Below are 54,049 nucleotides of genomic sequence, written 5' to 3' on the forward strand. Positions count from 1 at the left end.
ACACGCCCAACCGGTCGCCGAATTGCGCCGGGTGCTGGCCGTGGCGCGCCATCAACTCATCCCGTTCATCGACGCCATGCCGACACGCGACGATCCTGGCCGTGCCCCACCGTCGGAGGTCACGCAATTGTTGCTGAAGGCACCGGCGGCCCGCCCGGGCGGGGCGGACGCCATGCATGCTCAGGCGGCACAGGTGCTCGCGCGATGGATGGGGGCGTCGTTCACGCCGGACCGGCTCGCGCATAACCTGACGTTGTACGGCGGCATCCTCGCGGAGATCGAGCGCTTGCGTGAAATCGATCTGGCCGGGTTGCATCCGGCGGTCGTCTTCGAGCCGGTGCGCAGCCAGCTTGCGGGCACGCGCAAAGGCGACCATGTCTGACGCGCTGCAGGAACTGGACATGACCGAGGTGGCCGAGCGGATCGCCGCCGGCACCTTGTCGAGCGCGACTGTCACCGAGGCGACGCTCAGCCGCATCGGCAGGCTCGACGGTGATCTCAAGGCGTTCGTTCACGTGAATGGCGAAGTCCTCGCCGCCGCCGTTCGCTGCGACGAGGAAGCCGCTGCCGGACGTTTGCGCGGGCCGTTGCACGGCGTGCCGGTAGCGGTGAAAGACAACTATCTGAGCGTCGACATGCCGACGACGGCGGGTAGCCGCGCGCCCGGCTATCGATGGCCGATGGAAGACGCGGCAGCCGTGGCGCGTTTGCGTGACGCCGGCGCGATCATGCTCGGCAAGACGCGCACACACGAATTTGCGTGGGGCACCGAAACGCCGCCGACCACGAATCCCTGGGACCGCTCGCGCATTCCGGGCGGCTCGAGCGGCGGCTCCGGCGCGGCGCTGGCGGCGCGGCTCGCGTATGCGGCACTCGGCTCGGATACCGGCGGCTCGATCCGCATCCCGGCGAGCTTGTGCGGTGTCGTCGGGCTGAAGCCGACGTTCGGCCGCATCAGCCGGGCGGGCATCGTGCCGCATAGCTGGTCGCTGGATCATGCGGGACCGCTTGCCCTGAGTGTTCGCGACGCCGCGCTGCTGCTGCAGGTGCTCGCAGGCTACGATCGCAACGACGCCGCGAGCGCCGACGTGCCGCTACCCGATTTCTCCGCGCAACTGGCGGCGGGCGTGGGCGGCCTGCGCATCGGCGTGTGCCGCAACCACTTCTTCGGACAAAACGAGGCGGACGTCGAACGCAGCGTCGAAGCGGCGATCGGCGAGCTCGCTGCGCTCGGTGCCGAGATCGTCGAATTCGAGGTGCCGAACCTGAAGTACGGTCTTGGCGCGATCTACGCGATCGAGTTGGCGTCGTCAGCGGCGTATCACGACCGTGCGTTGCGCGACGGCGCCACCTCCGCGATGGCGAACGATGTCCGGGGGCTCGTTGAGATCGGGCGGCTCGTGTCGGCGGCGGATTATCTGCGCGCCGAGCAGTTGCGCACACAGCTCATCCGCGACTTCGGGGCGGTGCTGGAACGCGTCGATGTGATCGTGACGCCCACGTCGCCCGTGACGGCTTGGAAGAGCGGCCAGGAAGCCGTCATCACAGGCGGTCTCGAGGAAAGTCCGCTCGCGGCGTCCTGGCGTCTCACGTACCCGTTCAACCTGACCGGGATGCCGGCCGTATCCGTGCCGTGCGGCTTCGACCAGCGCGGCTTGCCCATCGGCCTGCAGATCGCCGGCGCGCCATTCGACGAGGCCACCATGCTGCGTGTCGCCGCCGCCTACGAAGGCGTGCATCGCTGGCATGCGTGTGTTCCGCCGATGACGTCCTGAGCCGAACCACACTACCGGAATCGACCTTCATGGAAAGTGCCAGCAAGACCGGAATCGCCTGCGTACAGATGCATCCGCGCGTCGGCATGAAAGCGGACAATGTCGCGCGGAGCGTCGAGCTGATCGAGCAAGCGCACGCGCGAGGGGCGCAGCTCATCGTGCTGCCCGAGTTGTGCAACTCGGGCTATGTGTTCGAGTCTCGCGAGGAGGCGTTCGCGTTATCCGAAACAGTCGACGGCGGTCAGACCATTCGCGTCTGGCGCGAGCTCGCGGCCCGCCTCGCCGTGACACTGATCGCCGGGTTCGCCGAGCGCGACGGAGACGTGCTCTACAACGCGGCGGCAGTCATCGGTCCGGACGGCTTGCTGGGGCGCTACCGCAAGCTTCACCTGTGGGGCGAGGAGCAACTGTTCTTCGAACCCGGCAATCTCGGTGTGCCGGTCTTCAATACGCCCTTCGGGCGGATTGCCTGCGCTATCTGCTATGACATCTGGTTCCCGGAAGTCTTCCGGCTCGCGTCCCTGGGTGGAGCGGATGCGCTGTGCGTACCGACCAACTGGGTGCCAATGCCCGCCCAACCCGATCATCTGCCTGTGATGGCGAACATCCTCGCGATGAGCGGCGCGCATTCGAACGGCATGGTCGTGGCGGCGGCCGATCGCGTCGGCACGGAGCGCGGACAGCCGTTCCTCGGCAACAGCATCATCGTGGACAGTCGCGGCTGGCCGCTTGCCGGACCGGCAAGCGCCGACAGCGAGGAGGTGCTGGTCGCGCAGGTCAGTCTCGTCGACGCGAGACGCCATCGCCAGCTCAACGCTTTCAATCATCTCCTGCGCGATCGGCGGGCCGAAGCCTACACGGGACCGGCCCGCGATGATACGCCACGCGGCGGCCGCAAACGCACGGCCTTCCGACGCGCCAGGCCGCCCGGTCCCACCATCCGAATGCACGGAGTTCATGCATGCGTCTGTTTCCACGTGAAGTCGACCGATTGTTGCTGCACCAGGCTGCGCAGCTGGCAAGCGCGCGCCGGGGTAGGGGCTTGCTGCTGACCGAGCCCGAGGCGCGCGCGCTGATCGCGGATGCCATCTGCGAAGGGGCGCGCGAAGGCGGTACGGTTGCCGATATGGTAGCGCTCGCTTCCGCGCTCGTCACCGATGACGACGTGATGCCCGGCGTCGCGGAGCGTATCGACGTGGTGATGGTCGAAGCGTTCTTCCCCGACGGCCAGAAGCTGGTGTGCGTGCACGATCCCATCGGCCCCGGCAAGCGCGCGACCCATACGCCGCCACTGCCGCGCTGGAAGTTGGGCGAGGCGCCCATCGTCGTCAATCGCGACCGGGCGACCCTTCGCCTGCGCGTCGACAGCATTGCCGACCGGCCGATCCAGGTCGGCTCTCACTATCATTTTTTCGAAGTCAATCCTGCGCTGCGGTTCGACCGCGCTGCGGCCTACGGCTACCGGCTCGACATTGCATCGGCGACGACCGTGCGCTTTGAGCCGGGAGACACCCGCGATGTCGATCTCGTCGCGATCGGTGGCGCGCGGGTGGTGCACGGCCTGGCGGGTCTGGTAGACGGCGCACTGGACGACCCCGCCGTTCGTCATGCCGCCATGGCGCGGCTCGCCCTCTTTCTGGAGGATTGATCGATGGCGCACAGCATCGAGCGCTCGCGCTACGTCCAGCTGTATGGTCCGACCACGGGCGATAGCGTCCGGCTCGGTGACACCGGTTTGTGGGCCCGGGTCGAAGCCGACTTGTGTGCCGGCGGCGACGAGCTCGTGTTCGGCGCGGGCAAGACGCTGCGGGCGGGCACTGGCTGCGATGGCGCGTTGACCGCGGCTGACGGCGTGCTCGATCTGGTGGTCACGAATGCGCTCATCATCGACGCGGTCGCAGGCATCATCAAGGCCGACATCGGGATCAAGGGCGGTCGCATCGTGGGCATCGGCAAGGCGGGCGACCCGAATGTCATGGACGGCGTGACGCCCGGCCTGACCGTCGGCGTGAATACGGACATTCGCGCCGCGGAAGGGCTGATCGTGACAGCGGGCGGGATCGACTGCCACGTGCATTTCATCGATCCGGGGCAGGTGGACGAAGCCTTGTGCGGCGGCATCACCACGCTGATGGGCGGCGGGCTCGGCCCCACGACCGTGCCGATCGCCTCGACCGGCACCCGCAATCTCGGGCTGATGCTGCAGGCCGCCGAGGCCTTCCCGGTGAATTTTGGGTTCATCGCGAAAGCGGCGTCGCATGCGGTTGCGCCGCTCATCGAACAACTCGCCTCGGGCGCAGCCGGACTCAAGATCCACGAAGACTGGGGCGCGACGCCCGCTGCGATCGACGCCGCGCTCAGGGCTGCGGAGATCGGAGGCGGACAGATCCAGTTGCACACGGACACGCTCAACGAATCCGGCTTCGTCGAGCATACGATGCGGGTCATCGGCGACCGGTGCATTCACGCATACCACGTCGAGGGTGCGGGCGGCGGACATGCGCCCGACATTATCCGCATCTGCGGCAGGGCGAACGTGCTGCCTTCCTCGACCAATCCGACCAATCCGTACACGGTCAACACTTTCGACGAGCATTTCGACATGGCGATGACAAGCCATCATCTGAACCCGCGCCTGGCCGAGGACGTGGCCTTTGCGGAAAGCCGCATCCGCCGCGAGACGATCGGCGCGGAGGATGTACTGCACGACCTCGGCGCAATCAGCGCGATCGGCTCGGACAGCCAGGGCATGGGACGGATCGGCGAAACCGTCCCGCGATGCTGGCAACTGGCCGAGCATATGCGGGCGTTGCGCGGCAGTCTGCCGGAGGACCGTGGCACCGGCGCGGATAATTTCCGCATCCGGCGCTACATTGCGAAGTACACGATCAACCCGGCGCGCATGTTCGGTATCGACGGCGAAGTGGGTTCGATCGAAACCGGCAAGCTGGCAGATCTGGTGTTCTGGCGGCCGGACAGTTTCGGTGCGAAGCCCGAGATGGTGATGAAGTCGGGCTTCCCGGTGTGGGCGCCGCTCGGCGAGGCAAACGCTTCGCTGATGACCTGCGAGCCGCTGCGCTATCGCCCGATGTGGGGTTATTTCGGGCGCGCGCCGCAGGCGCTCGGCGTGCGCTTCGTCGCGCCGCCCTCGATCGCCTCGGATCTTGCACGGCAACTCGATCTGAAGGCCACGCTTGTAGCCGTAACGGACACGCGGGGACTGACCAAGCGGGACATGCTCTTTAACGACACGCTCGCACCGATCACGGTCGATCCCGAGACTTTTCGCGTTCATGTCGACGGCCAGCCCATCGACAGCGCGCCGGCCGTGCGCGTGGCGCTGGGTGCGTCTTTCATGCTGAAATAGGAGAAACACGATGACGGCAGTGCGTCTGGGTATCGGCGGGCCGGTTGGCAGCGGGAAGACGCGGCTCGTTGAACGCCTGCTGCCAGTCTTTGCGCACGAGGGCGTGGCCGTGGCGGTCATCACCAACGATCTGGTCACACGCGAGGATGCAGAGCGCGTCAAACGCTCGGGGTTGATCGACCCGGAACGGGTGGTCGGCGTCGAAAGCGGCGCGTGCCCGCATACCGCTATCCGCGAAGATCCGTCGGTGAATATCGAGGCGGCCGACTGGCTGGAGCGTCGCTTTCAGCCGGACGTGATCCTGATCGAGAGCGGCGGCGACAATCTGGCGGCAACCTTTTCGAGTGAGTTGGCGGACTGGTGGGCATTCGTGATCGACGTGGCGGGAGGCGACGACATCCCGCGCAAACGTGGCCTGGGCGTGCTTCGCGCCGATTTGCTGGTGGTCAACAAGATCGACCTCGCACCGCACGTCGACGCCGATCTGGCGCGCATGCGTGCCGACGTGGCCACCGCCCGCCCAGACCGGCCGTCGATCTTTACCGACTTGCGCAGCGGCAACGGCGTGCGCGCCGTGTTCGACGAGATCGCACGGTCAGCGTTGTTCGGGCGCCTGCCCGGATGACGGGGGGCCTGTTGTCGATGCGCTTCGTGCGCGACAGCGAGGGACGCACGCGGCTGGCGCAGCGGCGCCAGTGCTACCCGCTGACCACCACGGCAGTCCTGCCGACGACGCACGGGCCCGGCGCGCTCATCTATGTCCAGAACGCGGCAGGCGCGGTGTTCGGCGGCGACCGGCTGGCGATCGATATGTGTCTGGAAGCAGGCGCAGCCGTTTGTGTGTCCACCCCCTCGGCCACGCGGCTACAGGGCGGCGCCCTGTCGGTGCAGAAGACCGAAGTGTCGGTCGGTCGCGGCGCGTTTTTCGAGTCGGTGCCGGACATGATCATTCCGCACGCGCTCGCGCATCACCGGCAGCAGACATCGATCGATCTGGCCGACGACGCGAGCGCAATCATCGTGGACACGCTTGCGCCGGGCCGGGTGGCACGCGGCGAAAGCCACGCCTACCACGGGGTGTCGCTGCGGTTGCAGGCGCGCTTCGGCGGCGTGCCCGTATTGCACGATGCATGCTCTTTTTACCCGTCCGACGCGGACCCGGCGCTGGAGGGCAGCTTGGGAAAGGAGGGCTACGTCGGCAGCCTGTTCGCGCTGTGCCGGGATGGCCGGCAAGACGCACTGGCCGAACGTATCGATGCGGCGCTTGCGGCGCTGCCGGGCGTCTACGGCGGCGCGCTGCCACTCGCGTCCGGGCACGGCGCGGTCGCCCGCTTTCTGGCCGGCGACGCCCCGCTTTTGCGCAAAGCGACTTACGTAGCATGGAATGCCGCACGGCGCCACCTTCGCGGCCTGCCGGCGCCCACACTCAGGAAATAAGGACAGATGGAACTCGTCACGCAGATTCTCGGCCGCGCCGATGCGCCCGAATTCACAGGCCGTGAGGTCGATCGCATCGGCATTGCGTCCGCGGACGCCGGACGTCGCAGGATGCGGCTGCGCAGCGAACGCGGCGTCGATGTCGGAATCGATTTGCCTCGGCAGAACTGGTTGTTCGACGGCGCGGTGCTGCACGATGACGGCGCGCGTGTCGTCGTCGTCGTCCGTTTACCGGAGCCCGTGATGGTGATCGCGCTCGCGGCTCTCACGTCCGAGGCGGCGTTCCGTATCGGTCATGCGTTGGGCAACCGGCACAGCCAGTCCGAGTGGCGCGGCGAGGAGATCATCGTCCCGGTGACGGATACGGCCGAGCTGACGGCTCGCCCCGTGCTCGCGCTCGGACTGCCGGGGCTGACCGTGCGCTTCGCGCAACGGCCGTTCGCCGCCGATGCTCCTCCCACATGCGCTGGCGCCGTACACGAGCATCATCCGTCGCATCATGCCCACGGTCATCATCATGGTCACGATCACCATCACGCTCATGGTTCCGATCACCAAGGGCAGTGAGGCCGTGCGCGCGACTGCCTTGCTCGCATTGATGCAACTGTCGGACGCCGCGCTGCCGATCGGCCGTCATGCGCACGCGATGGGACTGGAGGCGTTGCTGCATGATCGCCGTGTCACCACGCCTGCCTCACTGCGGCAAATGATCGTCTCGGCGCTGATGCGCGGCGCGGCGCGCGCCGATGGCGCAGCTACGGCTCTGGCGCACGACGCGCATCAGGCCCGGGATGCAAAGGCGCTTAGCGAGCTTGACGCGCGGCTCGACCTGCTCAAGCTGACGAAGCCGGCCCAGGATGCATCGCGCCGATGCGGTAGCCGGCTGGCTGCGCTGGTCCCGCTGCTCGGCGCCGACGCGGTCTTGCTGCACTACGTTGGCGAAGTTGCCGAGCGGCGCACGCCAGGCCATCTCGCGGTCGTGTCGGGCGCCGTCGCGGCAGGCGCCGGGATCGGCCGCGCAGACGCCGTGCTGGTCGAAATGCGGGGCATAGCGGCAATGATCCTCTCGGCTGCGGTGCGGCTGGATATCGTGCCGGCAACGGCATCGCAGGGCATGCTGGCAGAGCTCGCGCCGGCGATCATCGCTGCCACGGAAGTCGCCCTTGGTACCGGCCCCGACGACATGGAGTGCAGTGCGGCGGCCGGGCTTGAGATCGCCGCGATGCGTCACGCCCGCAACGAAGGACGGCTATTTGCAACCTGAAGGCTCTGGAAAGGAAAAGTACATGCAGCAAGACCGGATACTGCGCGTGGCGCTGGATTGGGCCGTCGACGAGATCGACCCGCCGCGATCGTTCGGCGGCTGGAATACCGGTCGCGTAGTGCAGCAAACGCACGAAAGCCTCGTGGAAGACGACTTCGATACGCCACCCAGCCCGCCCGACGCAGCCACGCGGATTGTGCCGCGCCTGGCCACCCGTGTAGAGAACTCCGCCGATGCGCGCCGCTTCGTGTTCCATCTGCGTCAGGACGTGCGCTTCCATGACGGCGCGCCGCTGGATGCACACGCTGTCGTCGTCAATTACGAACGCATGATACGTCGCGATTCGCCGCATTATTCGCCGGTGGTCGCGGACTTCAACCGGACCGGCGTCGAATCGATCGAGCATGTGCGTGCGCTCGATACGAACACGGTGGAGTTCATGCTCGACCAGCCGTTTCCTGAGTTTCTCCGCTATATGACGCAGGAAGACGCGCCCGGCGCGCAATCGTTGATCAGTCCGCTGGCGCTTCACAAGTGGGGGCCGGACGGTTGCGCGGACCGTGCGCCCGGAACCGGCGCGTTTCGCTTCGACCGCCGTTTCGACACCGCAGGCGGATCGGCAGTGGCGTTATCGCGCAACGCATCGTATTGGGACGGGCCGCCTTCGATCGACGGTATCCGCTTCCTGCCTTTCCTCGATACCGGCGATCGCGTTCGCGCACTGGTGGAGGGCAGGGTGGATGTCGCCTACGGCGTCGAGGGCGCCGACCTCGACGATCTTTCTGCACGGGGCTTCGTCGTGCCGGCGTTCTCGCCGCCTTACCTTTGGTATCTCGTGTTCAATCTCCGCGACGAGCACATGAACGACGTGCGCGTGCGGCAGGCCATCGCCTGTGCGATCGACAAGGAAGCTTTGTGCCGCGCGCTGTTCCCGGGCGCCGCGCAGCCCGCTACCAGTGCGATCCCGCCGGGTGCGCCGGCGCATGACGCCAGCGCACCCGAGCGCTACCCCTATGATCCGGCGCGCGCGCGGGCGTTGCTGAACGCGGCGGGTGTCGTCGATACGCTGACCTTGCGTGTCGTGGCGGCGCGCGCAGGCTCGGCCCAACTGAACCCCGGAGCGATTTACGACTGCATCGCTCGCGATCTCGCCAAGGTGGGCATCGATCTGGAAGTGACGCTGCATGCCGACTGGGTGGCTTATTGCAACCAATGGCGGGAAGGTGCGCCGACCGGCATCGCCTTCAGCGAAATGAGCTGGGCGATGTCCTGCGATCTATGGCTGTCGCAGGTGCTGCACGGCAAGAACGCATCGCCGCGCGGCTTCAACGCGGGTTATAACGCAGACAGCGTATTGGATACCTTGCTCGACCGGGCGCGCGGGACCGTAGCGGCCGGTGACCGTAGCGCACTCTACCGGGCCGCGGATGCACGCGTCATGGAGACGTTGCCGATCCTTCCGTTATTTACGTCGCGACGGGGAATGATTGCCTGGTCGTCCAGGGTGACAGGCATGACGGTCGTCAATCAGTGCTGGCAGGATTTTCGGCGGATAGGACTTAAGTGAGAACCGCACGACCGGGTGAAGGTGACGTGTTTAGCGCCGGTCCGGACTTTTTCTGTTCGACAAACTGTGTGCCTTCGTACGCGAAGATGGTTTGCGATTTCCGATTTTCTGTCGTCTCGGGACATGATACGGAGGAGCTGTTTCGCTAGACCTTTTCAATGCAAGCCATCCGGAGGTGGCGAAGCACATGAAGCTTTCGCAAACGGATAGCGAGTCCACCGAGGATTTCACGGACGACCTCAAGCGCTTCCTGAATGCGCTGTGCAATGAGGGCTAGCCTAATGCCCTGAGGGTGAAGGCGAAGCAGCGCCCGTGGTTGACGTAGTGCTCAAGGGCTTTGTCAACTTACCGAGAGTGAGACGGCACGGCGGCAGATACGACTACTGGTCAGAAAGCAGTCGACGGATTTTGGGCGAGTTCGGCGAAGTCGCGCCATGCAACGAACCGAGCTGCGAGTTGTTTGCGATAGAGTGAAGCACGCAGCAGATGCCGCTTGAGCGCGAAATGTTGTCGGATCGGCCCGAAGCACGAGAGAAATTTCTGTGTGCGGTTAGGGTCGCGAAAGCCGCGCATGCGCCGCTCGCGCTCGCGTGTCGGTTGGTGGCTATTCTCCGCGCGGTTGTTCAGCCGAGCTGCCGCTTTGACGAACACATGCTTCACGTTCGCAAGCTCCGGGATCTCGGCTTTTGCCGCCGGATAGCTGCGCAATTGATCGGTGACGATCTTGCGCGGCACCGGGCTCGAACGCAGCACACGCTTGAAGAAGCGTTTGGCGGCAGCCTTGTCGCGCCGCTTTTGCACCAGGATGTCGAGTTCGGCGCCATGCTCGTCGACCGCACGCCACAGCAGATACGGTTCGCCACGCAGGGTGACGAACATCTCGTCGAGGTGCCACGTGCTACCCGGCTTGCGCCGCGCGGCTTTCATCCGGTGAGCAAAGCCCTTGCCAAACTTGTCGCACCAGCATCGGATCGTCTCGTATGTCACGATCACCCCACGCTCGAAGAGCAGTTCCTCGATGTCGCGCAAGCTCAACTGAAAGCGGAAATACCAGCGCACAGCGCAACTGATGACTCCGGCTGGAAAACGGTGACCGTGATAGAGCGATTTCGATTTCTTCATCCCGCCATCTTACGTGACTGACACAACAACCTGACAACGCCTAGGCGAGGATTCGCTCGTGCAGATAACGGGTATGCGTATTCAGCTGCTTCATCTGCTCATGCACCGACGCTATGACGGCCGGGTGACAATGACCGATGCTGGCGACGTTGTTATACATGTCCAGATACTTATCGCCGTGAACGTCCCAAAGATATTGCAGCTGGCCGCGTACGAGATGAACGGGCTTTCTGTAGAACAACCGATAGGAACCCCCCAGCAGTTGCTCCCGCTTCTGCGTAAGTTGGCGGGTGTATTCATCCAGTGTTGCCGCGTTCTCAGGACGGAAACTATTCGTGTCCATAATGGTTGACCGGGTACCCATGACTAATTGCTCCACATTTAAAAGCGGTCTGAGATCAGGATGACGTTTCACGCGCTCGATAGACGAACGGGAACGAGAGTCCGCCTGTCAGACCCGCTTGAGTATTCAGAAAAAGTTGCTCCATTCCGCCGGCGATCTGTCGAACGGCGACGAGCGGAAGTGGATTCGGAACTGCCGGTGTGGGTCAGTGCAGCGCAGGCGCGCAGGCAGGACCCTTTGCGCCGGTCGTGACCTGTCTCGAGAACAAGCGGTCCACCCGGGCAATTTCCTCTGGCGACTGTTTGATCGCGAGCGCAAAAATCACGAAGACGATAAAGTTCGCGGCGAGCCCGACGATCCCGCTTGTCAGCGAGCCGAGTGCCCGAATATCGTCCGGATAAATGGTCGTCAGTACGATTGCGATCGCAATGCCGACCAGCATGCCGGCAATCGCCCCCTGCTTGTTTCCGCGCTTCGAAAAGATCCCGAAGAAAAGCGGCACTGCCAGCTGGATAATCCCTTGATACGAGATCTGCGCAAGCAATTGCAGTCGACTGTAATCGAATGTCAGGTACGCGATCACGGCAGCAGCAACAATGAATACGACCATTCCGGCCTTCGACAGCACCATGAGCTGCCGGTCGGAGCGCGGAGTATTCCAGGTCGCAATGTCATTTGCGAATTGTGTGCCGCACACCTGCACGCAACCGTCCACGTGTCCGATACTGGCTGCGAGTACGATGACGGTTGCGAGCGCAAGCAGCCACGGGCCGCCGATATCCGCGAGAGCGACGAACCAGCCGTCCTGCGGATGTGCTGCAACCTTGGGATCGTGGCTCGCCGTCGCGGCAAACAGCATCAGGATGCAATAGAACCCGCCAACCAGCAACATCGTCAACAGCGTGCCCTTCTTGACTGCGCGTACACCGCTCGCCGTGTAAATCCGCTGGAAGCTCATCGGCCAGCACATCGACCCGATCACGCCTGTGAAGATCAGGCTAAACATGTACCAGGGACCATATGCCGTGCGAGCGTCCCCCGGGATCAGGAGCATCCTGGCCGGAAGCTGGGAGAGGTTCGAAAAGGGCGCGTGGTTGCCCATCAACAGCAATATGCAGACTACCGCGCATACCACATACGCGACGATGCCTTGAAACATATCGGTCATGATGAGCCCGCGCATGCCCATGCTGACCGTCCAGTATTGACGGATGAGAACAACGGCAACGCCCACGATCAGACAGGTCGTAACGGACCACTGGCTGAAGCTGGCGAACTGGAACAACGTCCCGAGCGCCTGGATGCCCATCACGACCCACGGAAACACGGAGATAATTCCGATGATCGACGCAATCCGCTTGACGACCGGGCTGTTGTAGCGCATTCCGAGCAAATCTGGTTGCGTCGTCAGGTTGTACTGCGACCCCCACGACCATGCGCGATTCGCCATGAGGTACATCACCGTAACCCCGAGCGTGGCGTACACCATTCCATAGAAGCCGAGCACGCCGCCGACGGACAAGGCAAAGAATGCAGTGAACGTTGACCCCGGCCACCAGGAATTTGTATAACTCATTGCAACGTACCACGGACCGTAGGAACGTCCGCCGACCGCGTAGTCCGCGAAACTCGTGCTCCTCCGGTTGGTCGCATACAGTATCGCGATCATCACGACGAGAAAAATGGCAATCGTGCCAAACGTTATGAATACGGCTCCATTCGACGCGTTCATGCCAGCTCTCCTTCTTTCACGCAATCTCCGACCTTCCCTTCAACCAGGTACAGCACCCAGACGCCGAGTAAGACCAGAACCACATTGACCATCCAGTAAAAAATCGGTAGCGGTATACCGAGCACCAGAAGCGTGCTACCGCTGACACTGAGATAGAGCGGCGGAAACAGTGCCATCAGCAGTAGCAGGAAGAAATAAATACCAAACACGACTCGGATCAGGCGCCGCGGTGGTGACAGCATTGGCGTATTCACTTTCAGATGCTCCTTAAAGTTAAGGTTTTCTTCACATAAATTCAGGAATACTAAGTACAGTAGTTGTAATTAGCCGGTGATGACTTCGTCCTGCTACCCTCAAATCCTGTTACCTACCAGCCTGCCGATCTGACCATCGTCGAACAGCAGGAGAAGCTCATACCTGCCTTAGCCAGCTTTCCCATCTGATATCCTGCATGACAGTGCGAGCTCGCATGTACTTCCATATCCCGTACTTATAGAAATCAAAATCGATTCTGGAGACTGAACGCTGCACCATCGCCCATGCCGACCATTTAAGGTCAGCCAGCGCTTTGTAGAGCTGTACACGTGCAATTTCCCTGGGTCCAACGCGCCCAAAATATTCCTCGATCAGTTCCAGCTCCACCTGCTCATCGAAGAACATCTCGCCGAACCACATCGCAAGCTCGTAGTACCGGTCGTTATTCGACGCGTATTCGAAATCGACGAGCATGACTCGATGTGCTGCATCGAGCATGAAGTTGCCCGCGAGCGTATCGTTCATGCATGGCGCGAGATCGACGCCGGATGCCTCGAGCGCCCGCCGTGCGCGTGCGTATTGCCGGCACAACCATTCGTGATCGAGCGGACACGCCGCGCGTAGTGTGCCGCGCTGGTCCTCATGCTCGTCGATCATGTTGAATACGGTTTTCGTCTGCGTTAGCAATGGCTGGTCGTTAAACGCCTTCAGCGCCCGTAACGCGTTGTGCCGTACCGTGCCATTCAGAAAGTCGAGATTCGAAGACGAGTGCCATCCCTCCATGAACTCGAAAATTTCGACGCCGCAGTCTTCCATAAATGAGAAGACCGGAGCACCGTAACCACATTCAGCGGCGCGCACACTTGCCTCATGCGCGGTGCGGCGATCGATGAACATTTCCGTCCCGATGCCAGGGACCTTAAGGAAATACGTGGTTTTCTCGTGTCCGTTCGCAACCTCCACGCGCCAGTTCGAGTTGGAAATTCCACCGCTGACAGGCGAATAGCGGATCGCCCGCTCCGCCCAATCCGGCACGCGGCGAATGACGGACTCGATGTTGAATTCATCAGTTGTCTGTGCATCTCCGGGAGTTTTCATTTCACCTATCCTTTGAATGCTCGTAGCCAGCCCTCGAAACGCGGGTCCCGAATCGTCTGCCGACAGCGCTGTAGTGTCCATTGAGAAAGCTTGGTGAACTCAAGGCGGCGCGAGGACGTCGTGCCAAGCCATAGTCCCCACAACGTCCAGTACCAGTCGTCAACAAACGCATAGAGACGGCAGCGTGCGTAGTCGGCTTCTTCACACTGACCACTCCAAAACCTGATTCCGTCACGCCATTGCGGTTCAAACTGGTAAAGCTCATTCAGAACGACAGCGACGTCGTACCAGGCATCGCCCGTTCCACCTCGATCAAAGTCGACCAGGGCCAGCGTATCGTCAGGGCCAACCATCACGTTTGAAGCTGCACCGTCACCGTGTAGCGGGACAGGGGTGGTGTCGCGTCCACTTTCGAGCGCGCTCGATGCCATTTCGACGCACTCGTCGAGCCATTCATGACCTGACGGCAGAACGACGGCGTCGCGATCACACAGTGCGCGCAGGCGGGCAATATCGGCCACAAACGAGCGGTGAAATCCGGGATCCGGTCCGCAATGAACCTTGCGCTTGAGATCCCACAAACGCTCGAGTCGGTCAGGCGCAGTGAGATCGTCGACCCGTGCCCACCGCCACGCATCGTCCGGGAGCGCATCGAATAGCAACACACCGCGCTCGACATCGGCCAGATAGAGAGCTGGCGTGACACCGGTCAACGCTGCCGCCCGGCTGGCGAGTACGGTCTGCTCCACATCGATCAGCGGACGCATATCGTCGTACAGCACTTTCGCGTATCGTTTCTCGCCGTCGCCTGTTTGAACGAGAAATCCCGCCCATTCGGTCCGGAGGCGCATCGGCGACGCGACACCGCCAAGTCCGCTGCAGCTATACTCGAGCGCAGTCAGGTCCGTATCGGCGAGTGCCTCGATCAGGCGTGCCTGTTCGGAGGAGGTTTTCATTTCCCAACCCTCACCGACTGTTCTGCGTTGTCACGCAGAGCGTTTCCAACAGCGCACTTAGCGCGCGCAGGCCATTGTGCAGATCTGCCTCTTCCGTGAACTCAGCTTCGTTATGAGCGATGCCGCGATGGCTCGGTATGAAGAGCAGACAGGAGGGAACCGTTCGACTTAGACTGATCGCGTCGTGCCCGGCGACCGTCACGCTGTCGACGGACCGCAGCCCGAGCGATCTGCAAACGTCGTGTGCGCACTGTGCCAACCTGCTATCGAGCGCAACCGGCGCGCGTAGCTGACGGCTCTCCACTTCGACATGCGTGCCGGTCTGCGCAGCGATGTCGTCGAGTATCTGGGCAAAGCGTTTGCCGACGTCCTCGAGTCTATCTGTGGACAGGGAGCGGAATTCGACGTAGAGCGTCGCCTTCGATGGCACCACGTTTGGCGAATTTGGATAAACGTCGAGACGTCCCACCGAACCATGCATCTGGTCGCCGTGCTTCCCGACTTCCGAGTACACGGCCGAAATCGCGCGTGCAGCGGCCCGTAGCGCGTCCCGCCGCTGGTCCATCGGCGTAGGACCCGTGTGGCTTTGTTCGCCGTCAAAGCGCACGCGCAGCTTTAGGGCCGCCCAGGTTTCCCTCACTACGCCGATTGAGATCTGCTCCCGCTCGAGTCTTTCGCCCTGCTCGACATGCGTTTCCACGTATGCGGCGACCGGGATGTCGAGCATCTCTTCGCCGAGGTAGCCGATGCGCTCGAGCGCCTGGCACAACGTGATGCCCTGTGCATCGGTACAGGCGAGCGCGTCGTCAACCGATAACGCGCCAGTGAATACGCTGCTGCCCGTCAGGCTGGGCTGGAAGCGGGCGCCTTCTTCGTTTGTCCAGTCGACGACAGCGAGATTGCATGGAGGGCGAACGCCACGTTCCCGTAGCCGTCTTGCAATGCCGGCAATTGCGACTGCACCGGCAAGCACGCCGTAGACCCCGTCGAAACGTCCCGCACTCGGCTGACTATCAAGATGCGAGCCGCACAGCACGTAGGGCGCTGACGGGTCGAACGTGACGAGACCGAACAGGTTGCCGACGCGATCGACTTGCACATGGAAGCCATGGCGGACTAACCAGTCGCGCAGCAGGTCGCGTACACGGCCATCTTCCTCAGATGCGGCAAGTCGATGCAGACCTCCCGCGCTGGTTACGCCGATCGCCGAGGTGGCTCGAAACAGCGCATCGAACTCACTTATTGCATCGGCATCAGGCAAGTTGACTGCGATTGGAGAGCTAGGGATAGAGTATGTCGACATGTTCCTGTTCCATACGTTGACGATAGTCTCCTGGTGGCGGGAGATTCGTGACAAGAGTCGTGACTGCGCTGAATGGCAGGGTGTTGATGAACGTGCGATGGCCAAACTTGCCGTAGTCGGCGAGAATCACGCTTCGTACGCAATGCCTGGCGAGCGTCCGCCTCAACACTGCCTCGGGTTCCTCGTAATCCATGAAACCGAGTTCCAGGTCGATGCCGCCGATTCCCATGAACGCGATGTCGTAGTGGAACTGCCGGGAAAATTCGAGCGTATGAGGACCAATCAGCGCATTGTCGTTACGGCGAACATCACCAGGCGTGACGACCACATGGTTGTCGCTTTGCTGCGCGACGAGTTGTGCGATATCCAGTGAGTTCGTGACAATCCGTAACCGGCTGAATCTCGTCAACGCCTGCGCCATCGCAAATGTCGTCGTGCCGGTATCAAGAAAAATTGCCATACCCTCCTGGACAAATCCTGCCGCACACGTGGCGATCTGGGTCTTCGCCTTTGTCTGAAGTCGGCTGCGCACCTGCAGCGGCTGCTCCTCGCTGCTCCTTGGCGCAATCGCGCCGCCGTGAATCCGGCGGAGTTTGCCGATCGACTCAAGATATTTGAAATCCCGTCGAATGGTTTCTTCGGAAACCAGTAAAAGTGCTGCCAGATCAGATGCTTTCACGCGCTGCTGCGCGTCCAGCAAGCGCAGGATTTCCTGAATACGTGGCTGAGTGAGCATGAAGTGGTCGATCCCGGTGACTAGAGTCCTAGCAGTGTAGCGAGACCGTCGTGCCCTGCGTGAGGTACGCCCATCACGATGTGCGCGATGCGCGACCGTCACATCACGGGCGTCGGGCGCCGAAGTGACCCATCTCACTGATCGATCGTGAACCACGAAGCGTTGGCAACGTAGCATGGTGGGCCTCAGACGCCGAGCATCGGGGGTAGCCGATGCGCCCATGGCATGATTGCTTCGATGGCGGAGCAGAACTGCAGCACATCTGCGTCTGCGAAACGCGGACCCACGACCTGCAATCCAACTGGCAAACCCGTGTCGCTCCAGCCGCACGGCAGGCTCGCGGCCGGATTACCGGATAGATTGAACGGGTACGTGAAGGGCGTCCAACACGCCCAGGGCAACGCACTGTCATGCGTATCGAGTTCAGGCGGAGCGATGAGATCCGCGTCGAACGGAAGGATTGGCAGCGTTGGCGTCAGCAGGAAATCGTACGTGTCGAACAGCGCATGAACCTGGCAGGCGAACGTCGCTCGCCGCTGGATTGCAGTGAGATAGTCCTCGAGACTGTAATCTGATGCCCGGCCTATCAGCCTGGCGAACCCGGGGTCGAGCTGGTCCGCACAGTTTTTCAAGGTCTGGCCATACACGATACCGCGCCCGGCGACCCAAAGCGTTTCGAACGTGGGGAGCGGATCATGCCAGCCGAGCACCGGCATTTCCAGGTCGATCGGGAGCGCACGTGCAATTCGCTCAACAGCTGCGCCGACGACACGCGATATTTCCGGATCAACATCGACACCAAATAGCGTTGGACAGAACGCGACGCGTACCCGCTTCAACGGCTCTTCGCAGCGTGCGAGATACGATCCGGTCGCTGCAGGCAACGCCTGGTGATCACGCGAATCGGGCCCGGCAAGAACGTCAAAAAGCAGCGCGCTGTCACGTACGGTCCGGGTGATGGGACCCGCGTGGCTCAGCATTTCTGTCGCCGACCAGGGCCACGTTGGGATGCGACCGTGGGACCCCTTCATCGCGAATACGCCACAAAACGCGCTGGGGATTCTGACCGATCCCCCTCCGTCCGAGCCGAGTGATGCAGGGACCATGCGCGCAGCAACCGAGATAGCCGAACCGGAACTCGACCCCCCACTTGTGAGGCGCGCATCCCACGGATTGCAGCCATTACCAAAAACCCGCGAATAGCTCGCCCCACTCCAGCCAAACTCGGTCGTCGCAGCTTTTCCGAGCAGGATTGCCCCCGCTTCCTTGAGCCGCCTGATAACGGGAGCATCTTCCTGCGGTACCCAGTTCATAGCGGTCAACGAGCCTCGCGTAGTGCGCAGCCCTGCGGTGGCAAACAGGTCCTTGATTGCGAACGGGACGCCGTGCAGGCCTCCACGCGTCCGGTTCTCTTTAGCCTCGCGCGTGAGGGTTTCCGCGTAGCGAAGCGCCTCTTCCGCATAGACGTCACCGAACGCATGCAATGTTGGATTGTGGGTTTTGATCGAATCCAGACAGCGCTGAACGAGCTCAACCGGCGTCAGTTCGCCGCATCGTATCGATGCGGCCGCGTCGGCGACGGTCGGCATTAAGTTCTTGTTTACTTGCGGATTCATGGCGGAATGGGGCGTCGTCATCAGCATTGATAGGGCGATTCCATTACAGGCAAGCCAAAAATCCGCGTCAAGAAAAATTTGTTGGGAATGTTGTGATTGTTGGTTTTGTTGGTTTTGGTTTGGTGCATAGATTCGACGTACAGCCGCAGATCTCACCCTGGTCGCTCTTGACGTCGATCGACGGCCAGTGGCATGAGCCAACCAGTCCGCGCGAGTTACCGGAGAGATTTGTCCCCAGGAGGGGTTCTGAAGCTGTGTCCGGGAGGCGGCCCTCCATCATGGACGCAGCGACCTGACGCGCGGCCGAAACTGTTCGTGGGCAGGCTTATGGCGCTCAAGATCAAGAGGGAGCGGAATTGTGTAGCTGTCGTCCACGAACGACCGGCGTTGCTATGACGGGCGTGGCCTTCGAAAGCGCGGGTAAAGTCTGGGATCCGGGATCCGTACCGCAGGGCTGAGTATGAAAACGATGAAAGAGCCTCAAAATAGCGCACGAGCTGCGTCGTAAGCCATTCATCATTCGATAATCAGCTGGGGACTCCTTACGACGTGCACCCGAGTGGCAACCAACAGTTGCCAGGGCAACTGCGTCGATCATTGCCTCACCTGGAGCAACCCAATAAAGTTATTGAGCGGCAGGCATTTCCCGCGCCGCGATGTGTGTTTTGAGGGCTCCGGTGCGCGCATTGGAGCCCTTTTTTCTCCACATCAACTGAAGAATTGACGACCGACGCCTGATTCGGCTATCTGCTGACCCGATGCTCATGGATTCGTCATTGTCCGGGAGCCGTGGTACCCGTCACACGCAGCGCGTTGGCAACCAGCGAAAACGCCGGAGAAGGCTGACGCCGGCTTGGGTAATACAGGTAATAGCCGGGAAAGGAAGCGCACCACTCGTTCAGGACGCGCACCAGACGGCCTTCCTTGATGTGCGGCGCGAATTCATCCTCGGGGAGGAAGGCGATGCCCAATCCCGCCAACGCGGCGTCCACCATGCCGGGCGACGTGTTAAAGATGAGCTGTCCGTTGACCCGCACATTCTGCCTCTTGCCCCGGCGCTCGAAATCCCAGACGTACAACCCACCTGCCGTCTGCATGCGCTGGTTGATGCAATTGTGGCTCAACAGGTCACGCGGCGTTTTGGGAACCGGGCGGGCAGCGAAGTATGCCGGCGACGCCACAACAGCCATGCGCACCGGCGGCCCGATGGGCACCGCAATCATGTCCTTGTCGATGGTGTCCCCCAGGCGCACACCCGCGTCGAAGCGATCGGCCACGATGTCCCTGAACCCGTAGTTGACATCGAACTCGACATTGATATCGGGATAGTCGCGCAATAGCGGCTTGAGCTTGGGCAGCAACGTTGTCCGCAGGACATGCTCACCGCAGGTAATCCGCACCGTGCCGGCTGGCTTGTTCCGCATCTGCGTCAGCTCATCCAGTTCGGCTTCGATTTCCTCGAAGCGATGGCCGATGGCCTTCAACAGACGTTCGCCCGCAGCCGTGGCCGACACACTGCGGGTGGTTCGCGTCAGCAGCCGGATCTCAAGCCTTGCCTCCAGGCCGGCGATGGCCTGACTGAGTGCCGACTGGGTCACGCCCAGCAAAGCAGCGGCACGCGTGAAGCTGCCTTCCCGCGCCACTGTCACGAAATACAGGAGATCGTTGAGGTTACGTCTGACCATGAGGGCCATCCTCAGAGGTGATTAATTAGCCGATCTTATATCCTCTTTAAGAATTCATTAGCTAGTCGGGCGCACCGTCCTGAAGGAAGATTCAGCATATGACCGCCAATGCGGCATCTATCTGAAAGTGAACGCCCCGAACATGAGCAAGCCATTCAACTGTGCGGAAAAAGAAGCTGCAGATCCCACGCGCAGCCAGGTAACGGATCGACGCGGCTTTCTGAAAGTGGCTGGAACCACCCTCACCGCACTGAGCGTTCTGTCTATCACTGGCAACATCGCCTTTGCTGCAAATACGAAAGCGAGCCCCGATATGTCCAATGGCGCAGACAATTTTTACCGGAGCGACAAGGTGACCTTGCAGACAGTCTCCTTCGACAACCAGTACAGGATGCAGGTCGCAGGCAATCTGTTTGTTCCAAACGGGTTCGACCGGAACGTCAGGCATCCCGCGATCATCGTCGGCCATCCGATGGGCGCGGTGAAGGAGCAAAGCTCGAACCTGTACGCGCAAAAGCTGGCCGAACAGGGCTTCGTCACCCTGGCGATCGACCAGTCGTTCTGGGGAGAGAGCGAGGGCCAGCCGCGCAACGCCGTCGCACCGGACATCTATGCCGAGGCATTCAGCGCGGCGGTGGACTACCTCGGTACGCAACCGTTCGTGGATCGCGAGCGCATTGGCGTTCTCGGTATCTGTGGCAGCGGCAGCTTCGTCATCAGCGCGGCGAAGATCGACCCGCGCATGAAAGCCATTGCAACAGTCAGCATGTACGACATGGGGGCGGCCAACCGTGACGCCCTGAACCACTCGCTGACGCTCGAGCAGCGCAAGCAGATCATCGCGGAGGCAGCGCAGCAGCGGTATGTGGAGTTCACCGGCGGAACGACACGGTACACCGGTGGGACGGTGCTGAAACTGGACGCCCATACCGATCCCGTGCAGCGCGAGTTCTACGACTTCTACCGCACTCCGCGCGGCGAGTTCACGCCGAAGGGCGTGTCGCCGCAGACCACCACGCGTCCGACGCTGACCAGCAACGTGAAGTTCATGAACTTCTACCCGTTCAACGACATCGAGGCGATCTCGCCGCGCCCGCTGCTGTTCATCAGCGGTGACCAGGCGCATTCCAGGGAGTTCAGCGAGGACGCCTACCGGCGCGCCGCCGAGCCGAAGGAACTGGTCTGGGTGGCGGGCGCCGGCCATGTCGATCTCTACGACCGCGTGGACCTCATTCCCTGGGACAAGCTCACGTCCTTCTTCAGCAGGCATCTGGCGCAGACGGTAACTTCATGACGGCACGACCCTGTGAGGCCCGAGATCAAGGCAACTTCTCCGCGGATACGACGAGCGAACGGGCCGGCTGTTGGAGCGGCGTATTCGCGATGTCGCTGTGCGTGTTCGCGCTGATCGCTTCCGAGTTCATGCCTGTCAGCCTGCTGACGTCCATGGCGAACGACCTCCATGTCACCGAGGGAATGGCCGGGCAGGGCATTGCGATCTCCGGGGCGTTCGCTGTACTGACCAGCCTGTCAATCTCCGCGCTGGCCGGCAGCCTGAACCGGAAGACCCTGCTGCTGGGATTGACGGCACTGATGGCCGTCTCCGGTGCCGTGATCGCGCTGGCATCGAACTATCCGGCGTATATGGCAGGCCGTGCGCTCATCGGCGTGGTCATCGGCGGTTTCTGGTCCATGTCGGCCGCGACGGCCATGCGGCTGGTGCCAGCCCATCAGGTGCCGCGCGCGCTGGCGATCTTCAACGGTGGCAACGCGCTGGCCACGGTGATTGCCGCGCCGCTGGGCAGCTATCTGGGCTTGGTCATGGGCTGGCGCGGTGCCTTCTTCTGTCTGGCGCCGGTGGCGGCGGTCACGCTGGTCTGGCAATGGGTCAGCCTGCCTTCGATGCAGCCCGAGGCCCGCGCAGCCGGCTCCCCCAACGTGTTCAGGTTGCTCAGGAGCCGCTCCGTCGCGCTCGGCATGGCCGCCTGTGGCGCTTTCTTCATGGGGCAGTTCGCCTTGTTCACCTACGTGCGGCCGTTCCTTGAAACGGTGACGCATGTCGGCGTGTCCACGCTGTCGCTCATCCTGCTCGTGATCGGGGTGGCAGGCTTCATCGGCACCGCGCTCATCGGGGCGGTCCTCAAGCTCGGTCTGTACAGGACCCTGATCGTCATTCCGGTTCTGATGGCGCTGATCGCCCTGGCATTGATCCCCCTCGGAGCTTCGATCGCGGACGTTGGGGCGTTGCTTGGCGTGTGGGGTCTGATAGCGACAGCAGCACCCGTCGGCTGGTGGAGCTGGATCGCCGAAGCCATGCCGCAGAGCGCCGAAGCGGGCGGCGGGCTGATGGTGGCCGTAATCCAGTTGTCCATCGCCCTGGGTTCGACGGTGGGCGGTCTGCTGTTCGACACCAGCGGCTACCGGAGTACCTTCGTGGCAAGTGCCGTCGTGCTGCTGCTCGCGGCCTTCCTGACCTTCCTGACCTCACGCTCGCTGACGTCCCACACCGCTTGAGTATGCAATGAAGATCGAACATCGACGAAATCGAAAGGGGTGGAGCCTGCGTGGACTGAGCCTGGTGCTCGGGTTATTCATTTTTAGCAGCAGCGGCGAAGCCGGCCAGCAGTCGGTTTCGGGCTCACTCGCCGTTACTGCTGCGGATGCCAGTGCGGCGTCCCTGAAACCGGAGGAATCACGTATGTGGATGACAATCGGCGAACATCGTTTCGCCATTACGCTGGCTGACAACGCCGCCGCCCGCGCGCTCGCAGGGCTGCTACCCCTGACGCTGGATATGGCGGAACTCAATGGCAACGAGAAGCATGGCGAGGTATCCAAATCGTTGCCGATAAACGCCAGCCGCCCAGGGACGATTCGTAACGGCGACCTGATGCTGTACGGGTCAAGGACCCTGGTCGTTTTTTATCAGACCTTCGACTCGTCCTATTCGTACACCCGCATTGGTCGCGTGGACGATCCCACTAGCCTTGCCCAAACGCTCGGCGACCGCAATGTACGAGTTACGTTTTCCAGGGACTAATCGGGCTCTGCCAATTCCCCCCAGCAGCCTCAAGGCTGGCTTGCGGAACTCGCCCCGCGTTCGTGATGAAAGAGCGGTGACGCCGCGGATTCCCAGAACGTCAGCGAATGACAGCTTCTCCGCTTTGACGCGGCCACAGAGTTGTGGTGATCGAAGCTCGCCAATGGGTCGACGCGCGCCGATCGAGCGCCGCCGCGTCGGCATAGAATCATCGTAGTAGCTGAGCGTGACCGTCGTCGGGCTGTTCAGGCCGAACGCGACGGACGGCGCGACGCCCCACCGCTTGCTGTAGACGTTGTTGCGCCCCGCCTGATTCGCATCGAAGCCCATCGCATTGAAACGAAATGCGTTATCGCCTGCGAACTTCTGGTTGACGTCGAGCGTCAGGCGCTTATATGCGTCAGTACCGATGCCGGCACTGCCCGTGATGAAGTTCTCGTTCTTCGGCATCTTGGTTTCGATGTCGATCGAACCGCCCACCGCGCCGCGGCCGGCATAAACCGAATCCGGGCCCTTGATGACCGTGATGTTCTCGATGTCGAAGGTCTCGCGATTCTGGACGCCGGAGTCCCGAATGCCATCCACAAAGATCGAATTGCGCGATTCGAAGCCGCGGATCACCGGTCGATCTGCCGACGGGTTCGCCGCCGCATCGCCGCCCAGAAAGGTGATACCAGGAACGGTCTTGAGCGCGTCCGCGAAGGTTGTTGCGTTGGTTTGCCTGATCAGTTCTTCGGGGATGACCGTGATCGAACGTGGCGTGTCCAGCAACGGCGCGGTGAATTTATAAGACGGTAGCGCCTTAACCTGCATATCCGATTGGACCGCAGTCGCATTCACGGTTACGGCAGGCAATGTTTGCGGCGAGGAATCGCCCGACTCCTGCACAGGCGCGGCCTGCGCGAACGCTTGCGAGGGGGAGAGAAAACTTGCGCAATAGAGGGCGCCGACGGACGCGAGCAGGCGCGTCCGCGTGTTGAACAGAGCGGGCATGGTGGCGGTCTTGAAGATGGATGATCCCCACGTTGCATGGGGCACACGGATGCGAAATGGATCGTCTTAATCCAGTAAATGAGAAGCATCCTCATTTACTTTTAGAAGCGAAGTGTAATGTTTCCTTTACAATCGTGTAAACAACTTTCGTCGCAAAGGTGTTGTATCCGGGAGGGTTGGCGCCGAACGGTCGCGTCGAGCAAAAACGGTCAGCCCTATCCCACCGCCTATGGTGGCCTGGCACTCTAGCCCGCTATTGATCGGAGCTATTGCCATTATCGAACGATATATCCTGATGTCGGGCTTGTTAGCTCTCGTGTTCAATTCATAGATCGTCCCGCCGTACGTCAGGAAATCGCCCCGTGTTAGCGCGGCGCTGCCGTGGCTGTGTCTGTGTCTTAAGGGCCGCTCGGCGGGCAATATGGGCGAAGCGCTGCGTGTGCTGCTGACGCGAAGGGCTTGTCGGGGAGTGTCGTGAGTCGGCTGAAGGCGTAGGGCCGAGGAGCATGCCACGTGGAGCCGGCGTGATCTGTCGAAGTCGTACTACGTCTATTGGCGGGTCGACGGTATACACCCCGGGCTGCGCAGCGAGAACTCCGATGACCAATTCATGCTAGTGATCATCGGCGTGAGGGGATTGGCGTAAAGAGCGCGGGGCAATCGGTGACGGGTATCGGGAAACAAAGGCATCATGGCTTGAGCCGCTGCTTGATCTGAAGCGCGGGGCTTGCAAGCGGGTCCACGACTGGCCGTCGGCGATAGTGCAATGGGCTTCTGGGCACGCGCAAAGGCGGACATGTAGACGATCTGGATGGCTGCCACACGAGCCGACGCGTACGCCGCTTTCGCCCCTTTCGTGTCGATCCATTCAGCGAAATATCCGAAGGCAACCGAGACGCTGAAAATGGATCGCGAGAGCCTGTTGGCGTTCTACGACCTCCCCGCTGAGGACTGGCAGCATTTGCGGACGACCAACGCGATCGAGTCGACATCCGCGAAGGTACGTCATCGAACGACGCGTATGCGTAACTGCGTGTCGCGGCCTACCTTTCTTGGTCTTGCATTCAACCTGATTGAGGAGGCGGAGAAAACTTGGCGCCGCATCAACGGACCGGAAACGATCAAGCAATTGCTGGAAGGCCCCCCTTCGAGGACGGCGAACCGGTGCAAGACGATCGACCAGTCCAGCAGAAACTCGCCGCTTGAAATCGACCGTAATGATGCGGCTCATACACCACTCTTGACGTTAGCTCAGCTAGCTGACCTATATGTCGGCGTAGATCGTTGCCGACTGCATATCGCTGCAAGAGATCAAGATAATTCACCACACGATGGACAGGGCCAAAAACTCTCAATTGCCCTAGCTTAGCCGGCAACGGCAATCCGGCCGGCAAACCGCAGGTGGATTATCCATGGCCGGCAGCAAAACGGGTTCAACAAAGGTTCAACGGCGTAGTGACGTAACCGCGCTTTCTTGTGAGATGACAATTTTCAAGTAGTTGATTTTTAAGACAAAGTTATGTGAAGTGACGCGTCGAAGGGGACTCTTAATCCGTAGGTCGAGTGTTCGAGTCACTCACGCCCCACCAAAGAATTCAAAGGCTTAGCTTCGGCTAGGCCTTTTTCGTTTCTGCCGGGATTACTTCGCAGCCAACCCGATCAGCGAACAACGAGAAAACCGCCGAAGAAGCAGCATGTCCCGACGATCGAGGCATGGGCGGCGCATGTTCTTTTGCTCGATTAGCAGCAGGCAGACAAAATATAGGCCCGCATCTTGGCGAATCTGTCCTAGCCTAGGGTAAGGGCAATCGCGCCGTTAGCCGGTCATACAGCGTTGGCGGCAACTTCACATACGACGTGTCATCACCGCCCCGAGAGAATGAAATCTCGTCATTCCACCACTCAAGCTCAGGGACGGGCGTAGCAAATCGCCGCCGTACCAGCAATTCGCCAGTTTTCGCATCGTAGGCTCGGCCCAAATAGGCTGGATCAGACCCGCCCGCCCCACCGGATGAGGCACAGTTCCGCCATATAGTGCCCATCGCGAGATACCTTGCGGGAACAATCGCGGGCCTTCGAATTCAGGTCATGCAGCATGAAATACCCCACCCACAATGACTAACCCAACAAGAATTGCTGCCCTCTAAATCTGAGTCTTGCGCTCATAGGTGCGCCCTTATCGGGGGAGAAAGGGAACGAACCTGTAGTCAGAATAAACGATGAAATCTCTGCCTCGTTGATGCCTGATTGCCCATTGCCGGAAATCCTTGTTTTTGAATTGGGTAATAGACATTTCCCGCCACTTTCGGATTACCGAGCGCGACAGGATACTCTGTGTAAGACACAGGTTTGCCAAGAGCGGCCGCAGCCCCGTTGTAAGGGATCGGCTGACTGGTGTCGCACTCAGCCGTGTTCTACCGGTCGAGCCGCCCGCAGTGCGCCGCTGTCCTTGAGCGCCCCTTGCTCGTCATGCCGCTGCTGTGCGTCGGCAGCGATGCGCTGCCATTCGGCGGACGTTGCACGTTCGCGGCAAACCTCCACCAGAATGTCGCCAAGGCTCTGACGTTTCTTTGCAGCACCCAGCCTGCCCCGGATCACGCGCGGTTCGTTTTGCAACCGGGTCATACGCGCCCGGGCTTTGCCGTGTTCCAGCGAACCCCGGAGAAAAGTCTTGAGGGATTGCTCGGCCGCAGCGAGCGCACAGATGAACTCGGTGCGCTGCTGTTCGAGCGCTTCACGTTCGCGTCCGACAACGGCGTCGACATTGGAAGGGGGTAGTGTTTGCTCAGCGTGAACGGGAACAGGGCGCATGCTGCGCCCCCCCTTTGCGCGGGTTGTTGAACCCGACACCCCGACACCAATCGGGGTGGTCGGGCGTTTTGCTTTCCGGGCTCCACGCACGCACTGTGCGGGCCGACCTTGGCCAGTTCGCCTTCCGATACCATGTCGTCTGCCTTCGCCGCCCATCCCAGCGGCGCGAAACTTTGCGTTTCCCCAGCAACGATAAAAACATGAACATGATCGACCGCCCTGCCCGCCGCGCCTTCTGGCAGCGGACCTTGTCATGGGATCTCAACGACCCTCGTCTGACCGCCGCCGCACGCGTGTGGGTACCGATCCTGTTCGGCCTGTGGTCGCTTTTTCTCGGCCAGGACCGCAATTGGGACGGGTTCAACTATCACCAGTACAACGGCTTCGCGTTCCTGAACGGCAAGCTGCATACCGACTTCGCACCGGCCGGCATGCAGACCTACTTCAATCCAATGCTCGACGTCTTCTACTACGCGTTGAACCGGGCGTTTGCCGCGCCGCTGGTAGGCTCCATCATGGGCACGTTGCACGGCCTCAATTTCGTGCTGCTGCTGTCGATCATCCGTCGAACGCTGCCAGAGCTTGCGCCCGAAGACGCGAACCGCACCCCTTTGCTGCTCGCCGCCGCGGGCATCCTGACAGCGAATTTTCTGTCCGGCTTCGGTAATTCGATGGGCGACGACACGACCACGCTGTTCGTGCTCACCTCGCTGCTTCTGGTTCTTCATCTGTGGGACAGGCTGCCGATGTGGTCTGCGGCCACCGCTGCGGCACTAATCGGCGCGGGCCTCGTCGCCGGCCTCGGCATGGGCCTCAAGCTGACCAATGCGCCTTTTGCGGTGGCCCTTTGCGCCGGGTTGCTTCTATTGCCGGCAACACCGCCCGCGCGAGTGCGCGCTGCGTTCCTGTTCGGCGTGGGCGCACTCGCTGGCCTGCTGGCTGCGGGTGGATACTGGATGGCGGTAATGTGGCATACGTTCGGCAACCCGTTCTTTCCGCAGTTCAGCTCGGTCTTCCCCAATCCGCTCACTCCGCCGAGCGGCGTCGCGGATCAATCGTGGCTGCCGAAAAACGCGCGCGAATACGTTCTCTGGCCGTTCGTCTTTGCATTCGATTCGAAGCGCGTCGGACAAGCGCACCTGCGTCAGATCATCTGGCCAATCGTGTATGTGCTTTTCTGGGCGCTGACCGCCACCCGCGTTGCGGAGTTGGTGCGCAGCCGGCCTCGCGCGCGGCGACTGAATTCACGAGCGGCATACGTCGTGACTTTCGTGGCACTGGGCTACTTCCTGTGGATGATTCTTTTCAGCATCTACCGCTACGTGGTTCCGATCGAAACGCTTACGCCGCTCGTCGCGTATCTGCTGCTCAACCGGCTCTTGCCTTACCTGACGGCGCGGCGAGTCGCCGTGTGGTTGCTCTGCGTCACGACAGCAGTTGTCGTGGCCGGTGGTGTCGAAACGTGGGGACATGAGCGCTGGGCAAGGGCGGCTTTTCGTGCCGACGTGCCCGTGCTGGATAGCCCTCAGAACACGACGGCGGTGATCGTCGGCGGTGATCCGCCCTGGGGCTGGATAGTGCAGTTCTTTCCCGTGTCGGTCGCATTCACGCAGATCGACGGCAGCTTTCCCTATTCACCGCAATTCGACCGGCACATAGCGGACATCCTGCGCTCTCGCGGCGGTCCTGCGTATGCGATCGTCGAAGGCCGATATAACTGGCGCGTCGACAACGTAGCAAAGATGGATCGGATCGCGAACGCAATCGGCCTGGCGGATGGCGTAAAAGGCTGCAACATCATGCAAGCCGCGATCGATCGCCTGCATCTTCACGCGAGCCTGCAATGGACACCCAATTCCGCCGACAGGCGCATGTGCCGGCTAGACCTCAGGCATGATGATGTGCGAGATGTGGTCAGGGAAAATAAGCAACTGGTCGAACAGGCGCGGCCCGCATTGGAGCGGCACGGTTTCACTGTCGACGCCACCTCCTGCATCACCTACTGGGCCTATGTCGGCCAAGGTGTTTTTCCTTACCAATGGTGCCGCATTACGCATCGCTAGAACGCAAAAGGCCGGAGAGCAAGGCTCCGGGCCGGCCGTAGCAATTCCCTTCAATACGCAGCAAGGCCTGCGTATTCGTAGCCGGCAAACGCTCCGCGTCAACCAGCCGAACGAACAGCCCGTCATCCACAACACGATCAACGCGGCGCATCCAGACTCGCGCCAGATCACTTCGCCGTCACGTCGATATTGCCTAGATATTTCGTGGCCAGCGTCTTCACCGTGCCATCGGCCTGCACCTTTGCAATCGCCGCATTCAGGCGATCACGCAACGCCGTATCGCCCTTGCGAATCCCGTATGCAATGCCGCTGCCGAGAATCTTGTCGTCGCGCACCGGCTCGCCGACAAAGGCGTAACCGGCGCCGTTCGGCTTCGACAGAAAACCTGTCTGTCCGGCCGGCGCCAGCACGAGTGTCGCGTCGAGACGGCCTGCCACGAGATCCGTATAAACCTGGTTCTGGTCCTGATACGGCACGACAGTCACACCCGCCGATTCCCAATGCGCCTTGGCGAAAGTTTCCTGAATCGACGACTGCAACACGCCCACGCGTTTGCCCTTCAGCGAGGCAGTTGTCGGCAGCAGACCGCTGTCGCGCTTCGCGATCAGCTGCGTCGGCACGCGGTACACGACGGTGGTGAAATCAATCGCCTGCCGGCGTTGTTCGGTCGCGTTCATCGCCGAATTGATCGCGTCGAACTTGCGGCCCTGCAGCGCGGGAATCAGCCCGTCGAACGAAGTCTCGACCCATTTGCAGGTCATATGCGCAGCGGTGCAGACCGCATTGCCGACGTCAATATCCAGCCCCTGCAACTCACCATTCGGCCCCTTCGATTCGAACGGCGGGTATTGCGCTTCGAGGCCGAAACGCAGCGTCGAGGTGTCGGCAGCGCTCACGGCAGATGCAGCCGCCAGCGACGCAAATGCGCAGGCCAGTGCCAATAGAGGCTTGAGCAATTTCATAGCAGATCCCTTTCCCTTCGATTTATTGTCACGCCGTGCTGCGGCGCGCGGATACGTGATGGCGCGACGATCATACTGCGATCAAAAATACGGCCATCGCGCAGGGCCGTCACTGCCCCGATCAGATTTCGCACAGGCGGCGCGCGCCTTCGATCAAAGTCGCATCGTCCTTGGAGAAGCTCAGGCGGATCAAGCCGGAATCCGTGCCGTCGGTATAAAACGCTGAAAGAGGAATCGTCGCGACGCGCGCATCGCGAATCAGGCGCAGCACGAAATCGTTATCGCTTTCCTCTGAGAAGCCGCGAAAACGCGCGAGCATGAAGAAGCTGCCCTCACTCGGCAGCAGTTCGAAGCGCGAATCGCGCAGTGCGTCCATGAGCAGATCGCGCTTCTTCTGATAGAACGCGGACAAGCCGAGATAGCTTTCGCGCCTGGCCAATGCGTCGACAAACGCGTACTGCATCGGTGTATCGGCAGAAAACACCATGAACTGATGGACTTTGCGAATCTCGTCCATCAATGCAGCGGGTGCGAGGCAGTAGCCGACGCGCCATCCGGTCACGTGATACGACTTGCCGAACGACGAAACGATTACGCTGCGCTCCGCGAGTTCGGCATGGCAAGCCATGCTTTGATGTTTTGCGCCGTCGAACACCACGTGTTCGTAGACCTCGTCGGCGAGAATCACGATATCGGTATTGCGCGTAATGGCCTTCAGGCGCGCGACGTCGGCTTCGCTGAACACGGTCGCGGTCGGATTGTGCGGCGTGTTGATGATGATCATGCGGGTCTTTGGCGTGATCGCGGCGGCAACCTCGTCCCAGTCGACCCGGAAATCATTCAACGACAGTTTGATCGCCACGGGCGTGGCGCCTTGCAGGCGGACAATCGGGCCATAGCTGTCGAACGAAGGCTCGAAGTAGATCACCTCGTCGCCCGGATGCACCAATGCGCTGATCGTCGAATACAGCCCTTCGCTCGCGCTGGCGATCACGGTCACTTCGCTGGCCGGGTCGTAGCGCACGCCGTACAGCGTGGCGACCTTGTCGGCGAGCGCTTCGCGCAAAGCGGCGATGCCGGCCATCGGCGCGTACTGGTTATGACCGGCGCGCATGGCCTGAGCGACGCCGTCGATCAGGCTGGCGTCCGGCGCGAAATTCGGCGCGCCTTGCGACAGGTTCAGCGCATCGTATTGCGCGGCCAGTTGACCGATCACGGTAAAAATCGTCGTGCCCACATCAGGCAACTTCGAGCGGGCTTGCATGGCGCTCTGCATAAGGCTTTCTCCCTTTCTCCATCCGGCAGCGAATCACGGACGGCCTGCTGCGCGGCGGTCCCTTCTGGTTTGGTGATTAGGCATCAGCCAAAGAACCGTCACAATCGAAACTTTGTCATGCGCCGCATGCGTTTAAGTCATGGCTGACGCGAAGCCGCGCCGCCACGGGCGAAGCCAGTCAGATCGGTGCTTTCGGGGAAGAAACGAGGCCGCGTGAAGAACGCGGAAAACTGCAGAGGTATGACGTAATGTGATGCTCACGGTCGCGAGCGGAGCGCTCGCGACCGGCTTCGCCTCAGGCCTCGACCATCAGGCGTCGTCCATCAGGCGGACTTTGACCTTCTTGCCCTTCACCTTGCCGGCGCTGAGCTTGCGCACGGCATCGCGCGCGACGCTACGCTCCACCGCCACGTAAGTGGACATTTCCGTCACGTTGATCTTGCCGATCTGCGAGCCGGCGAAACCCGCCTCGCCGGTCAGCGCGCCGAGCACGTCGCCGGGACGGATCTTTTCCTTGCGGCCGCCGAGAATCTGCAACGTTTCCATGGGCGGCAACAGTCGCTCGTTGCTCGTTGCCGTAAGTTCGGACAACTTGTGCCATTCGACGTCGCGTTTTTGCGCCTGTTCGAGACTGCCGACACGGCCCATCTCGCTCATGCTCGCGAGACTCAGCGCCCAGCCTTCCTGATCGGCGCGGCCCGTGCGGCCGATACGATGCACATGCACTTCCGGATCCGGCGTTACGTCGACGTTGATCACGGCTTCGAGCTGCGCGATGTCGAGACCGCGCGCGGCGACGTCGGTGGCCACCAGCACCGAGCAGCTGCGGTTGGCGAACTGGATCAGCACCTGATCGCGTTCACGCTGGTCGAGCTCGCCATGCAGCGCGAGCGCATGAAAACCCTGCGCGCGCAGCACGTCGAGCAGATCGCGGCATTGCTGCTTGGTATTGCAGAACGCCAGCGTGCTGACCGGACGATAGTGGTTCAACAGCAGACCGACCGCGTGCAGACGCTCGTCTTCGGTCACTTCATAGAAGCGCTGGCGGATCTTGGTGTTGTCGTGCCGTTCCGCGAGTTTGACTTCCTTCGGATTGCGCAGGAATTGCTGGCTGAGTTTGACGATGCCTTCGGGATACGTCGCCGAGAACAGCAGCGTTTGCCGTTCTTTCGGGCATTGCTTCACGACGGTGGCGATGTCGTCGAAGAAACCCATGTCGAGCATGCGGTCCGCTTCGTCGAGCACCAGCGTATTGAGCGACTGCAGCGGCAGGCTGCCGCGCTCAAGGTGATCCATGATGCGGCCCGGCGTGCCGACCACGATGTGCGCACCGTGTTCGAGACTCGCCGTTTGCGGACGCATCGGCGTGCCGCCGCACAACGTCAGCACCTTGATGTTTTCTTCGGCGCGCGCGAGGCGCCGGATTTCCTGCGTGACCTGGTCGGCGAGTTCGCGCGTCGGGCACAGCACCATTGCCTGCACGGCGAAGTTGCGCACGTCGAGGCGCGCCAGCAGCGCCAGCGAAAACGCCGCGGTCTTGCCGCTGCCGGTTTTCGCCTGGGCAATCAGATCATGGCCGGCAAGCGCGATGGGCAGGCTCGCGGCCTGAATCGGCGTCATCTCGACGTAACCGAGCTGCGTCAGGTTAGCGAGCGTCGCGGGCGGCAGCGATAGCTGGCTAAACGGCGCGCCCGCCGTAGTGGGACTGTTCATAGGTGTGATGGCTCGCAATCGGCTGGAAGCAAAAAACTATTCGGCCATGGGGCCGGTGGCGGGACGGCCTTCTATCTGCTCGTACAGCACCGAGCCGTCGTCCGCGTCGAAACGCTCGACGTAATTGCGCGCGCCGCACATCGGGCAACGGAACAGGAGGCCCTGCCCTTCATTCTTGATGACGACGTCCGATTGCTCCCACTGCGCGTCGCAGGACTGGTTTCTACAGGTAAACACGTTGCTTCTCCAACTGGATTCGATTGTTGATACGGCGCGCCGCACGAACGGCCCGGCCGTGGGTGGGTCGCCGCGGTCGAGGTGACGGCGGCTGAAGCACATCAACCCAGATGCGTATGCCGCGCACGCGGTGCGCTCACATCCATTTCGGTGAGACCCTGCACGATGCCGCAGTCTTCCACGGCCTGTTCGCCGTGGCATTGCTCGCGCAGCGTGGTCAATTGCACTTTCAGTTGCTTCAGTTCTTCGATGCGGGTGTCGACGTGCGCGATGTGCTCGTCAATCAGGGCATTGATGCCGCCGCAGCCGGTGGCCGGTGCGTCGGTCAGACGCAGCAACCCACGAATTTCGTCGTGCGTCATGTCGAGCGCGCGGCAATTACGGATAAAACGCAGCCGTTCGACGTGCTTTGCCGTGTAACTGCGGTAATTGGCCCCGGTGCGCTCCGCTTCCGGCAACAGGCTCTCTTTTTCGTAGAAACGGATGGTTTCGGTCGTGCAATGGGCGATTTTCGCCAATTCGCCGATTTTCATGGACCCTCCGGATGATGGCCTTGACCTTGTAGTGGCTTCAAGGTGTTTACTAGACCACAAATCGAACCAGGAAGCCACCATGCGTCAAGCCAACCACGCCGAAGCCGACCGTCTCGAACGGCCGGAAGCCCGTACCGACGGGCACGACGGCCATGCCCACGTGCATGAACAGCCCCATGAGCACGGGGCGAACTGCGGCGAGGGCCACCCCGCGCAAGACCACGACCAGAGCGATCATTGCTGCGCGCCCGCTCACAGTCACGTGGACGCGGCTTGCTGCGTTCCCGCGCCAAGCGGCGCGGCTTGCTGCACGCCCGCAGCAGCCGCGCCCGCACCGAGCCGGTTGCCGCAATCAGAAGCCGTCGGCAGTGACATGCGCACCGCCATCCGCATCATGCAGATGGATTGCCCGACCGAAGAAGCGCTGATCCGCAAGAAATTCAGCCGCATGGCGGACGTGCGCAGCATGGAATTTAACCTGATGCAGCGGATCCTGACAGTCGTCCATGCGCCTGAAGCGCTCGATTCGATCCTCGCCGCGCTTCGCTCGCTCGATTTCACGCCGGAACTGGCGAACGCCGCTCAGGACTCCACGCCCACAACTGCTCCGCACGCGCCGCCCAAACCGTGGTGGCCGCTGGCGCTCGCCGGTGTGGCCGCGGCGGGTTCAGAAGCCGCCGGCTGGCTCGGCGCGCCGGCCTGGCTGCCGGCGGCTCTGGCGATCCTTGCCATCCTCTCCTGCGGCCTCACGACGTACCGCAAGGGCTGGCTCGCGATCCGCAACGGCAACCTGAACATCAACGCGCTGATGAGCATCGCGGTGACCGGCGCGCTAATCCTGCGGCAATGGCCGGAAGCCGCAATGGTGATGGTGCTCTTCACCATTGCCGAACTGATCGAGGCGAAGTCGCTCGACCGCGCCCGCAATGCGATCCAGGGCCTCATGCAACTCACGCCCGAACAGGCCAGCGTGCAACAGCCCGATGGCAGTTGGCGGTCAACGGCGCTCAAGGCGATTGCGCTTGGCGCGGTGGTGCGCGTGAAACCGGGCGAGCGGATCGCACTCGACGGTGAGATCGTAGCGGGCCGCTCGACCGTGGATCAGGCGCCGATCACCGGCGAAAGCCTGCCGGTCGATAAAGCGGTAGGCGACGCGGTGTTCGCCGGCACGATCAACCAGACCGGCTCGTTCGACTATCGCGTCAGCGCCGCCGCCAGCAATACGACCCTGGCCCGCATCATCCATGCAGTCGAGGAGGCCCAGGCCACCAAGGCGCCGACGCAGCGCTTCGTCGATCAGTTCGCTCGCGTGTATACGCCGATCGTGTTCGCCGTCGCGCTCGCCGTGGCCGTCGTGCCGCCGCTCCTGTTCGGCGGGCCGTGGCAAACGTGGATCTACAAGGCGCTGGTGATGCTGGTGATCGCGTGCCCCTGCGCGCTCGTGATCTCGACGCCGGTGACCATCGTCAGCGGTCTCGCCGCAGCCGCCCGCAAAGGCATTCTGATCAAGGGCGGCGCCTATCTCGAACGGGGCCGCAAGCTGACCCGGCTCGCGCTCGACAAAACCGGCACGATTACCCACGGCAAGCCCGTGCAAACCGAGTTCGAGATACTCGCCGAGGTCGACGCCGCCCGTTGCCGCACGCTTGCGGCGAGCCTTGCGGGACGCTCCGATCATCCTGTATCGATGGCGCTCGCGGCGGCGGCGAAGGCCGACGGCGTGACCAGTCTGACGGTCGGCGCGTTCGAAGCGCTCACTGGACGCGGCGTGCGCGGCGAGATCGACGGCTTGTCCTACTGGCTCGGCAATCATCGGCTGGTTGAAGAACTCGGACGCTGTTCGGCGTCGCTCGAAGCACGGCTCGATGCGCTCGAACGCCAGGGCAGAACCGTCGTGATGCTGGTGGACGCCGAACGCGTGCTCGCGCTGTTCGCGGTCGCCGATACGGTGAAGGAGTCAAGCCGCGCCGCGATCGCCGAATTGCAGCGCCTCGGCGTGAAAACGGCCATGCTCACCGGTGACAACCCGCACACGGCCGCTGCGATCGCGCAGCAGGTCGGTGTCGACGAAGCGCGCGGCAATCAGTTGCCGGAAGACAAGCTCAACGCGATCGCGCAGTGGTCGAAGGATCACGCGACGGTCGGCATGGTGGGCGACGGCATCAATGACGCGCCCGCACTGGCACGCGCCGACATCGGCTTCGCGATGGGCGCGATGGGCACCGACACGGCAATCGAAACCGCCGACGTCGCGTTGATGGACGACGATCTACGGAAGATTCCGTCGTTCATTCGCCTGTCGAAGGCGACGCATGCGGTGCTGGTGCAGAACATCACGCTTGCGTTGGGTATCAAGAGCCTGTTCCTCGTGCTGACCGTGATCGGTCTGGGCACGATGTGGATGGCCGTCTTCGCCGATGTGGGCGCGAGCCTGCTGGTGGTCGCGAACGGATTGCGGCTGTTGCGCAAGTGACGGGGTAGCGAAGCTTGCGGCCTGGCGCGCGACGCGGTGCGGCGCCGTTGCAGCCGGTCAGATCAGTGGTGCGCCAAAGCAACCGCGTTGAACGCGCCGGCCCTTTCAACGCGAGCGTCGGCCGCCGCCTTCAACGTCTCCGAAGGCCGCATGCCGAAGAGCTTCCGGTAATCGGTCGCGAACTGGCTCAGGTGCCAGAAGCCCCACGCCGTTGCGACGTCCTGCACCGAGCATGATTCGCGCGCTGCATTCGACAGATCGCGCCGCGCGCCATTCAGGCGAATCGCGCGCAGATACGTGGCGGGCGCCATGCCGAGCACGTCCTGAAAGCAGTATTGCAGCGTGCGCCGGCTCACATGCAGTTGCCCACACAACTCGGGCACGCTCACCGCCCGGTCGCGATTGAGCAGCACATAGTCGCGCGCCTCCGATACGATCGACTGACTGCGCGGACGCGCCGGCATCGCAACCGGCTCCGAGGCGGGCAACGCGCCCACGTCGAATAGCGAAGCCAGCACTGCGGCCTGCAGATTGTTGCGACCAACCGACGATAGCGGCGCGCCGCGCGCCGCGCCGTCGTCGAGCAACTGGCGCAGCGTGGCGCACAACTGCTCCTTGCGCGCCATGCCGATCGGCACGACCGGCGTGTTCGGCACATGGTCGGCCAGACCGACGCGCTCCACTTGCGCCGCGTAACGGCGCAGCACTTCGCCTTTAACCACCACGCCGAAAATCTCGTAACCCGCCGAGGTTAGCAGTTCGAATTCGATCCCGCCCGGACGAAACGCGAGCGCGTCGCCGGCGATCACCTGCGCGTCGATACGCCCCGACCCCGCGGGGCAAGTCGGGATGCCAAACCAGTAGGCGTCCTTCTGCACTTCGCAGGTTTGCCGCAGCGTATGGCTGGTCGTTTCGACAAACACCTGCGTGTGGTCGAGACACAATTCCGTCAGGCCGCCGACAAAGCACCCGGCTGTCAACTGGTCGTAGGTCTGGCTCCAGCCGTGAAGGTTGCGCGCCTGCTCATCGGCGTCATGGGCGACGCGGGTCTGCACGCAGAAGCTCGGCTGTGGTGTGAGCGTCGAGGCTGGCAAGCTGTCGCCGGAAGTGTCAGTCGTCATACCGGATCTGCGCAAACGGGATATGAGGGTGAAAGGGAAAGGCAATTCCCATGCCGAACGACCCCGACACCTTGCCCACCCGAATCGTACCGGCACACGCCAGGCCCACTGTTCATTTGATGAACAGCACCGCACACACTGCTCAGAAACGGGACGTTGCCTCCTCGCCGATGGGAACAGCGCGACGCGCCATGCCGTGCGCGAGTGCCTGTCGCGTGTGCACGAGTCACCAGCGCGGTGCATTGGCACACTTCTGGCTGTAGCCTGTCGCGGCCAAGCGAAATATCGCGCCGAATATAGCCCATTCAAACATGTGAGGAGCACACAGATGAATCACGCAGAGATGCAATTTCTGACCACCGAATTCCCGTACAAAAAGCAGTATGCGAACTTTATCGGCGGCGAGTGGGTGAAGCCCGTGGGCGGCGAGTACTTCGACAACGTGTCGCCGATCACCGGCGAGCCGTTTACCTCGATCCCCCGTTCGCGCGAAGCCGACATCGAACTCGCGCTCGACGCCGCGCATCGTGCGAAAACGGCGTGGGGCAAAACCTCGGCTGCGGATCGTGCGAATATCCTGAATCGCATTGCCGACCGCATGGAAGCGAACCTGCAACGTCTCGCCGTGGCCGAGACGATCGACAACGGCAAGCCGTTGCGCGAAACCGCGGCCGCCGACATTCCGCTCGCGATCGATCACTTGCGCTATTTCGCCGGCGCCGTGCGTGCGCAGGAAGGCTCGCTCTCAGAGATCGACCACGACACGGTCGCATATCACTTTCATGAGCCGCTTGGCGTAGTCGGCCAGATCATTCCGTGGAACTTCCCGATCCTGATGGCCGTGTGGAAGCTCGCGCCCGCACTTGCCGCCGGCAACTGCGTGGTGCTCAAGCCTGCCGAGCAGACACCGGCGTCGATCCTCGTGCTGATCGAACTGATTCAGGACTTGCTGCCGCCGGGTGTGCTGAATGTGGTCAATGGTTTCGGTCTCGAAGCCGGCAAGCCGCTCGCGTCGAGCAAGCGTATCGCCAAGATCGCATTTACCGGCGAAACCACGACCGGGCGCCTGATCATGCAGTACGCAAGCCAGAACATCATTCCCGTCACGCTCGAACTCGGCGGCAAAAGCCCGAATATTTTCTTCGCCGACGTGATGAACGAGGACGACAGCTTTTTCGACAAGGCACTCGAAGGCTTCGCGATGTTTGCGCTGAATCAGGGCGAGGTGTGTACCTGTCCGTCGCGCGTATTGATCGATGAAAAGATTTACGACCGCTTCATGGAACGCGCGCTAAAGCGCGTCGCGGCGATTACGCAAGGGCATCCGCTCGACACGAAGACGATGATCGGCGCGCAGGCCTCGCAGGAGCAACTCGAAAAAATCCTCTCATATGTGGATCTCGGCAAACAGGAAGGCGCCGAATGTCTGATTGGCGGCGAACGCAATACGCTTGGCGGTGAGTTGAGCAAAGGCTATTACGTGAAGCCGACCGTATTTCGCGGCAACAACAAGATGCGCATCTTCCAGGAAGAGATCTTCGGACCGGTCGTCTCCGTCACGACATTCAGGAACGAAGAAGAGGCACTCGAAATCGCCAACGATACGCTCTACGGCCTCGGTGCCGGCGTATGGACGCGCGACGGTACGCGCGCATATCGCTTCGGCCGGCAGATTCAGGCAGGCCGCGTGTGGACCAATTGCTATCACGCCTATCCGGCACATGCGGCGTTCGGCGGATACAAGCAGTCTGGCATTGGCCGCGAGAATCACAAGATGATGCTCGACCATTATCAGCAGACCAAGAACCTGCTCGTCAGTTATAGCGACAAGCCGCTCGGTTTCTTCTAAGCATCGCGTTCCTGTTCGAGCGGGCCGCGTTGCGCGGCTCGCTCTTTTTTTCACGAGGACATGTGATGGCTGATGAGAAAGAAGTTGCCCGCGTAATTGCAACGCCTGCCGCTGTCGAGCTGATCGACAAGCTGCGCGCGGAGCACGGGGCCGTGCTGTTCCATCAATCCGGTGGATGCTGCGACGGCAGCGCGCCGATGATGTTTCCTCAAAGCGAGTTCATGGTCGGTTCGTCCGATGTGAAACTCGGCACGATTGCGGACGTGCCGTTCTATATGAGCGAATCGCAATTCGAATACTGGCAGCACACGCAGTTGATCATCGACGTGGTGCCGGGTAATGGCGGAATGTTCTCTCTGGAGCGGCCGAGCGGTTTGCGGTTCCTGACGCGCTCCCGTCTTTTCGAGGACGACGAAAACGCGTGGCTGGAAACGCATCCGGTGCAGCGAGCCGATGCCTGATCCGCTACGCGATCTGTTACGCGGCGCCCGGGTTTGAATCGCCGCTAATTGCGGGTGCTGCTGGTGTGTCTGCCAGCAGCGCATCGCTGTCGTCTTTCAGGCCGACACCCGTAAGACCCAAACGCCTTGCGTGCGTCAGCAGATAGTGCAGTTTGTGCGCGGCCAGCGGATAGTCGAGTCCTTCTGGACGCACATTCGAAATACAGTTGCGTTGCGCGTCGCTGCAACCGACTTTCGGCCCGTACGTCAGATAGATGCCTAGGCTATCGGGCGAGCTCAAACCCGGCCTCTCACCGATCAGCATCACCACCAATCTTGCATTGAGCAACTCGCCGATCTCGTCACCCAGCGCGACGCGCGCCTGACGCGCGACCACGACCGGGCCGATCTTCCAATCCGCGAGACGCGGAATGACGGCTTGCAGCAGCGGAAGAGATTGCTTCGATGCGGCAAATGCCGAAAGACCATCGCCGATGACGAAGACCACCTCGGGCGAGTCGTCAGGAACCGCCGCCAGCGCCGCGCGACTCTCTTCCGATAAACGTCGTCCGAGATCGGGACGCCGCAAGTAATGCTCGCGATCCGGTGCGGCGCTATGCACGTCCAGCGTGGTGAAGTGTTGCGCACGCAACTGCTCGTGCAACAGGTCCGTATCGAGCGGATGATGCACGGCGTCACGCGCCTGCGCGTGTGACAGGTTGAACGCGAGCAGCGGCGCAGTCGGCAGACTATTGCCCGCGCGGCCGAGCGCGATGCGTGCGTTGGTAAATTGCCGCAGCGCGTTCCATGGATTTTTTTCGAGGAACTCGCTCATGCAATGCCCATCCAGTCAGGCGCCCCTTCCAGCAGCGGTTGTTGTGTCGACGCGCTCAGCAACGCGCCGCGCGCGTCGGTGATCTGCATCGATTCCAGCCATTCTTCGAACTCCGGCGCGCGACGCAAGCCGAGTACCTCCCGCACATAAAGCGCGTCGTGGAAGGACGTGCTCTGATAGTTGAGCATGACGTCGTCCGCGCCCGGAATGCCCATGATGAAGTTGATGCCCGCTACGCCGAGCAGCGTGAGCAGGTTGTCCATGTCGTCCTGATCGGCTTCGGCATGGTTCGTGTAGCAGATGTCGCAACCCATCGGCACGCCGAGCAGTTTGCCGCAGAAATGATCTTCGAGACCGGCACGCGTGATCTGCTTACCGTCGTACAGATACTCCGGGCCAATAAAGCCGACCACCGTATTCACCAGAAACGGATTGAACTTGCGCGCGACCGCGTAGGCGCGCACTTCGCAGGTCTGCTGATCCACGCCGAAATGCGCATCCGCCGACAACGCACTGCCCTGCCCGGTTTCGAAGTACATCAGATTGTTGCCGACCGTGCCGCGCTTGAGCGAGAGTCCCGCTTCATAGGCTTCCTGCAACAATGCGAGCGAAATGCCAAAGCCCGCGTTCGCTTTCTCCGTACCTGCAATCGACTGGAACACCAGATCGACCGGCGCGCCTTTTTCAATCGCGGCAATCGTATTGGTGACGTGAGTCAGCACGCACGATTGTGTCGGCACCTGATAGCGTTGGCGGAAGTCGTCGACCATCAGCAGCAGCCTGGTGATCGCGGCGAGATTGTCGCTGGCCGGATTGATGCCGATCATCGCGTCGCCGCAGCCGTACATCAGGCCGTCGAGCATCGATGCGGCAATGCCTTTGACGTCATCGGTCGGATGATTCGGTTGCAAACGCACCGACATGTGCCCCGGTAAGCCGACCGTGTTGCGAAAGCGCGTAACCACAGGACGTTTGCGCGCCGCCGCGATCAGATCCTGATTGCGCATCAGTTTGGACACCGCCGCGACCATCTCCGGCGTGAGGCCCGCCGCGATACGCGTGAGCGCGTCGGCATCGGTCGTGCTGCTCAGCAGCCAGTTGCGAAAATCACCGACCGTGAGGTGTGAGATCTCGGCGAACGCCCGCGGCGAATGATCGTCGATCACGAGGCGCGTGACTTCGTCGCTTTCGTAGGGGATCAGCGCTTCGTTGAGGAAGGTGCGCAGCGGCACCTGCGCGAGCGCCATCTTGGCCGCGACGCGTTCTTCCTCGCTCGCTGCCGCCACGCCCGCGAGTTGATCGCCGGAACGTTGCGGACTGGCTTTCGCCATCAAGGTTTTCAGATCGGCAAAGCGGTATGTGCGGCTGCCGATCGTCTCGGTGTAGCTCATCTTCACGACTCCATCGCCGCTGCTCGCGCAGCGGCTCGATCCGTCATTCTTCGAGCAGGGCGTCCGCCGGCGCGGCTTCGCGTTGATGCCGCGTCATCAGGAAGTAGACGTAGCCCAGCGCGAGAAAGATTGCGAACACGATCGCCACCAGAAAATTGAAGTAGACCATCGTGGCCAGGCAGATGACCGCGGCCACCAGCGCGAACGCCGGAAAGACCGGAAACAGCGGCGCGCGGAACGGGCGCTCCATGTTCGGCTCGGCGCGGCGCAGCTTGAACAGCGACAACATGCTGATGATATACATCACGATAGCGCCAAACACCGACATCGTCACGATGTTCGCCGTCAGCGTCTGGCCGCCGAACTGGATCAGCTCGTCGCTGTAGATCGCCGCGATGCCCACCACGCCGCCCGCAATGATTGCCCGATGCGGCGTCTTGAAGCGCGGATGCACCTTGGAGAGCCACTCCGGCAGATAGCCCGCGCGCGCCAGCGCGAAAATCTGCCGCGAATAGCCGAGGATAATGCCGTGAAACGAAGCAACCAGTCCGAACAGGCCGAGCCACACCAGCATATGCATCCAGCCGCTATGTTCGCCGACGATGAATTTCATCGCCTGCGGCAGCGGGTCGTTGATGTTCGACAGCTTGGTCCAGTCGCCCGCCGCGCCGGCAAATACCATCACGCCGATGGCAAGCACCACCAGCGTCAGAATGCCGGTCACGTAGGCAATCGGAATCGAACGCTTCGGGTTCTTCGCTTCTTCGGCGGCCATTGCCACGCCTTCGATCGCGAGGAAGAACCAGATCGCGAACGGAATCGCCGCGAACATGCCATGAAACGAGCCCATGCTGAAGGTGTCGGCACCGGACCAGCCGCCCTTCGTGAAATTCGACCACTGAAAACCGGGCGACACGACGCCCATGAAAACGAACAGTTCGAAGATCGCAAGCAGCGTCACGCACAACTCGAATGCCGCGGCAATCTGCACGCCGACGATATTCAGCGCCATGAACACGAGATACGCGCCCATTGCCGCGTGTTTCGGTTCGAGCCCCGGAAACTGCACGTGCAGATAGGCGCCGATGGCAAGCGCAATGGCCGGTGGCGCGAACACGAATTCGACGAGCGTCGCCGCGCCGGCCAGATAGCCGCCGGTCGGACCGAAAGCGTGGCGGGCGTACGCGAACGGGCCGCCCGCGTGCGGAATCGACGTGGTGAGTTCGGTGAAACTGAAAATGAACGTGGTATACATCGCGGCAATGAAAATCGCCGTGATGACGAAGCCGAGCGTACCGGCGCTCGCCCAGCCATAGCTCCAGCCGAAATACTCCCCGGAAATGACGAGGCCGACCGCAATGCCCCACAGTTGCCATGTGCCGAGCGTCTGCTTCAACTCGTGATGCGTGACTTTGCCGACATGCTGACTTTTGGACTCTGATTTCATCGGGTGCTCCCTGATGGTGCCGCCGGCTCGACGCCGCAAGGCTTTGCGGTGCATGGGCGGACAGGTTTCAGCCGATAGTAGTGAGCCATTATTCGAGGTGTTATCGAAATTCGGCAAAGTTCAGCGTCAGCGGGCGCTTGACTGCGCCGTCCGCGAACGGTGGCAAAGGTAACAACGGCGGTGTTCTACACACCGCCGGCGCAGTATCGCAAGCAACGCGCCCATAGCCGGTTTCGTCCGGTGCTATCAGGAGATGAACAAATGACCATGCGTGAAGTAGTGATCCGCCACGTGGAACCGATTGAGCTTTTGTCGGTGGATCACGTTGGACCGTATCCGCAGATCGGCAAAGCGTTCGACGCACTGTTCGGCTGGCTGGCGAAACACAATCTGCTCGCGGCGCAGATGCGGATGATCGGCGTTTACTACGACAATCCCGGCGTCGTGGAAGAAAGCGCGTTGCGCTCGAAAGCCGGCGTGTTGTTGCCGCATCCGGTTCAGACTTCCGTGACGTTGAGTCCGCCGGTTTCCGTCGCGCATCTGCAGGGTGGCGACTATGCCGTGTTGGAACACCGGGGACCGTATAGCGATCTGCGCGCCGCGTATGAATGGCTCTATGGGACGTGGCTCGTGCAATCCGGACGGAAAGCGGCCGACGCTCCATCATTCGAAGAGTATTTGAATAGCCCGAAAGACACCGCGCCTGCGGATCTCATCACGGAAATCTGCGTGCCGCTGGTTTGAAGGTTTAAACGCCCAACCCGATTTCTTTGTCTGGCCGGTGCCCGCTTGCGCAGCGGGCTTCATAGACGCTTCCCTGGTTTTTATAGTCTTTGTATATGTATACGTAGTAATAGTTAACAAGCATCCGGTTCCGCTGTGGATAACCCGAAACTTCGCTTACGGATCAAGGCAATGCGGATTCGATAACCCTGCGGAGCGCCTGCGAACAGGAACACGGAGCCGGGGAAAACTTTTGTGCGACCTGGCGAAGCGGCGTTTTTATCAAGGTTTCGCCCACAATGTTTCAGGTGGCTTGTACAAAAGTTGTCCAGAGGACGCTGTGGATAACTCGACAGGCGCGGCATGGCAGAATCGCGCGGCTCTGGTTCGCCGCTTAGCCTATTCCGCCTCGAATTGATGTCCGACGAACTCGATGTGCGCACGCATCGCATGCGTGGCGTCTTCGGGCACTTGTCTACAGATCGCGTCGCAGATGCGCTCGTGTTGCAGCAACCGCGCGTGCGCACGTTCGGTGGCCTGCGCGTGATTGAGCGTGGCCTCGTACGTATTGCTGGTGATATGTTCGCGCAGCATCACGATCACGCTTGAATAGAAGTGGTCGAACATGCGGTTGTGCGACGCAAGAGCGAGCGTGGCATGGAATTGCGCGTCGGCGGCGGCTTCGGCAGCAAGGTCGTGGGTGAGCACGGCGTCGCGCATTCGCGTGACGATGTCGCGTAACTGCCCGCGTTCGTCCTCGCTGGCACGCCTGGCCGCCAGACCGGCGGCGGCACACTCGAACACGAGCCGGAATTCGAGCGTATCCGCACGCAGCGGCGGATGTTCGGCGATCAACTGCAACCACGGCGCCGCCAGGCGGGCCGGCTGACGGCCAACCAGAAACACCCCGCTTCCGCGCCGCGTCTGCAACAGGCCGCGCGACACGAGCCGCTGAATCGCCTCGCGTACCGTCGCGCGGGACACGCCGAACTGCGCGGCCAGCGCGCGCTCGGCAGGCAGCCGCGCACCATCGCCCCAACTGCCGTCGAGCATGTGACGTTCGAGTTCCCGCACCGTATGTTCCAGCACGCTGCGGGTGGGATGGATGCTCGCCATAGCCTCGAAAGCGGTTCGAAAGCCGCCAAAAAGTAGTCAGACCAATTTGTCCGGGTGGTTTCGATTATCCATGATGCGCTCAAGCGGCGCACGACGCGGCGTCGTCGATCCCCCACAATCTGGAGACGAACATGAACACGCTTTCATCCGTGATCCGGCTTCACGACGACGATGACGTCGCGATCGCCCGCAATGCCCTGACGGCCGGCACCGTACTCACTGAACTGGATGGCCTGACGGTCCGCGCGGACATTCCCGCCGCCCACAAGATCGCCCTGCGCCCAATCGAAGCCGGCAGCATCGTGCGCCGTTACGGCCAGACCATCGGGTTCGCCACGCAGCGTATCGAGCCGGGCGAGCACGTGCACGTCCACAATGTGTCGATGGGCGATTTCGAGCGCGACTATGCGTTCGGCGCGGACGTCAGGCCGGTCGAAGCCGCGAGCACGCCGTTGACCTTCCAGGGCTTTCGCCGCGCTGACGGCCAGGTGGCAACGCGCAATTACATTGGTGTGATCAGCACCGTGAACTGCTCGGCGACGGTCAGCAAGATGGTCGCCCAGCATTTCAGCGCGCCGGGCCGGCTCGACGCGTACCCGAACGTGGACGGCGTCGTGCCGATTACGCACAGCTTCGGCTGCTGCATCGATCACAACGGCGAGGGCATTCAACAACTGCGTCGGACCATCAACGGCTTCGTGAAGCACCCGAACTTCGCCGGCGTGCTGGTGATCGGTCTGGGCTGCGAAGCGAACCAGATGGGCGCGATGTTCATGACCGGCGGCATCGAGACCGGTCCAATGATGGTGCCGCTCGTCATGCAGGAGCAAGGCGGCACGCAGAAGACCGTCGATGCGGCGATCAAGGCCATCGACCAGATGCTGCCCGTCGCCAATCAGGCGCAGCGCGAGCCCTTGCCGATCTCGCATCTGAATATCGCGCTGCAGTGCGGCGGCTCCGACGGCTACTCGGGGATCACCGCCAATCCCGCGCTCGGCGCGGCTGTCGATCTGCTGGTCGCGCACGGCGGGACCGCGATTCTGTCGGAGACGCCCGAAATCTACGGCGCCGAGCATTTGCTGACGCGCCGTGCGATTTCGCGCGACGTGGGCGAGAAGATCGTCGAGCGCATTCACTGGTGGGAAGCGTATGCCGAGCGCGAAAAGGGCAGCATCGACAACAATCCGACGCCAGGCAACAAAGCCGGCGGGCTGACGACGATCCTCGAAAAGTCGCTCGGCGCGGTGGCGAAGAGCGGTTCGACGCCGCTGATGGGCGTCTATCGCTATGCAGAACCGGTCGATACGCACGGCCTCGTGTTCATGGATGCGCCTGGTTATGACCCGATGGGTGCGACCGGGCAGATCGCGAGCGGTGCAAACCTCGTGGTGTTCACGACCGGCCGCGGCTCGTGCTTCGGCGCGAAGCCGGCGCCATCCATCAAGGTCGCGACGAATACGCCGATGTTCAACCGGATGCGCGACGACATGGACATCAACTGTGGCGACATCATGGAAGGGCACGCGACGGTGCGGCAGAAAGGCGAGGAGATTTTCCGCGCGATCGTCGAAGTTGCGTCCGGCGTAAAGAGCAAAAGCGAAGCGCTCGGCGTCGGCAACGAGGAATTCGTGCCGTGGATGATCGGCGCCCAGATGTAATGCGGGCTCCGTCCTGATGCGGGTGCGTTGACCGGCTGGATAAATCCCAAATTCCGCTCGCGGCCAGTCACATTGGAACTGGATGAACAGTTGCGATAAACTGGCGCAAAAATGCGAAAAGGGATTTTGAATGCGAAATACTGCGGTGGCCGAACAGTCGGCGTCCGTACCCGCTATGTCCAGACTGACGCGTCAGCGCCTGCATGACACGGTGGTGGAGTATTTGCGCGATTACATCGTGAAAGGCGTGCTCGCGCCCGGCGTCAAGCTGAACGAGCGGGAATTGTGCGAGACGCTGGGCATTTCGCGCACGCCGCTACGGGAAGCGATCAAGGTGCTGGCGGCCGAGGGGCTGATCGAGATCTCGGCCAATCGCGGAGCGGCCGTCTCGAAGCTGGCGGAGTCGGAAATCGATGAGATGTTCGAACTGATGAGCGGCCTCGAGGCGTTTGCGGGCGAGCTTGCCTGCGAACGGATCACGCCTCACGAAATCGCGGAAATCAAGGCGCTGCACTACGCGATGGTGGCTTGCCGCGAGCGCGAGGATTTGTCGGGCTACTATGGCTACAACCAGCAGATCCACGACAGGATCAACGAAGCGGCGCGCAATTGCGCGCTGCGGCAGACTTATTTGTCGATCAACCGGCGGCTTCAGGCCATGCGGTTCAAGTCGAATTTCCACAAGTCGAAGTGGGACCACGCCGTGCACGATCATGAGGAAATGATCGAGGCGCTCGAAGCGCGCGACGGCAAACGGCTTTCGGCTATCTTGCGCCAGCATTTGCTGGACAAGCGCGATGTCGTGCTCGTGACGCTCGCTACCGCGCGCGAGACGCCGGCGACGACCGTCCGGTAGTCGCACCGGTTTCAAAACGCGCCGGCCATCCGGGCTTTGCGGCTTTCTGCCGGCACTGCAGCATCTTTCCCGCACGCGTTGGCGTGTCAGTCTTGTAGTTCGACGAGAGCGACCAGGAACCCATCTGGCGCTTTGCTTTCGCAATCGCGATCGTCCTGTTTGCCCGCCTCGGGCGATCTGTGCCATCAGATTCTTACGCAACTGCGTTTCCGCTGCCCTCACCGCCTCTTGCGGCGCTCAACCTCCTCTCCCGCCGCAACGGCGCAAAATCGGTTGCTGACGTAAACCCCTATCCCGTCACCGATTTCTCTTCTTGCCCCTTCCGAAAGTTCTGAGTATGATTTTCATAAATAATTTTGAATTCAAAATTCAAGAAAGGAGACGCAGATCGTGGCTACTCGAGAGCATCGCCCCACCAACCGCTGGCTCCAGTTGATTGCTGGCATCGTCGCCATGATCATGGTGGCCAACTATCAGTACGCGTTCACGCTGTTCACGCCAGGCATCAAGGAACACTTTGTCGGCACGCCGTATTCGTCGATTGCACTGATCTTCACCATTTTCGTCATTTTCGAAACCTGGCCAGTCCCGGTGGCCGGCGTGCTGATCGACAAGTTCGGCGTGAAGCTGCTCATGTTCATCGGCACCGGGCTCGTGTTTACCGGCTGGCTGCTGGGTGGTGCGTTCGCCGGGAGCGTCAAGGATCTCTATCTCTACTACGGCGTGATTACCGGACTCGGCGCCGGGACGATCTACGTCGCCGTGACGGGTAACGCGATCAAATGGTTTCCCGATCATCGTGGGCTGGCCGCGGGTCTCACCGCAGCGGGCTTCGGCGGCGGCTCGGCGCTGACGCTGATCCCGATTTCGGCCACCATCAAGGCGATCGGCTGGGAACACGCAATGGTGACCTGGGGGACGATCCAGGCCGTGGTGGTGCTGGGCATGACGTTCATTCTGCGCCACCCGCCCGCGAACTGGGCGCCGCCCGGCTGGACGCCGAAGGTCACGAAGACGCTCGCGCAAACCGCAGAGAGCTATACCTGGCTTCAGGCGCTCAAGATGCCCGAGTTCTACCTGCTCTATCTCATTCACTTCCTGATTAGTCTCGGCGGGTTGATGACCCTCGGGAACCTCTCGGAAATTGCCCGCTATCTGCACGTCGAAACCGCCACGATCATGGGTATTTCGATCGTCGCATTTGCGGCGACGGCAAACGGCATCGGCAGCGTGGCATCGCGGATCTTCTGGGGCGTCACGTCGGACCGCCTCGGACGGGAGAACACGATGTCGGTTGTGTTCGTGCTCGAAGGCATCTTCATTTTCTGCGTCACGCAGATCACCGGCAGCCCGATTCTGTTCGTGGTCATCTTCCCGCTGATTTTCTTCGGCTATACGCAGATCAACACGCTGCTGTCCGCCACGACCGGCGATCTTTTCGGCGCCCGTCACGTGTCGGCGAACTTCGGGATGTTGTACACGGCGAAGGGTGCAGCGGCGATTTTCTCCGGGTGGGGAGCTGCCCGGGTTGCCGCCGCGTTCGCCGGTTCGTTCCAGGCGCCGTATTACATCGCTGCGGCATGCGACCTGCTCGCCGCGGTGCTCGCCATCTTCGTGCTCAAGCCGCTCGTACGCGCCAAGCTCGCCAGCCGAAACCTCAAGAAGGAAGCAGACTCCGCCTCGACAATGATCAACGCACAGTTGTGAGGCAACCCTGTTGTCAGTCGTTCGTTGCCCCAGTGGGCAACTGATAAAACCAAGGAGCAATCATGAGTCGAACCCAAGAGAAGCACAACCGGTCAGTGAGCAAGGATGTTTTAGTCGTCGGCGGCGGCACGTCAGGCTTTGTCGCAGCGATTGCGGCGGCGAGAAACGGCGCCAGTGTGTTGCTTCTCGAGCAGCGCGATCACCTGGGCGGCACCCATTCGGGCGGCATGGTGATGATGATTCGCTCGATGCGTCACATGAAGGCGCCGGCCAACATGGAGCAGAAGAAGATCATGATGACGGGCTACGAAAGCTCGTTCGACGACGAGCAGGTCGTGCGCTCCATCGTGCAGGAATACATCAACCGGATGCTGGAGATCGGTTCCGCGTGGGGCCGCAAGGACGAGGCGACGGCTCGCCAGATGTTCGATCCGGAAATCGCGAAGTGGGTCATTCAGGACATGGTGGCCGAAGCAGGCGTGGAAGTGTGGCTCAACACGCAGGCGACCGACGTCATCATGGAAGGCAACGCGCTCAAGGGCGTCGTGATAGAAAGCCTGCGTGACCGCGTTGAAGTTCATGCCGGGATCACCATCGACACGACCGGCGACGGCGATATCGCAGCGGCGGCCGGTGCGGCGTTCGAATTCGGCTCGCCGGAAGACGGCAAGTGTCAACCTGCCAGCCTGTATTTCGCGGTAGGCGGCGTGCAGCTCGACAAAACGATCGCCTATATGCGCGACCACGCCAACGAGTTCGGCGAGGAATACGTGAAGACGATGCTCGGCCTGAAGGAGCAGAACAAGCCGATCACGATGTTCCCGTTCAAGGAAAAAATCCGCGAAGCACTCAAGAACGGCGACTATCCGATTCCTTACGGCGTCGAGACAGTCAACCCCGATACGCTGAGCTACATTGTCCGGCCGATGTTCCGGAACGGCAAGTTCCGCTACGACGTGACCTATCACAACATGGACATGGCGTACAACTTCGATGCGACTGATCGCGTCGAACTCACGAAGGCCACGCTCGCGATGCGCGACCTCGCTAACAAGATGGCGAAGTTTTATCGGAAGTACGTGCCCGGGTATGAGGATTCCTATCTTTCGTACACCGCGCAGTCGGTCGGTATCCGCGACAGCCGCCGCATTGTGTGCGACTACACCCTCACGCGCGACGACGTGCTCGCCGGGCAGGTGTTCCCGGACGGCATCGGCCGCTACGGCAGCTTGATGGACGTGCATGACAAGTCGGGCAAGAAGTCGCTGAGTCTCGTCGAGGTGGGTGGTCACGGCTGGTTCCATGTGCCGTTCCGTTCGCTGTTGCCGAAGGGTATCGAAAACCTGATGGTGGCCGGCCGTTGCATTTCCGCCGACTATGACGCGCAAGGCAGCGTGCGTTCGCAGGCCGCCAGCATGGTGACCGGTCAGGCGACGGGCACTGCCGCTGCGCTGGCTGTGCAGCAAAAGCGCAAGTTGCGCGAGCTCGACGTCTCGGCGCTTCAGGAAGTGCTCAGGGCGCAGAACCAGGTGATCTGAGCCGGTTGAACTGTCTTCGGCCGGCCGGACCGATCTGGTCGGTCGGCTGCAGGCAGTTTGCCGGCAGACGGCGGCATCGTCGAGTTTGCTTAGGAGGAGAGCTTCATGCTGGCCACTCAGTTCCGCGACATCTTCAGCGCACTCGCCGCAGGTGTCTCGGTCATTACTTTCGACGCTGGCGGCCACGTCCACGGGTTCACGGCGACATCGCTGACGCCCGTGTCAATGATGCCGCCGCTGGCGTTGTTTTGCGTCGCACGAAGCAGCAGGAGCGGCGCCTCGCTGTCGCACGGCAAGATGATCGGCATATCGATCCTTGGCGAGGCGCAAACGCATGTGTCGCGGCGCTTTTCGGAACAGGCGGAGCTCGGCAGCTATCAGGACATCACGGTAAGGCATAACGAGGACGGCGTTCCAGTGGTCAGCGGCGCCAACGCGACGATAGAGGCGCGAATCGCCAATATATATCCGGCCGGCGATCACCTGATCTGCGTTTGCGAGTTGAAGTCGGGTTGCCTGAGGCAGGCGGACGAGCCGCTTCTCTATTTCTCGCGGCGCTACCACGGCGTTTCGGTGTTGCCCGAGTTGGAAGCTGAGCGGGCAGTTGCGCCGGAGAAGGAAGAAGCGGAAGAGGCAGCGGTTTGCGGTGATTCCGATAGATATGTGCAGGGGCGGCGAAGCTGCTGATTGCTCGCTCCGCTCGATGGGAAGGCGTAATGAGGCCACGCAGATGGACCGCCTCTGGCCTGAATAATCGTATCCGGAATTTCTAACGCGATAACATCGCGGCCTCGTAGCGATTGAATGCTGTTCGCGCGGGCAATCGCGGCTAATCGATTTGTGGTTCATTACTTTCAGGTGTTAACAAACGGATTGTTCCGTATCATTAAGTTAGGATGCCTACGTTTTAATTGAGCGCAGTGGTTTGGAGGTTGTTAAGCGAAGTAGCACAAAAATTCAATATGGAGACAAAGATGCGCAATAGAGCGAGTGTGTTGAGAATAGAGTCGGCTTTGCTCGGTGCAGTTGCGTTGTCGGTGAGCGCGGGTGCGATGGCCCAGTCGTCCGTGACGCTGTATGGCATTGCCGATGCCGGTGTCGAGTTTCTGACCGGTGCGCCCAACGCTGCCGGCAAGTCGTCGACGCTGGTGCGCGAGGAGTCAGGCGGCGTGAATAGCAGCCGGATCGGTTTGCGCGGCTCGGAAGACCTCGGCGGAGGGCTGAAGGCGATTTTCGTGCTGGAAGGCGGGATCGACATTACCTCCGGCAAGTCGCTGCAAGGCGGCCGCCTGTTCGGCCGGCAGGCCTTTGTCGGCCTCAGCGGGAACTACGGGGCGCTTACCCTCGGCCGTCAGAGGATTCCGATGTACGACTATGGCGCGCGCTTCGATCCGATCGATTACTACACCTATGGCTTGAAGGAAACGGATCCGCAATTCGCGGGCAGAGCCGACAACTCGGTCAAATACACGGGCAAGTTCGGCTCGTTCAGCGTGGAAGCGCTGTATAGCACGGGATACGACTCGACAATCCAGAACGGCTCGCAGGTTCCCGGCGAATTCAAGGTCGGAAGGGAAATCAGTGCCGGCGGTGAATATGCGAGCGGTCCGTTCGCGGCGATGGTGACTTACGATCTGCGAAACGGAGCGTCGGTCGAGACCCAGGGCGACAAGGAGCAACACCTGGTAGTCGCGGCGAGTTACACGATTGGAAAGGCGAAGGGATTCGTCGGCTATAGATGGTTGAGCAGCACGTTGCCTCTGGATTCCGGTACTCAGGCTCACTCGAATGAGTACTGGGGCGGGCTGGAGTATCACGTGTCCGCACCGTTCTCCGTGTCGGGTGCAGCGTTCTGGACGGACATCACGTCTGCGGGGCAACGGCCGCTATACCTGGTGGCGAGTGCGAATTATGCGCTTTCGAAACGCACGTCGCTGTATGGCGAAGTGGGGTATGTGAAGAATAGTCATGGGTCCAATTTGGGCGTCAACGGCTATGACTCGGACGTTGTTGCGGGACATAATCAGACTGGGGCGATGATGGGGATCATCCACTACTTTTGATTGGCGCGTGTCACGTGTTGGGAAGATGTTGCGCGGCAAGCTGCCGACGCGCCTGATGAATCGTCAGTTCTCGGTAGAGCTTGCCCGCGCGGTTCGAAGATTTGACCCACCGGCGATGTTTCGCACTATCAATATCTAAAATAGAGAATCCCGAGCGCACCCGGTTACCTGATGTTTTGCTCTTTTTGGGGCGATATACCAATCCCAGCCTTTCAGTCCTCAAACTCATCGACGTTGCGTTCATTGGGCTTGATGACCTCGCGCAAGACACGAAGTGTCTCGCAGCCACCATGCTAGAAATTTTCGTCGCCCCGCAGCTTTGGACTGCAGCCTAGTTTAAAACCGCATACCAGCCGGACCAAGGACGCACTGAGAAAAAAGTACCTTACGCTGTTGGATCAGATCGCGAGGGATAGGAGGCAATTTAGGCCAATGCGGAACGTGATGCCGATCGATTTATAACCTGAGAACGATAATGAAGACCATACAGGTTGAAATAAGTGCCGCTTGTGGTACCAATGGACTCCCGCCGCAACTCCTTGCACAGGTTGGCCCTGCGTTCGACTGGCATGCCGACGAGCATAACGCGTTCGATCTGGTGGCGATGACAACGGCGCCGCCGACGTACGTCGGTTTTTCGCTCGCAGATACCATCCGACTAGGCGACCCAACAGCTGACCATTCCGTGTCGCATGGCTAAACCGCTTGATACTCCAATGCGTCGGCAAGGCCTGACGCGCTCATTGCACAGGCCGCAGTCGGCTGTGAGCCCTGCCTGTTTGAGCATTGAAACCAACGGGACCCAGAAGCTATAGCGCAGATATACGCATTCTGCGTACGCAGAGTCCCACATATTGTAGTGACCCAGCGTCGGTGACGGTAGCCAACCTGTGCCGGTCTCTTTTTCAAGTCTACAAAACCGCTTGGCATCGTCCTCTGCCTTCATGT

At 61.5% G+C, this 54,049-nt stretch carries 47 protein-coding genes and 3 pseudogenes (1 of these 50 running past the window's edge); 25 read left to right on the top strand and 25 right to left on the bottom strand.

The window, feature by feature from the left end; translation table 11 throughout:
- The 10 genes and pseudogenes from NE850_RS24445 to NE850_RS24490 all read left to right on the top strand — a co-directional run.
- A protein-coding gene (locus NE850_RS24445) for a DUF1028 domain-containing protein (protein WP_310699474.1) crosses the window boundary here: on the top strand, nucleotides 1–382 show its final stretch. 548 nt of this gene lie to the left of the window's left edge; the window shows 382 of its 930 coding nt (coding positions 549–930); its start codon lies beyond the left edge, outside the window; the stop codon is at nucleotides 380–382.
- Nucleotides 375–1,775, top strand: coding sequence for an amidase (locus tag NE850_RS24450; protein ID WP_310699475.1), 1,401 nt, complete (start codon nucleotides 375–377; stop codon nucleotides 1,773–1,775). Before NE850_RS24445 ends, NE850_RS24450 begins: the two co-directional genes overlap by 8 nt.
- Before the next feature lie 29 nt (nucleotides 1,776–1,804).
- Nucleotides 1,805–2,632, top strand: a pseudogene (locus NE850_RS24455) (nitrilase family protein); the annotation flags it as partial.
- A gap of 104 nt (nucleotides 2,633–2,736) precedes the next feature.
- Nucleotides 2,737–3,423, top strand: a complete 687-nt coding sequence (locus tag NE850_RS24460) for an urease subunit beta (RefSeq protein WP_310699476.1) — start codon at nucleotides 2,737–2,739, stop codon at nucleotides 3,421–3,423.
- 3 nt (nucleotides 3,424–3,426) lie between these two features.
- On the top strand, nucleotides 3,427–5,142 hold the full coding sequence (gene ureC / locus NE850_RS24465) for an urease subunit alpha (protein WP_310699477.1): 1,716 nt from the start codon (nucleotides 3,427–3,429) through the stop codon (nucleotides 5,140–5,142).
- A 10-nt stretch (nucleotides 5,143–5,152) separates the two neighbouring features.
- Nucleotides 5,153–5,767, top strand: coding sequence for an urease accessory protein UreG (gene ureG, locus NE850_RS24470; protein ID WP_310699478.1), 615 nt, complete (start codon nucleotides 5,153–5,155; stop codon nucleotides 5,765–5,767).
- Nucleotides 5,764–6,579, top strand: coding sequence for an urease accessory protein UreD (locus NE850_RS24475; protein ID WP_310699479.1), 816 nt, complete (start codon nucleotides 5,764–5,766; stop codon nucleotides 6,577–6,579). The genes ureG and NE850_RS24475 overlap by 4 nt, the downstream gene beginning before the upstream one ends.
- Before the next feature lie 6 nt (nucleotides 6,580–6,585).
- A complete protein-coding gene (locus NE850_RS24480; protein WP_310699480.1) occupies nucleotides 6,586–7,146 on the top strand; it encodes a hypothetical protein in 561 nt (186 codons plus the stop codon).
- Complete coding sequence (locus tag NE850_RS24485; protein ID WP_310699481.1) at nucleotides 7,097–7,843, top strand: urease accessory UreF family protein; 747 nt, start codon at nucleotides 7,097–7,099, stop codon at nucleotides 7,841–7,843. The genes NE850_RS24480 and NE850_RS24485 overlap by 50 nt, the downstream gene beginning before the upstream one ends.
- Before the next feature lie 22 nt (nucleotides 7,844–7,865).
- The gene (locus NE850_RS24490) at nucleotides 7,866–9,410 is read left to right on the top strand and encodes an ABC transporter substrate-binding protein (protein WP_310699482.1); all 1,545 of its coding nucleotides are present in this window, start codon (nucleotides 7,866–7,868) and stop codon (nucleotides 9,408–9,410) included.
- 387 nt (nucleotides 9,411–9,797) lie between these two features.
- Here NE850_RS24490 and NE850_RS24495 read toward each other — a convergent pair whose 3' ends face one another.
- The 10 genes from NE850_RS24495 to NE850_RS24540 form a co-directional block, all read right to left on the bottom strand.
- Nucleotides 9,798–10,532: an IS6 family transposase gene (locus NE850_RS24495; RefSeq protein ID WP_310699467.1), complete on the bottom strand. Its 735-nt coding sequence runs from the start codon at nucleotides 10,530–10,532 to the stop codon at nucleotides 9,798–9,800.
- A 40-nt stretch (nucleotides 10,533–10,572) separates the two neighbouring features.
- Nucleotides 10,573–10,896, bottom strand: a complete 324-nt coding sequence (locus NE850_RS24500; protein ID WP_310699483.1) for an aminotransferase class III-fold pyridoxal phosphate-dependent enzyme — start codon at nucleotides 10,894–10,896, stop codon at nucleotides 10,573–10,575.
- A 184-nt stretch (nucleotides 10,897–11,080) separates the two neighbouring features.
- Nucleotides 11,081–12,607 carry a sodium:solute symporter gene (locus NE850_RS24505; protein ID WP_012431156.1) on the bottom strand — a complete coding sequence of 509 codons (1,527 nt, stop codon included), beginning with the start codon at nucleotides 12,605–12,607 and terminating at the stop codon, nucleotides 11,081–11,083.
- Nucleotides 12,604–12,861, bottom strand: coding sequence for a hypothetical protein (locus NE850_RS24510; RefSeq protein WP_012431155.1), 258 nt, complete (start codon nucleotides 12,859–12,861; stop codon nucleotides 12,604–12,606). Before NE850_RS24510 ends, NE850_RS24505 begins: the two co-directional genes overlap by 4 nt.
- Before the next feature lie 157 nt (nucleotides 12,862–13,018).
- Complete coding sequence (locus NE850_RS24515) at nucleotides 13,019–14,041, bottom strand: choline kinase family protein (RefSeq protein WP_202945177.1); 1,023 nt, start codon at nucleotides 14,039–14,041, stop codon at nucleotides 13,019–13,021.
- Nucleotides 13,966–14,916 (bottom strand): aminoglycoside phosphotransferase family protein, encoded by a 951-nt coding sequence (locus tag NE850_RS24520; protein WP_012431153.1) that lies wholly within the window; start codon nucleotides 14,914–14,916, stop codon nucleotides 13,966–13,968. The genes NE850_RS24515 and NE850_RS24520 overlap by 76 nt, the downstream gene beginning before the upstream one ends.
- A gap of 10 nt (nucleotides 14,917–14,926) precedes the next feature.
- A complete protein-coding gene (locus NE850_RS24525; protein WP_310699485.1) occupies nucleotides 14,927–16,273 on the bottom strand; it encodes a Zn-dependent hydrolase in 1,347 nt (448 codons plus the stop codon).
- Nucleotides 16,197–16,955, bottom strand: a complete 759-nt coding sequence (locus tag NE850_RS24530; protein WP_012431151.1) for a DeoR/GlpR family DNA-binding transcription regulator — start codon at nucleotides 16,953–16,955, stop codon at nucleotides 16,197–16,199. The genes NE850_RS24525 and NE850_RS24530 overlap by 77 nt, the downstream gene beginning before the upstream one ends.
- A 185-nt stretch (nucleotides 16,956–17,140) precedes the next feature.
- A complete protein-coding gene (locus tag NE850_RS24535) occupies nucleotides 17,141–18,598 on the bottom strand; it encodes an amidase (RefSeq protein WP_202945176.1) in 1,458 nt (485 codons plus the stop codon).
- Nucleotides 18,599–19,344: 746 nt separating this feature from the next.
- On the bottom strand, nucleotides 19,345–20,256 hold the full coding sequence (locus NE850_RS24540) for a LysR family transcriptional regulator (protein ID WP_012431149.1): 912 nt from the start codon (nucleotides 20,254–20,256) through the stop codon (nucleotides 19,345–19,347).
- 142 nt (nucleotides 20,257–20,398) lie between these two features.
- On the opposite strand from NE850_RS24540, the gene NE850_RS24545 reads away from it, so the two are divergent.
- The 3 genes from NE850_RS24545 to NE850_RS24555 all read left to right on the top strand — a co-directional run bounded on the left by NE850_RS24545 (nucleotide 20,399) and on the right by NE850_RS24555 (nucleotide 23,296).
- Entirely contained in the window at nucleotides 20,399–21,550 is a 1,152-nt protein-coding gene (locus tag NE850_RS24545; RefSeq protein WP_081712824.1) for an alpha/beta hydrolase, read from the top strand.
- An 89-nt stretch (nucleotides 21,551–21,639) separates the two neighbouring features.
- A complete protein-coding gene (locus NE850_RS24550) occupies nucleotides 21,640–22,770 on the top strand; it encodes an MFS transporter (RefSeq protein ID WP_021158343.1) in 1,131 nt (376 codons plus the stop codon).
- 7 nt (nucleotides 22,771–22,777) lie between these two features.
- The gene (locus NE850_RS24555; protein ID WP_012431146.1) at nucleotides 22,778–23,296 is read left to right on the top strand and encodes a cyclophilin-like fold protein; all 519 of its coding nucleotides are present in this window, start codon (nucleotides 22,778–22,780) and stop codon (nucleotides 23,294–23,296) included.
- Nucleotides 23,297–23,779: 483 nt separating this feature from the next.
- Here the strand turns inward: NE850_RS24555 and NE850_RS24560 are convergent.
- A pseudogene (locus NE850_RS24560) lies at nucleotides 23,780–24,289 on the bottom strand (TonB-dependent receptor plug domain-containing protein); the annotation flags it as partial.
- 331 nt (nucleotides 24,290–24,620) lie between these two features.
- On the opposite strand from NE850_RS24560, the pseudogene NE850_RS24565 reads away from it, so the two are divergent.
- Nucleotides 24,621–25,495: pseudogene (locus NE850_RS24565) on the top strand (transposase); the annotation flags it as partial.
- A gap of 970 nt (nucleotides 25,496–26,465) precedes the next feature.
- Here the strand turns inward: NE850_RS24565 and NE850_RS39540 are convergent.
- Together NE850_RS39540 and NE850_RS24570 are read right to left on the bottom strand one after the other, a co-directional pair.
- Nucleotides 26,466–26,582, bottom strand: coding sequence for a DUF6402 family protein (locus tag NE850_RS39540; RefSeq protein WP_405044900.1), 117 nt, complete (start codon nucleotides 26,580–26,582; stop codon nucleotides 26,466–26,468).
- A 110-nt stretch (nucleotides 26,583–26,692) separates the two neighbouring features.
- Nucleotides 26,693–27,100, bottom strand: coding sequence for a hypothetical protein (locus NE850_RS24570; protein ID WP_157187806.1), 408 nt, complete (start codon nucleotides 27,098–27,100; stop codon nucleotides 26,693–26,695).
- Between the two features lie 200 nt (nucleotides 27,101–27,300).
- On the opposite strand from NE850_RS24570, the gene NE850_RS24575 reads away from it, so the two are divergent.
- A complete protein-coding gene (locus NE850_RS24575; protein ID WP_007179818.1) occupies nucleotides 27,301–29,163 on the top strand; it encodes a hypothetical protein in 1,863 nt (620 codons plus the stop codon).
- A gap of 167 nt (nucleotides 29,164–29,330) precedes the next feature.
- On the opposite strand, the gene NE850_RS24580 is transcribed toward NE850_RS24575, so the two are convergent.
- The 6 genes from NE850_RS24580 to NE850_RS24605 form a co-directional block, all read right to left on the bottom strand.
- The gene (locus tag NE850_RS24580) at nucleotides 29,331–30,125 is read right to left on the bottom strand and encodes an ABC transporter substrate-binding protein (protein ID WP_007179819.1); all 795 of its coding nucleotides are present in this window, start codon (nucleotides 30,123–30,125) and stop codon (nucleotides 29,331–29,333) included.
- Between the two features lie 121 nt (nucleotides 30,126–30,246).
- Entirely contained in the window at nucleotides 30,247–31,401 is a 1,155-nt protein-coding gene (locus tag NE850_RS24585) for a pyridoxal phosphate-dependent aminotransferase (protein WP_007179820.1), read from the bottom strand.
- A 309-nt stretch (nucleotides 31,402–31,710) separates the two neighbouring features.
- Entirely contained in the window at nucleotides 31,711–33,114 is a 1,404-nt protein-coding gene (gene dbpA / locus NE850_RS24590) for an ATP-dependent RNA helicase DbpA (RefSeq protein WP_007179821.1), read from the bottom strand.
- Nucleotides 33,115–33,150: 36 nt separating this feature from the next.
- Nucleotides 33,151–33,351 carry a hypothetical protein gene (locus tag NE850_RS24595; protein ID WP_007179822.1) on the bottom strand — a complete coding sequence of 67 codons (201 nt, stop codon included), beginning with the start codon at nucleotides 33,349–33,351 and terminating at the stop codon, nucleotides 33,151–33,153.
- Between the two features lie 101 nt (nucleotides 33,352–33,452).
- Entirely contained in the window at nucleotides 33,453–33,884 is a 432-nt protein-coding gene (gene cadR / locus NE850_RS24600) for a Cd(II)/Pb(II)-responsive transcriptional regulator (protein WP_007179823.1), read from the bottom strand.
- 49 nt (nucleotides 33,885–33,933) lie between these two features.
- Nucleotides 33,934–34,122 (bottom strand): hypothetical protein, encoded by a 189-nt coding sequence (locus NE850_RS24605; protein ID WP_035517794.1) that lies wholly within the window; start codon nucleotides 34,120–34,122, stop codon nucleotides 33,934–33,936.
- A 135-nt stretch (nucleotides 34,123–34,257) separates the two neighbouring features.
- Here NE850_RS24605 and NE850_RS24610 point away from each other — a divergent pair, with 135 nt between their 5' ends.
- Nucleotides 34,258–36,357: a heavy metal translocating P-type ATPase gene (locus tag NE850_RS24610; RefSeq protein ID WP_035517796.1), complete on the top strand. Its 2,100-nt coding sequence runs from the start codon at nucleotides 34,258–34,260 to the stop codon at nucleotides 36,355–36,357.
- A gap of 62 nt (nucleotides 36,358–36,419) precedes the next feature.
- Here NE850_RS24610 and NE850_RS24615 read toward each other — a convergent pair whose 3' ends face one another.
- The gene (locus NE850_RS24615) at nucleotides 36,420–37,478 is read right to left on the bottom strand and encodes a helix-turn-helix domain-containing protein (protein ID WP_165184184.1); all 1,059 of its coding nucleotides are present in this window, start codon (nucleotides 37,476–37,478) and stop codon (nucleotides 36,420–36,422) included.
- A gap of 328 nt (nucleotides 37,479–37,806) precedes the next feature.
- Between NE850_RS24615 and adh the strand changes: the two genes are divergently transcribed.
- Both adh and NE850_RS24625 read left to right on the top strand, forming a co-directional pair.
- Nucleotides 37,807–39,327: an aldehyde dehydrogenase gene (gene adh / locus NE850_RS24620; RefSeq protein WP_310699486.1), complete on the top strand. Its 1,521-nt coding sequence runs from the start codon at nucleotides 37,807–37,809 to the stop codon at nucleotides 39,325–39,327.
- 65 nt (nucleotides 39,328–39,392) lie between these two features.
- Nucleotides 39,393–39,788: a DUF779 domain-containing protein gene (locus tag NE850_RS24625; RefSeq protein ID WP_007179827.1), complete on the top strand. Its 396-nt coding sequence runs from the start codon at nucleotides 39,393–39,395 to the stop codon at nucleotides 39,786–39,788.
- 16 nt (nucleotides 39,789–39,804) lie between these two features.
- Here the strand turns inward: NE850_RS24625 and eutC are convergent, their stop codons facing one another.
- The 3 genes from eutC to eat are packed head-to-tail and all read right to left on the bottom strand — an operon-like array spanning nucleotide 39,805 to nucleotide 43,440.
- Nucleotides 39,805–40,602 carry an ethanolamine ammonia-lyase subunit EutC gene (gene eutC, locus NE850_RS24630; RefSeq protein ID WP_007179828.1) on the bottom strand — a complete coding sequence of 266 codons (798 nt, stop codon included), beginning with the start codon at nucleotides 40,600–40,602 and terminating at the stop codon, nucleotides 39,805–39,807.
- On the bottom strand, nucleotides 40,599–41,993 hold the full coding sequence (locus NE850_RS24635; protein ID WP_007179829.1) for an ethanolamine ammonia-lyase subunit EutB: 1,395 nt from the start codon (nucleotides 41,991–41,993) through the stop codon (nucleotides 40,599–40,601). Before NE850_RS24635 ends, eutC begins: the two co-directional genes overlap by 4 nt.
- Nucleotides 41,994–42,036: 43 nt before the next feature.
- Nucleotides 42,037–43,440, bottom strand: a complete 1,404-nt coding sequence (eat, locus tag NE850_RS24640) for an ethanolamine permease (RefSeq protein WP_007179830.1) — start codon at nucleotides 43,438–43,440, stop codon at nucleotides 42,037–42,039.
- 261 nt (nucleotides 43,441–43,701) lie between these two features.
- Here eat and NE850_RS24645 point away from each other — a divergent pair, with 261 nt between their 5' ends.
- Nucleotides 43,702–44,184 (top strand): GyrI-like domain-containing protein, encoded by a 483-nt coding sequence (locus NE850_RS24645; RefSeq protein ID WP_157187807.1) that lies wholly within the window; start codon nucleotides 43,702–43,704, stop codon nucleotides 44,182–44,184.
- Between the two features lie 378 nt (nucleotides 44,185–44,562).
- Here NE850_RS24645 and NE850_RS24650 read toward each other — a convergent pair whose 3' ends face one another.
- Nucleotides 44,563–45,279 carry a FadR/GntR family transcriptional regulator gene (locus tag NE850_RS24650; protein ID WP_007179832.1) on the bottom strand — a complete coding sequence of 239 codons (717 nt, stop codon included), beginning with the start codon at nucleotides 45,277–45,279 and terminating at the stop codon, nucleotides 44,563–44,565.
- Between the two features lie 131 nt (nucleotides 45,280–45,410).
- On the opposite strand from NE850_RS24650, the gene NE850_RS24655 reads away from it, so the two are divergent.
- From NE850_RS24655 to NE850_RS24680, 6 genes are all read left to right on the top strand, one after another.
- A complete protein-coding gene (locus tag NE850_RS24655; RefSeq protein WP_007179833.1) occupies nucleotides 45,411–46,937 on the top strand; it encodes a UxaA family hydrolase in 1,527 nt (508 codons plus the stop codon).
- 130 nt (nucleotides 46,938–47,067) lie between these two features.
- Entirely contained in the window at nucleotides 47,068–47,793 is a 726-nt protein-coding gene (locus NE850_RS24660; RefSeq protein WP_165184179.1) for a GntR family transcriptional regulator, read from the top strand.
- Between the two features lie 390 nt (nucleotides 47,794–48,183).
- Nucleotides 48,184–49,500 (top strand): oxalate/formate MFS antiporter, encoded by a 1,317-nt coding sequence (gene oxlT / locus NE850_RS24665; RefSeq protein ID WP_007179835.1) that lies wholly within the window; start codon nucleotides 48,184–48,186, stop codon nucleotides 49,498–49,500.
- Nucleotides 49,501–49,562: 62 nt separating this feature from the next.
- Complete coding sequence (locus NE850_RS24670; RefSeq protein ID WP_007179836.1) at nucleotides 49,563–51,038, top strand: FAD-dependent oxidoreductase; 1,476 nt, start codon at nucleotides 49,563–49,565, stop codon at nucleotides 51,036–51,038.
- 105 nt (nucleotides 51,039–51,143) lie between these two features.
- Entirely contained in the window at nucleotides 51,144–51,725 is a 582-nt protein-coding gene (locus NE850_RS24675) for a flavin reductase family protein (protein WP_007179837.1), read from the top strand.
- Between the two features lie 287 nt (nucleotides 51,726–52,012).
- The gene (locus NE850_RS24680) at nucleotides 52,013–53,101 is read left to right on the top strand and encodes a porin (protein ID WP_007179838.1); all 1,089 of its coding nucleotides are present in this window, start codon (nucleotides 52,013–52,015) and stop codon (nucleotides 53,099–53,101) included.
- A gap of 10 nt (nucleotides 53,102–53,111) precedes the next feature.
- On the opposite strand, the gene NE850_RS24685 is transcribed toward NE850_RS24680, so the two are convergent.
- Entirely contained in the window at nucleotides 53,112–53,345 is a 234-nt protein-coding gene (locus NE850_RS24685; RefSeq protein ID WP_310699487.1) for a hypothetical protein, read from the bottom strand.
- Between the last annotated feature and the right edge of the window lie 704 nt (nucleotides 53,346–54,049).

Source organism: Paraburkholderia sp. USG1 (assembly GCF_031570135.1).
Classification (GTDB): Bacteria; Pseudomonadota; Gammaproteobacteria; order Burkholderiales; family Burkholderiaceae; genus Paraburkholderia; species Paraburkholderia dioscoreae.

What these genes read in the sequence shown, in the direction of transcription:
- NE850_RS24450 (WP_310699475.1), top strand. Translation starts at nt 375, where the DNA reads ATGTCTGACGCGCTGCAGGAACTGGACATGACCGAGGTGGCCGAGCGG.
- NE850_RS24460 (WP_310699476.1), top strand. Translation starts at nt 2,737, where the DNA reads ATGCGTCTGTTTCCACGTGAAGTCGACCGATTGTTGCTGCACCAGGCT.
- ureC (WP_310699477.1), top strand. Translation starts at nt 3,427, where the DNA reads ATGGCGCACAGCATCGAGCGCTCGCGCTACGTCCAGCTGTATGGTCCG.
- ureG (WP_310699478.1), top strand. Translation starts at nt 5,153, where the DNA reads ATGACGGCAGTGCGTCTGGGTATCGGCGGGCCGGTTGGCAGCGGGAAG.
- NE850_RS24475 (WP_310699479.1), top strand. Translation starts at nt 5,764, where the DNA reads ATGACGGGGGGCCTGTTGTCGATGCGCTTCGTGCGCGACAGCGAGGGA.
- NE850_RS24480 (WP_310699480.1), top strand. Translation starts at nt 6,586, where the DNA reads ATGGAACTCGTCACGCAGATTCTCGGCCGCGCCGATGCGCCCGAATTC.
- NE850_RS24485 (WP_310699481.1), top strand. Translation starts at nt 7,097, where the DNA reads ATGGTCACGATCACCATCACGCTCATGGTTCCGATCACCAAGGGCAGT.
- NE850_RS24490 (WP_310699482.1), top strand. Translation starts at nt 7,866, where the DNA reads ATGCAGCAAGACCGGATACTGCGCGTGGCGCTGGATTGGGCCGTCGAC.
- NE850_RS24495 (WP_310699467.1), bottom strand. Translation starts at nt 10,532, where the DNA reads ATGAAGAAATCGAAATCGCTCTATCACGGTCACCGTTTTCCAGCCGGA.
- NE850_RS24500 (WP_310699483.1), bottom strand. Translation starts at nt 10,896, where the DNA reads ATGGGTACCCGGTCAACCATTATGGACACGAATAGTTTCCGTCCTGAG.
- NE850_RS24505 (WP_012431156.1), bottom strand. Translation starts at nt 12,607, where the DNA reads ATGAACGCGTCGAATGGAGCCGTATTCATAACGTTTGGCACGATTGCC.
- NE850_RS24515 (WP_202945177.1), bottom strand. Translation starts at nt 14,041, where the DNA reads ATGGACACTACAGCGCTGTCGGCAGACGATTCGGGACCCGCGTTTCGA.
- NE850_RS24520 (WP_012431153.1), bottom strand. Translation starts at nt 14,916, where the DNA reads ATGAAAACCTCCTCCGAACAGGCACGCCTGATCGAGGCACTCGCCGAT.
- NE850_RS24530 (WP_012431151.1), bottom strand. Translation starts at nt 16,955, where the DNA reads ATGCTCACTCAGCCACGTATTCAGGAAATCCTGCGCTTGCTGGACGCG.
- NE850_RS24535 (WP_202945176.1), bottom strand. Translation starts at nt 18,598, where the DNA reads ATGCTGATGACGACGCCCCATTCCGCCATGAATCCGCAAGTAAACAAG.
- NE850_RS24540 (WP_012431149.1), bottom strand. Translation starts at nt 20,256, where the DNA reads ATGGTCAGACGTAACCTCAACGATCTCCTGTATTTCGTGACAGTGGCG.
- NE850_RS24545 (WP_081712824.1), top strand. Translation starts at nt 20,399, where the DNA reads ATGAGCAAGCCATTCAACTGTGCGGAAAAAGAAGCTGCAGATCCCACG.
- NE850_RS24550 (WP_021158343.1), top strand. Translation starts at nt 21,640, where the DNA reads ATGTCGCTGTGCGTGTTCGCGCTGATCGCTTCCGAGTTCATGCCTGTC.
- NE850_RS24555 (WP_012431146.1), top strand. Translation starts at nt 22,778, where the DNA reads ATGAAGATCGAACATCGACGAAATCGAAAGGGGTGGAGCCTGCGTGGA.
- NE850_RS39540 (WP_405044900.1), bottom strand. Translation starts at nt 26,582, where the DNA reads ATGTCTATTACCCAATTCAAAAACAAGGATTTCCGGCAATGGGCAATC.
- NE850_RS24570 (WP_157187806.1), bottom strand. Translation starts at nt 27,100, where the DNA reads ATGCGCCCTGTTCCCGTTCACGCTGAGCAAACACTACCCCCTTCCAAT.
- NE850_RS24575 (WP_007179818.1), top strand. Translation starts at nt 27,301, where the DNA reads ATGAACATGATCGACCGCCCTGCCCGCCGCGCCTTCTGGCAGCGGACC.
- NE850_RS24580 (WP_007179819.1), bottom strand. Translation starts at nt 30,125, where the DNA reads ATGAAATTGCTCAAGCCTCTATTGGCACTGGCCTGCGCATTTGCGTCG.
- NE850_RS24585 (WP_007179820.1), bottom strand. Translation starts at nt 31,401, where the DNA reads ATGCAGAGCGCCATGCAAGCCCGCTCGAAGTTGCCTGATGTGGGCACG.
- dbpA (WP_007179821.1), bottom strand. Translation starts at nt 33,114, where the DNA reads ATGAACAGTCCCACTACGGCGGGCGCGCCGTTTAGCCAGCTATCGCTG.
- cadR (WP_007179823.1), bottom strand. Translation starts at nt 33,884, where the DNA reads ATGAAAATCGGCGAATTGGCGAAAATCGCCCATTGCACGACCGAAACC.
- NE850_RS24605 (WP_035517794.1), bottom strand. Translation starts at nt 34,122, where the DNA reads ATGATCGCTCTGGTCGTGGTCTTGCGCGGGGTGGCCCTCGCCGCAGTT.
- NE850_RS24610 (WP_035517796.1), top strand. Translation starts at nt 34,258, where the DNA reads ATGCGCACCGCCATCCGCATCATGCAGATGGATTGCCCGACCGAAGAA.
- NE850_RS24615 (WP_165184184.1), bottom strand. Translation starts at nt 37,478, where the DNA reads ATGACGACTGACACTTCCGGCGACAGCTTGCCAGCCTCGACGCTCACA.
- adh (WP_310699486.1), top strand. Translation starts at nt 37,807, where the DNA reads ATGAATCACGCAGAGATGCAATTTCTGACCACCGAATTCCCGTACAAA.
- NE850_RS24625 (WP_007179827.1), top strand. Translation starts at nt 39,393, where the DNA reads ATGGCTGATGAGAAAGAAGTTGCCCGCGTAATTGCAACGCCTGCCGCT.
- eutC (WP_007179828.1), bottom strand. Translation starts at nt 40,602, where the DNA reads ATGAGCGAGTTCCTCGAAAAAAATCCATGGAACGCGCTGCGGCAATTT.
- NE850_RS24635 (WP_007179829.1), bottom strand. Translation starts at nt 41,993, where the DNA reads ATGAGCTACACCGAGACGATCGGCAGCCGCACATACCGCTTTGCCGAT.
- eat (WP_007179830.1), bottom strand. Translation starts at nt 43,440, where the DNA reads ATGAAATCAGAGTCCAAAAGTCAGCATGTCGGCAAAGTCACGCATCAC.
- NE850_RS24645 (WP_157187807.1), top strand. Translation starts at nt 43,702, where the DNA reads ATGACCATGCGTGAAGTAGTGATCCGCCACGTGGAACCGATTGAGCTT.
- NE850_RS24650 (WP_007179832.1), bottom strand. Translation starts at nt 45,279, where the DNA reads ATGGCGAGCATCCATCCCACCCGCAGCGTGCTGGAACATACGGTGCGG.
- NE850_RS24655 (WP_007179833.1), top strand. Translation starts at nt 45,411, where the DNA reads ATGAACACGCTTTCATCCGTGATCCGGCTTCACGACGACGATGACGTC.
- NE850_RS24660 (WP_165184179.1), top strand. Translation starts at nt 47,068, where the DNA reads ATGCGAAATACTGCGGTGGCCGAACAGTCGGCGTCCGTACCCGCTATG.
- NE850_RS24670 (WP_007179836.1), top strand. Translation starts at nt 49,563, where the DNA reads ATGAGTCGAACCCAAGAGAAGCACAACCGGTCAGTGAGCAAGGATGTT.
- NE850_RS24675 (WP_007179837.1), top strand. Translation starts at nt 51,144, where the DNA reads ATGCTGGCCACTCAGTTCCGCGACATCTTCAGCGCACTCGCCGCAGGT.
- NE850_RS24680 (WP_007179838.1), top strand. Translation starts at nt 52,013, where the DNA reads ATGCGCAATAGAGCGAGTGTGTTGAGAATAGAGTCGGCTTTGCTCGGT.
- NE850_RS24685 (WP_310699487.1), bottom strand. Translation starts at nt 53,345, where the DNA reads ATGAACGCAACGTCGATGAGTTTGAGGACTGAAAGGCTGGGATTGGTA.